Raw genomic sequence first — 51,769 nt, 5'->3', positions numbered from 1 at the left:
CAGGCGGCGGTCATTTCATGTTCTGCGGCCATGGCCAGGAATGCCGACCGCGACATGCGCCGGGTTTGCGCGGCCTCGTCGATGCGATGGACCAGGTTCTCGGGCAAGCTGATATTGAGCCTTACCGCCTTTGTGCTGACCTTCGACAGATCGATATCGACCATCATCCAGTAGCCCCCCTGGAAGTCCTCGTGGCTGACCCATGCTTCGGGGGCGGACGGCGCGGGAATTGTCTCGGCCTCGCCGTGGAAGTGCGCCTCAACGGCTTCCTGGGCTGCGCGCGGCAGGTCTTGCCAGTCGTCGGCTGCGGCAAAGCAGCCGGGGAAGTCGGGGAAGGAAGCCCCGTAGGCGCTACCTTTTTCTTTATGCACGTGGATCGGGTAGAACATGAGGTTCTCCTGTGCCGTCCGCCTATCGCAGGCCGGCTTGCTTGAGGATGGAGCGCTGAGTCGCCATCGGCAAGTCCTTCTTGGGATGCGGCACCGTAACCCTGCCGGGCTTGGTGGGGTGCTTGAACTGATGATGGGAACCCACGGTATGAACCAGGTACCAGCCATCGGCTTTCAGTTGCTTGAGGAGGTCTGCGCTGTTCATCCGTGCAATCATGAATTCTACACAACCATACACAATGGGGTTGTCCGAATCTTTGTCAATCGGATCGCGCGCAGGCCGTGGCCATGCGGAGTCCGACTGGGTGTTGCCACCGGGAGGGCTTTGGACGTTGCGGGTGACGATGACCAAGCTACCGTCGCCGGCAGTCCGGCTCCCGGGTGTCCGATCAGCCAAGCCCGTTCGTCGCCAATCAATCTAGCAGGCATGGCACGCAGATCACGCAGCAGTGACAGGGGTAATTGAGTCGGAGATTCAGGCGCTTCTGGAAGAGACGGGCAGCGTCTCGGTCCGGTATGGCCGTTGAAGAGGGCTCTCGCCGCGTTCCGTTGAACTCAAGCGGGAACAGGCTTAGCGGATTACCGAGGTGTTTGAAGAGGTGTCTCAACCGCCGGCGGATGCCGTTCAATTGTGCTTCGCCGAAACCTCCGACGAGAACTGGGGGAAGGCCTGCGACAAGGCCAAGCAGACACGGTGTTGGCGCTGGCGCAGGACTACGCCAGCAAGCGCGCGATGCGCGTCAAGCCATTCCGCATTGCCGCGCCGTCGCCTGACGGCCGTGTCGCACGGCAATGCGTCGCGGTCTTTGGTCTATCGGCCGCGCAGCCGCTCCAGCTGCTGGCGGTTCAGGCGCGCCGCTTCCTCTTCCGCGTATTCCTTTTCGCCGGCTTCGTACTTCCCGTCATACAGACAACCGCTGCGATTCCAGCGGCATTCATTGGTGACTGGCGTGGCGCCGTAATGCCGGTCGCCCAGGCCCACCATGGAGCATCCGGACGCCAGCGCGGCCAGGCCGAGCACGATGCCGCAACGGCGCAAGGTTTGAATGGTCACTATCTTCGTCCCACAAAAAAGCTGCTACAGGCATTCTTATAGCAAACCTTTGTGGAGAGCCAGCATCCGCGCCAGCGGGCCGGACGCGGGAGGCCCGAGGACCGCCGGCGCGGCGACGGGCGGGTGAGTGGGACATGGGATAGCCCTTGCTTGCGGACTTGAGTCCATGCACCTGTCAGGGACCGGCTGCGGAAGGTATCGCGTCTGCAGGTTTAAAATCCATGCAAGAATATTAATGTATGTATTTAATCTAAGTTTGTTACCCTACTAATTGATCAATATCATCCATACATTGCGACTTTCGGTGCAGAAAGACCCATGCAAGACGACGATTTATATGCAATCTGGCCCTTGCGGCTGGCGCGCGGCAGCGGTCCCCGCTACCGGCAGATCGCGGACCTGATCGAGCGGGCCGTCGCGGAAAACCGGCTTCAGCCGGGCGACCGCCTGCCGCCGCAGCGCGGACTGGCGCAGCGTCTGGGCATCGACCTGACCACGGTCACGCGGGGCTATAACGAAGCCGGCTTGCGCGGCCTGCTGGATCCGCGCGGCGCGGCCGGCACCTTTATTTCACGCCGCGCCGAGCCGGCGGCGCTGGTGCTGGACCTGGGCATGAACCTGCCGCCGCCGCCGCTGGGCTGCGATATGCAGGAGCTGCTGCGGCGGGGATTGGTGCGCGTCATGGAGCGCCAGGACGTGCATGTGCTGATGACCTACCAGCTGGCCGGCGGCAGCGCCGCCGAGCGCGCGGCCGGCGCGCAGTGGCTGTCGGAGGCGGCCGAGCCGGCCGACGCCGAGCATGTGCTGGTGACGCCGGGAGCGCAGGCGGCGCTGGCCGCCGTGATCCTGGCCTGCGGCCGGGCCGGCGACGCCATCGTTTCCGAGCCGCTGGTCTATCCCGGCCTGCTGGCCGCCGCTGAACAGCTGGGCCGCCGCGTCGTCGTGGCCGAGACCGACGACGAAGGCATGACGCCTACCGGCCTGGAGCGGGCCTGTCGCGAAAGCGGCAGCCGCCTGGTCTACCTGAATCCCACGCTGCAGAATCCCACCACCCGCACGTTGACCGAATCGCGTCGGTGCGACCTGCTGCGCGCAGCCGCCGCCTGCGGCGCGCAGGTGATCGAGGACGATCCCTATCGCCTGTTCCTGGACGCCGCGCCGCCGACCATGGCCAGCCTGGCGCCCGCCTCGGTCTTTCACATCTCGACGCTGGCCAAGTGCCTGACGCCGGGGCTGCGCACCGCCTATGTGCTGGCGCCGGACCTGGACAGCCGCGCGCACGTGCTGGCGTCGATGCGTTCCTTCGCGCTGATGGCCACGCCGCTGATGAGCGCGCTGGCCGCGCAGTGGATCGCCAGCGGCGCCGCCCAGGACATCCTGGACGGCGTGCGCGCCGAGGCCCAGGCGCGCCAGTTGATGGCGCGGCGCGTGCTGCAGGGCGCGGCCGTCATGGCGCAGGACGCGCCGGCCGAAGGCATCCATCAATGGCTGTCGCTGCCGGCGCCGTGGACGGCGAACGCGCTGGCGCGCGCGGCGCGCGACCAGGGGCTGAGCGTGGCATCTTCCGATGCCTTCCGCGCAGGCGTGGACGCGCCCAACGCCATCCGCGTGTCGCTGGGCGCCGAGGCCGATCGCGCGCAGCTGGAACAGGCGCTGGGAACGCTGGCCGGGCTGATGCGCAGCCGGCCGCAGCCGCCGCGCGTCGCGGTGGTCTGAGCTGCGCGGCGACGGCAGTCCTGACGGCGCCACGCAGGTCATTCGAGCCGCGTGGCGCCGGCCAGGATGGCGATGACGGCCGGCGCGCGGGCCATGATAGCCGCCGCTCTCAGTTCACCTGCAGGTGATACATGGCCCGGCCCCGGATCAGCGTCAGCAGCAGCGGCCGCCCGGCGGTATCGGCCAGCAGGCCGCGCAGGTCGGCGAGCTTGCTGACCGGACGCCGGTTCAGGCCGATGATGATGTCGCCGCGCTGCACGCGCGCCGCGACCGCGCCCCGGTCCGGATAGGCGGCGCTGACGACCACGCCGTCATTGCCCTTGAGTCGTTGCTCGCGCGCCATCTCGGCGAACTCCACGCCGTTGAGCCGCGCGTCCAGCGAGCCGCCGTGAAAGCGTTCGTTCTTCTCGGGCTCGATGCGCAGCGTCGCCTCCACCCGCTGACCGCCGCGCAGCAGGCTCAGGCGCACCTGCTTGCCCACCGGCAACAGGCCCTCGGCGTTGCGTAGCTGGGCGCTGGTGGAAACCGGCTTGCCGTCCACCGCCACGATCTGGTCGCGCGCCTGCACACCGGCCTGCTGCGCCGGCGAACCGTCGGCCACGCGCGCCACCGCCACGCCGCTGGAGCCCGGCGCCAGGCCCAGCTGGCGGGCGTTGCGCGGCGTGATGTCCAGCGTGTCCAGGCCCAGGCCGCCGCGTTGCACCTGGCCGTGCTGCAGCAGCTGGTGCATGACCTCGGCGGCCAGGTTGGACGGAATCGCGAAGCCGATGCCCACGTTGCCGCCCGAGGGCGTGTAGATCATGGTGTTGATGCCGACCAGCTCGCCGTTCAGGTTGACCAGCGCGCCGCCCGAGTTGCCGGGATTGATGGAAGCGTCGGTCTGGATGAAGTTCTGGTAGCCGGCCGCGCGCAGGTTCGAGCGGTCCAGCGCCGAAACGATGCCCGACGAGGCGGACTGCCCCAGGCCGAAGGGATCGCCGATGGCCACCACGAAATCGCCCACGCGCAGATCGCTGGAATCGGACAGCGCCAGGGCCTGCAGGTTCTCGGCGGGAATGCGCAGCACGGCCAGGTCGGTATCGGGGTCGCTGCCCACGACCTTGGCGCTGAAGCTGCGGCCGTCCTGCAGCGAGACGCGGATGGCCGAGGCGCCGCGCACCACATGGTGATTGGTCAGGATGTTGCCTTGCGCGGCGTCCACGATCACGCCCGAGCCCACGTTCTGGCGTCCGCCGCCGGCCATGCGCGCCTGCGGGTCGGGCTCGTCCTGCGCGGAAATATTCACCACGGCGGGCGTGACCCGTTCCAGCATCGGCGCCAGCGAGGGCAGCTGCTGGCCGTCGACGGCCATGGGCAGCGCGGCGAGGGAGGGCGCGGGCAGGACGAGCGCGGCGCCCAGCGCCAGCGCCAAGGCGGCGCGGATGCCGGCGCGCGCGAATCGCGCGGGCCTGTTGCGGGTCACGGATCCGGCGCGGACGGACCCGTGGCGGGCGGCCTGGGGGAGCGTGGAGGGAAGGGTGGCGGCGGGGGCCGTCCTGGGCATATCGGATCCTTGGACTGTGGGCGCGGCAGTATGGGCCGGCGGGACTTCACGGGTATGACGCCACGGGCGCGCACGCCGGCGCGGTGGATGACGTTTCCGCGTCAGGCGTCGGCGCCCTGGGCGCAAGAGCGTCATCAAGCCGCCGCAAATTATCGCTACATTTGCGCGATTTCTCAGCCGGGTCCGCCCGGCGCGCTTCAGTCGGGATCGAGGATGAATGCAGCCAGGCCATTGCCGCGCGGCCGCGCCAGGGCGCCGGGCGCATGTCGCGCGCCCTTGTGGCGTTGCGGCGCGATGCTGGCCGCCTTGCTGGCGCTGCCCGGCGCGGCCGCCGCCCAGGCCGGCGCGCCGTTCGAGTCCCAGGCCAGCGGTCTGTTCATCAACGCGGCCGGCCAGGTCCTGACCGCCGCGCACGCGGTGACGGGCTGCGCGTCCCTGTATGCGCTGAAGGACGGGCAGGTGCGCCGGGCCACCGTGGTGGCGCGCGACGACGCGCGCGACCTGGCCTTGCTGGATACCGGTTTCAAGCCCTATCTGAGCGCGACCTTCGCGGCCACGCCCGAGAGCAGCGGCGGCCGGCCTGTGTTCACCGAGGCGTATGGCGAATTGCAGCGCATGCCCGCGCGCGCCAGCACCGTGTTCAATGGCATGACGGCCCCGCACGGCGGCGGTTCCGCGACCGAGCTGTTGCTGTTCTCGCCGGTCAAGCCGGGCGCCAGCGGCAGTCCCGTGCTGGGCGGGGCAGGGCTGGTGCTCGGCATGGTGGTCGAGCGCGTGGCGGTGGACGGCCGGCTGTCGGGCACGGTGGCATTGAGCCGGCGCGGCGGTTCCGCGCCCGGGGCGGGCGCCACGCGGGTCAAGGCGGTGCCGGTGGACAGCATCACCGGTTTCCTGCGCGAGCAGGGCGCGGTCCATGCGGTCAGCGACCGGCCCCAGCTGGGCGCCATGCAGGCGCAGGCGCCACGCGCGGCGACGCTGTCGGCCGGCATTATTTGCGGATGAGGGGCGAGCGTTGCGAGCCTGCCTGTCCGCCGTTTGAACGGGAATAGGAAGATCGACATGAAGCAGACGGTTTCCGGCGGCGCGTCCGCCAGTTCGCAGTCCGCCAGGCCTGGGCGTTTCGCCCGCCTGCGCCGCGCCGTGGCCACGTTCATGGGCCTGGCGCTGTCCGGCGCGACCGCCGTGGCCGCCCAGCCGGCCGCCGTGCCGCAGCACTGGGTCAGCTATGCGCAGCTGCTGGGCAACCAGTTCCAGGCCTGGCTGGGCGACGACGCCAATCCAGCGGTCGTGCGCGTGCACGAACTGATGGGCGGGCCGAAGGACGCCGGCGACGCCGTGGCCGCCGCCGCGCAGCCGGTGGTGGCCAAGGTCTGGGTGGATGCCACGGGCCGCGTCGAGCGGGTCGAGTTTCCGACGCTGATCGATACCCGCGTGCGCGACGCGCTGACCGAGGTGCTGGCCAACCGCTCGCTGGCCGAGGCGCCGCCGGCCGACATGCGCCAGCCGCTGGTGCTGCAACTGAAGCTGGAACCGGCGGCGGGCGGCGCCTAGTGTGCTGTCCCGCAGATACGCCCGCACGAAATCCACCCCTAGCCGCCATGGCGTCGTTGCAAATCCTCGCGATACCTACGGGTATCACTGCGGTTTGCGCCTAGCCCTGACGTCTATGGATGAATTTCGTCATGCGGACGCATCCACGGGACAGCACACTAGCGTGCTCGCCCACTACGGGCAAACCTGGACTGCGGGACCGGGCGGGGGTCGATACACTGGCGGCCCACTCTCCGTTACCAGGAACCTCCATGACCGCCATCGTGCGCCTGCGACTGCCCGAGGACGACGCCATGTTCGGCGGCAATCGCGTTTTCGACGCCTTTGAATACGCGCCGGCCGTGGTGGCCCGGGGCATGGCTTACATCTCCGGCCAGATCGGATTGCGGCCCGACGGCACGGTGCCGGACACGGTGCGCGAGCAGATCGAATGGGCCTTCAAGCGCGCCGAGGCCATCCTGCGGCGCCTGGGTCTGGATTTCTCCGACGTGGTCGAGATGGTGTCCTATCACGTGGACGTCGGCGCCCAGCTGTCCGATTTCCGCGAGGTGAAGTCGCGCTACATGCGCGCGGATTTCCCGGCCTGGACCATCCTGGGCGTAGCCGAGCTGGCGCGGCCGGCGCTGGCGGTGGAAATCAGGCTGGTCGCCGCCACGCGCGCTTGAGCGTTGCCTCGGCGTCGGCGCGCCGCTGACGCCGCGCCGTCACAGTGGCCGCTGGGTGTACAGGATCGCGCGCGGTACGCGTCGGCACGGATATAGCCCGGAGTAATATGGTCCGTCCGCGTTTGGCGGACGCGACTGCCGTCCGCCGGCCTCCCGCCCGAATCGTCCGCGGCGCCTTGCGCGCCCGCCCTGAAACGCAAGCGCCAGACCGCGCCCACGGCATACAAGAAAAATCCGCCGAGGAGACGATCACGTGGACAAGCAAGGGCCGGGGAGCTGGTATTTCGGCTGGAACATCGTGGGCGCGGCCACCGTGCTGACGCTGCTCACCGTGGGATTGCGCATGGGCATCGGACCCTTCTTCCTGCCCATGACCCAGACGCTGGGATTCTCGCGCAGCGAGCTGTCGGGCATCGTGGCGGTGGGCATGCTGTGCTACGGCCTGGCCATGCCGGTGGCCGGCTACCTGGCCGGCACGCGCGGCACGCGCTTCGTGCTGCTGACCGGCGCGGCCATCGTCGTCGCGTCCTGTGTCTGGACCGTCAACGCGCGCGGCCCGGTCGAGTTCCTGCTGGCTTTCGGCGTGGCGCTGTCGGTGGGGCTGGGCTTCACCAGCCCGGTGGCGCTGACGCCAGTCATCAGCCGCTGGTTCACGCGCCAGCGCGGCATGGCGCTGTTCTTCCTGTCCACCGGTTCCATGGCCGGCATCGCGCTGATGACGCCCTTGCTCACTCACGCGATCGCCGCCGTCGGCTGGCGCGAGACCATGCTGGGTTTCGCCGCGCTGTTCGCGCTGGTGACCGTGCCCTCGGCGCTGTTCGTGATGCGCGACCAGGCGCCCGCGCATACCGACCTGCTGCCGCACCAGATCATCGACCGGCCCGCCGGCGCGCAGGCGCGTCCGGCGGCGCGCGCGTCATCCACCGTCAAGGCGAGCGACGCGCTGGCCTCGGTGCCGTTCTGGCAGATCGCACTGGGGCTGTTCGCCTGCGGCTTCAGCATGAACCTGCTGGGCACGCACGGCATGCCCATGCTGATGGACCACGGCTTCGACGCGTCCACCAGCGCGCTGGGCATCGGCCTGATCGGCCTGGTGGCGATCTTCAGCACACTGGTGCTGGGGCGGCTGTCGGACCAGCTGGAACGGCGCAACATCCTGGCGGTGATCTATTGCGTGCGCGGCCTGGGCTTTTTCGCGCTGGTGATGGTGGGCACGCACTGGGAGCTGTACCTGGCGGCGTCCGTGGGCGGCATCGTCTGGGCCGGCAGCATCGCGCTGTCCTCGGCCATCCTGGCGGACGTGTACGGGGTGCGGCTGGTGGGACTGCTGTACGGCCTGGCCTACCTGGGACACCAGGTGGGCGGCATGATCAGCTCATGGCTGGGCGGCTGGGCCTTCGAGCGCTATGGCACGCACTGGATCGCCTTCGGCGCGGCGGGCGTGTTGCTGCTGCTGGCGGCGGGAATCGCGCTGCGGCTGCCGCAGCGCGGCGCGCCGCTGGCGCCGGCCGCGGCGGGCGGCTGAGCGTTCCCGCCTCCTGTCAGCGCGCCGCGCCTTCCTGCAGCAGCGACACCAGCTCGGGCACGTAGCGCTCGCCGCCGCCCTGCTTGACGGCCTGCGCATAGGTGTCCAGCACGGCCTGGCCGATGTCGCGCGCCGCGCCGGTTTCCTGCGCCATGGTGTTGTAGTAGGACAGGTCTTTTTCCGCGTTCGACATGAAGAACTTCAGCGACGAGGGATCCTGTTCCAGCAGATAGGGCTTGAGGCGTTCCAGCGCCACGCCGCCGCCGCCGCCCTTGCCCAGCACGTCCGCGAACACGGCCGGGTCGATGTCGGCGCGCAGCGCGCAGGCGGCGGCCTCGGACAGCAGCGCGATCACGCCCAGCGACACGTAGTTGTGCAGCAGCTTCATGCGATGCCCGGCGCCGACCGGGCCGGCGTGGCTGATGTTCTCGGCGAAGCAGGCCAGCAGCGGCCTGCATTCGGCGAACAGCGCGGCGTCGCCGCCGACCAGCAGGTTCAGCCGGCCTTCGGCGGCTTCCTTGGGCGTGCGGGTCATGGGCGCGTCGAGGAAGCGTCCGCCCTTGTCGGCCACCGCTTGCGCGACCTTCTGGGTGGACGAGGGGATCGCGGTGGAGCAGTCGATGACGACGGCGCCGGGGCGCAGGCCCTCGAGCACGCCGCCCGGCGACAACAGCACGGCCTCGACTTGCGGGCTGCCCGTGACGCACAGGATGATCACGTCGGAACGCGCCGCCAGCGTGGCGCCGTCGGCGCAGCTGGTCGCGCCCGCGGCCTTCAATGCGTCCAGGGGCTGGTTCCCCGGATGCTCAAGCACCGTCAGTTCGTGGCCATGCTTGACCAGATTGCTCGCGATGCCATGGCCCATGAGGCCGATTCCAACCATGCCGACTTTCGCCATCTTCCACTGCTCCTGCCATTTATAGGGTGTTTGTTGTGGCGTAGATCTTACTCCCAGCGTCGCGGCCTGCGCGCGGGAACCGTCCGGCCCGCGGCCGGCGCGCCGGCGCTTGGCGGGACGGCCCGCGAGGAATGCGTCAGAGAGTTGGGACCGCTTGCGCGGGCCGTGTCAGAGATAAGGCGTGGCCAGCCAGATCACCTTGTTGCGCAGGCGCTTGGCGAAGGGCGCCTGCTGCAGGTCTTCCAGCGTCACGCGGCGGGCCTGTCCGATGATGCCGTCGATGCGCGCGCCCAGGCCGTGCGACACGCCGGGATCGTAGATCTCGGTGTCCAGCTCGAAGTTCAGCCGCAGGCTGCGCGGGTCCAGGTTGGACGAGCCGGCATAGGTCCAGGCGTCGTCCACCGTCATCAGCTTGGAGTGGTCGAAGGCGCCATGCGAGCGCCAGACGCGGCAGCCGGTGCGCACCACCTGATCCAGCTGGGCGGTCATGGCGTAGTCGACCAGCCGCAGGTTGTTCTTGCCGGGAATCACGATGTCCACTACCACGCCGCGCCGCGCCGCCGTGGCCAGCGCGCCGATCAGGGTCTGGTCCGGCAAGAAGTAGGGCGACTGGATGCGCACGTGGCGCTGGGCCACCGCCAGCGCGCCCAGCAGCATGTTGTGCGTGCTGCCCAGCGCGCGGTCGGGGCCCGAGGGCACGCAGCGCACCGGAATCGAACCGGCGGGCGCGGCGTCAGGATCGAACCAGGGGCGCTGCGGCAGCGATTCGTGCGTGGTGAAGTTCCAGTCATGCGCGAACACCGACATCAGCTGCGTGACGATGGGGCCTTCCAGACGGAAATGCGTGTCGGCATTGGTGTCCGCGCCGGACAGCGCGGTGACGAAGGCGGCGCGCACGTTCATGCCGCCGGTGAAGCCCACCCGCCCGTCCACCACCAGTATCTTGCGGTGGCTGCGCAGGTTGGCGTAGGGCATGCGCAGCACGCCCAGCGGATTGGTCATGAAGCGCGCCACCGGCACGCCGCCGCGCGCCAGCATGCGCACGATGGGCGGGCGCGAATAGCGCGAGCCGATGGCGTCGATCAGCACGCGTACCTGCACGCCGCGCTCATGCGCTTCGATCAGCGCCTGCGCCATCTCGCGGCCGATGGGGTCGTTGTCGAAGATATAGCTCTGCATCGCCACCGCGTGGCTGGCGTCACGGATCGCCTGCAGCATGGCCGGGTAGGCTTCGTCGCCGCCGGCCAGCGGCAGGACCGCGTTGCCCCCCAGCAGCCGGAAACGGCTGACCTGGTCGCCCAGCACCTTGAGCGAGGCGAATTGCGAGCCGGAGATCGGCGCGACGTCGACAGGCGCGGTCTCGACCTGCGCCGCGTCCTCCAGCATGGCCTCGTCGCGCTGCTGCGACAGTCGCGTCTTGCGGATGCGGTTGATGCCCGCCACGACATAGATCAGCGCGCCGAACAGCGGCGACAGCAGCGTCAGGCCCACCCAGCCGATGGCAGAGCGCACGTCCTGCTTGGTCATGGCCGCATGCACGGCGGCGCCGGCGCCGGCCGCCAGGCTGACGACGAACACGATATGCGGCCAGTATTCGAGCAGGATGGCGTGCAGGTCCATGGGCGGTCAGCGTGTCTCCGAGATGGGCCGGCCCACGATGGACCAACCCGAAAATGGGCCAGCCGCAAGGATAGCAAGATGTCGGATTGCGGCGAGTCGGGGAGAGGGCTTACGCGCGCGGAAAAAACTGTGCTAGAATTTCGCTTCTTTGCTGCCGGGTGATGAAAATCACTGGGGCGGTGGAAGAAAAAAGGCAGGAAAAAAAGCAGTACCAGTGGTGGCTGTAGCTCAGTTGGTAGAGTCCCGGATTGTGATTCCGGTTGTCGTGGGTTCGAGTCCCATCAGCCACCCCAAGAATTCAGTGAAATCAGGCGCTTAGATCACTCTAAGCGCCTTTTTTATTCCGCCGCCATAAGAAGAAAAATCGAGCGGGATCTTGAAAGATCGAAGCGTGAAGGATCGAAGCGCGTCCTGACTACTGGGCCCGCACCGGCAAGCTGCAATCGGAGAAAAAGACCTCGCACTTCTTGCCGGTCGTTTTCTCGCAGGCGTCGATGGCGAACTTGGACGCGATTTCCAGCGTCCGCCCACGGGCCGAGACGGCATGGCTGCTGCCCCAGGCGAGTGCGCCGCATTGATTGGAATAGGTGATGTCGACGCGGCAGTTCTTGCCGCCCTTGCGCTGGCACATGGCCGTGGCGGCCTGGATGGCGGCTTCCTCGGTGGGCTGGCTGCCGCCGATGCCGGTCATGCCGGAAGCGGCATCCATGACGATCGCACCCCAGCGTTCCTCCCAGCGGACCTGGGGGGCGGCCCCTGCGCCCGATCCTCTGTACAGACCGGGAACCGGTCGGCATTCAACGCCGTTCTGCGTGGGCGTGGGCTTGTAGCCATCTGCGCATCCCTGTTCCGCCGCGGCGGGATTGGCCAGGGCAAGCATGACGGCAACGACCGCGAGCGCGAATGTGAAGGTGCGAACGTCTTTCATGAAGATTCCGTGCAATGGCCCAACGGTATTGGGGGGTGCGGGTATTCTAATCACGGCGGACAGCTGCCGCGCAGCTTCACATCATTTCCTCAGCCGTCTTGCGATCCAGCCATTCTTGCGCTATCGCTTTTTCTATCTGGGAATGAGGTGAAAGGCGATAGCGGTCCTGAATTCTCCGTTCTCGGTAATCGACGAGCCAACCCGGTAATGCAGGGCGCGTTCGAGCAGGGCAGAGAAGGGCGCAACGTCTTTCGTGTACAGGTTTTCGACGATGTCGGCGTAGCCATGCTCGGCTCTCAGAAACGCACGCAAGCTGTGCGTGGGGTCGATATCGACGGACCGGTTCTTCACCATCGCTGAGTCATCAGCTTGCCTGTGTCGGAATGCTCCAGATATTTCGCTTTATCCGGGATGTCGCTCAAGCCAGCAAGATATCGGCCGATGTAATCGGATCGTTGAGGCGCGCCGGTGACATCGAACCAGGCGATCAGCTACTGAACTCAGGGTTTTCTCAAAGTCCTTCTGCTTCTTCGGAGGCAAGCAGCTGTCCGACGAAAAAGCGGCATCGAAATCCTGCTTTTGCGCCAATATGTACGCTTGCGCCTCATTTTTCATGAGGTCGATGCGCTTGTTCAGTTGTTGTGGGTCCACCATGGCGTCGTCAGCATTCATCCTCGACCGGATCCACGATCATCAGCACCCCATGGCTGCCCTCCAACACCGCATGGGGCACGCCCGCCTGCGCCACGTACATGTCGCCCGCCTTCACCTCGATTGTCTCGCCCGCGACCGACAGGCGCAGCATGCCGCTGACGACGATCAGCGCCTCGTTGTAGTCATGCGTTTCGTCCGGATAGGGCTGCCGGTCCATTTTCAGGATCTTGATGTTGCAGTCACCGGAGCGGGCGAGGATGGCCGATTTCCATGCGTGGGGAAGGCGGTCGGCGGCATCGGCCAGGTTGAACAGGGCCATGGCGGGTGGGTAGCGGGAATTGAGGGGAGACTACGCTAGCACAAGCATGCCGTGGCGTCATGGAGGGGGCCTCGATGGCAAGAAACCCCGAGCGGGGCCAGGCGCATTGGGGTGGACGCCGTTCACTTTTTGGTGAGAATTGCTGAACATCGTCCCGCTTCGATTTCCTAGCATGTCCTCTCAATGAAAGAAAAATGAAAGGAGTGGAGCATGGCAACCTGCAATGATTGCTCGGCGATCGAACCCGACAAGCGCGGCGCGGCGGGCCATCCACACCTGGTCAGCCTGGGCGAAGTGCGCAGCATGGAGGCGGCTCGCAAGGGCGCGCGCCAGGAGCTGTTCGTCTGCGCGCGTTGCGATACGGAGTGGGAGTACACCCACGACAAGCGTGACGAAACCGCGGGCTGGCGCCGCGTGCAGCCCGCGCGGGAGCACACCAGGGGCTGATGCGCGCCTGACGGGCGGCTGGGCTCGGGTATGCTGGCGTGCTTCCCAGGAGTTCGCGATGCCCATGCCCACCCCCGAAGCCATCATGCGCCACTATGATTCCGACCCGGACGAGAACCCCTGGGTCCGCGGCAAGCCCGCGCCGGAATCCATCGTCATCGTGGCCTATGACCCGGAATGGCCGGCGCGCTATGACGGGCTGGCGGCCGACCTGCGCCGCGCGCTGGGCCCGGTTGCCCTGGACATCCAGCATATAGGCTCCACCGCGGTGCCCGGTCTGCCGGCCAAGCCGGTCATCGATATCGACGTGGCCGTGGCCGACCCCACGCGCGAGGACCTGTACGTGCCGGCCCTGGAGGCGCTGGGCTACGAGCTGCGCGTGCGCGAGCCGTCCTGGCATCAGCACCGCTGCCTGCAATTGGCCTTGCCGCGCGTGAACCTGCACGTGTTCGGCCCTGACTGCCCCGAGGCAATCCGTCATCGCATGTTCCGCGACTGGCTGCGCGGCAGCGCCGAGGATCGGCAGCGGTATGCACAGGCCAAGCAGGGCGCGGCCAGCGATACGCAGGACATGACGCAGTACAACCAGCGCAAGCAGGACGTGGTGCGCGACATCTACGACCGCGTGTTCCGCGCGGCCGGTTTCATCGCCTGAACGCCAGGCCATCCAGATAGGAGCTTTGCATGAGCACGCAATCCGCCGCCGCGGCGCCTGGACGCCGCTCGCGCCCGAGATCTATACGCCGCGCCGGATCAGCCGCGTCGTTTTCCCTTGTTGTCGGCGACGGGGCAAGCGCGCAGGCGCGCGCCAACCGACGCGCGCCTGCGCGTCGGAAGAAGGAAGATGGGGCCTTGTACGTGGAGCTTGCCGGACGGCGGGGCGCCGTGGCGGATGGGATCCAGGACTGCGGATGCCGCGGCCGGCGCGGCTGGCGTGGTGACGTGCGCGGACTATGAGCGTGCGGTGCCTGCGCGCTGGGCGCTTTCCTTCAGACGCGCCTTGGGCGCGGGTTTCCGGGTGTCTGGCGCAACATCGAACTCTTGCTTGTTGCGTTCGCCGCGAGGGGTGTTTTCCGGGTGAGGCTTGGGAAAAGCCCAGGGCTTGGTTTTCTGATCCATTGCATGAACTCCTTGCATAGGCGGAACAGTAGCATTTGCCGGGGCCGCGAGTCAGTACGGGTTGACGTCAATATGCGTCACAACGTGATGTGACCGTTGGAATCGCGTGGTTCGACATGCGTTTGCGCCCCGGGTTCCGTGACCGGATGCCGGGGCGGGCGGCATGTTCCGGGTTAACCCTCTCGGGAATCGGAGCGGTCGAAAGCAGGTTGTGGCAGGCATGCCGCAAGCGGGGCGAGCTAGTGCGAATTACCTAGATGCAAACGCGTTGCGCAGGAATACGATGGGGCTGTGCACATAGGGGAGACGTTCTATGGACACCGCCAAGGAATGGTATGCAGCGGTCAAGGAATGGCAGCGCGCGCGCGACGAACTCACCGCCGCGATCGCCGCGATCAAATGGCCCAACCCCACGATGGGTTGCCTGGAAAGCTATGACCGCGCCTATGCGCATGAAACGGCGGCCCGCGAACGCATGAACCAGGCTTACGAGCGCGTGCGGCGCTAGCGCGCTGGCCCGGCGCGCGGACGCGGCGGTATTGCTACACTGCCGCGCATGAAAAATTCCAGCAGCGCTTTGCACATCAGGCCGGCGCGGCGCGAAGACGCGCCCGCGCTCGTGGACCTGTTGATGCGCACCTACGAAACCACCTGGATGCCGCAGATGTCGGCGCAGACCGATGCGCGCTTTCGCGCCAGCGGCAAGACGGCCGCGTATGTCGCCGAACGCGGGCTCCTGTTCCATGTCTGCGAACTGGACGGAACGGTCGCCGGCATGGTCGATTGGGAAGGCAATTTCATCTGGGCCTTGCACGTGCAGCCCGACATGCAGCGACGCGGCGTGGGCGCCGCGCTGCTGGCGCTGGCCGAGGCCGCCATGCGCCAGGCCGGCGTGCGCGAGGCGCGCCTGGAAACGGACGACTTCAATGTGCGCAGCCGCGCCTTCTACGCCCGCAATGGCTATCAGGAAATCGATACCTATCCCGACGAGGAGTGGGACAGCGGTTTCACGACGGTGTTGTTGAGCAAGCGGCTGGCGGGCTGAGACCTGCGCCGGGCGGCCTGGCGCATGTCTGCGGCCGGGTTCTGGCTCCATAAATCCAGGGTTTTCTGGCTCTTTGAGTGGAGCCACGGCGGCGCTATCGTCGGGTTTTCCACGTACCGATTCGACCGCCGCCATGTATCTGCCTTCCGCCTTCCGCGAGGATGCCCTCGACGTCCAGCATGATTTCATCCGCGCCCATCCGCTGGGCGTGGTCATGACGGCCGGGCCGGGCGGATTGATGGCCAACCATATTCCCTGTCTGCTGTATCCCGAAGGCGAGCGCGGCGTGCTGCGCCTGCATATGGCCAGGGCGAATCCGCAATTGGCCGAGCTGGCCTCGGGCGCCGAATGCCTGGTGGCTTTTCATGGTCCGCAGGCCTATGTCACGCCGTCCTGGTACGCCACCAAGGCAGAGACGCACAAGGTCGTGCCGACCTGGAATTTCGTTGCCGTGCATGCGTGGGGCAAGCCGGTGATCCAGGACGATCCGGCATGGTTGCGCGCGCAGCTCGAGGCCCTGACCGAGAGCCAGGAGAAGGCCCGCGTCCTGCCCTGGCGCGTGGCGGACGCGCCGGCCGATTTCATCGCCGCGCAGATGCGCGCCATCGTGGGCGTCGAGATTCCCATCGCGCGTATCGAAGGCAAGTGGAAAGCCAGCCAGAACCGCACCCCTGCCGATCGGCAGGGCGTGGCGCAAGGCCTGGCGGAAGAGGGCGACGCGGTCATGGCGGGACTGGTGGCGCGGCGCGGCGGACTGGGCTGAGACTTCACATCCGCGCGTGGCGTCGGCTGGGCTCCGGCCATTTCGCGCGACTGTCACGCGGTCGGTTGCGCGGCGTTGCGCGCGACGCCGCGCGCGCCCCGGCCCCAGGCCAGGCTGCCTATCGCGGCCGCCTGCAGCAGCGCGGCGGCGGCCGCGAAGCGCAACGGCTGCTGCCCGGCCTGCTCTAGCTGCGCGCGCAGCAGGCCGAACAGCACCGGGGCGAAGGCATAGGCGGCTTGCGAGAGCGCGGTGATCAAGGGCACGACGCGCAGCGCATCCTCGCGTGAAAACTCGGTCTGGGCGATGAGCGGCGGCAGCGAGGTGGCGTTGCCGATGCCGGAGCCGAACAGCAGCACGCCCAGCCACGCTGCCCAGAGCTGGCCCGGCGCCAGCGCCAGCACCAGCGAGCCGCAAAGCTGCACGCCATAGGCCATGCAGGCCACCACGCGCCGGTCGGCGCCGGCCGGCATCAGCCAGCCCACCAGCGTGCGGCCCGCGATGGCGGCGGCGGTGGCCAGCCCCATCGCGATGCCGGCGGTCTGCGCGCCCAGCAAGGGCGCCAGCGCGGACAGAAGATGGGCGATCAGGCCGATCTGCGCCACCAGCCCCAGCGCCATGCCGGCGGCCAGGCTCAGAAAGGCGCGGTCGCGCCGCAGGCTGGGCACGCGTTCGGGCACGCCGGGGGGCGCGCTTGCGGACGCCGCGGCGGTTTCGCCATCGGGATGCTGGCCCAGGCGCTGCGGGGTCGCGGTGAATACCCAGCGCGACAGGGCCGCGATCAGCGTCACCATGATCAGTCCGATCCCTAGCGCGGCCAGGGGAAAGCCGGCCTGGGCGATCAGGAAGACCCACAAGGGCGAGAACAGCACGCCGCCCAGGCTGGCGCCGTTGTACGCCATGCTCAGCGCGGCCGGACGCCGGCGCGCGAACCATGGCGCGATCAGCGCGTTGACAGCCGCCGGACCCAGCGCCACCCAGCCGCAGCCGCTGACCAGCGCCGCGCCGTACAGCTGCCAAGGCGCTTGCGCCAGCGACCAGCCGCATACGCCCAGCGCCAGCAGCACCGCGCCGGTCGCGGTGGTCGCGGGAACGCCGACGCGCCGATAGATGCGGGGCAGGTTGGCCACCACCGCCGCGCCGGTGAGAAAGTGCAGCGTTACCGCGCCGGACACCAGCGCGAGGCTCCAGCCGCTGCGTTGCGCGACCGCGTGCAGAAACACCGGGGGGCCATAAAAACCCACGCCCCAGCCGAAAATGGCCAGCGCGAAGGCGGCGTAAACAACGGTCCAGCCAAAGAACTTCGGGGGGCTGCGCATGGCGTTGCGGGTGTCTTGTTTCGATGAGCCGCAGTATGCTTGGGGCTGCGCACTACACTTCGATCAAGGCCGAAATATGGATTCCGACTTCGCCGACAGCCAGCTTTCTTCCGTCGCCGGCGCCATCGCCGATCCGGCGCGCGCGCGCATGCTGTGCCTGCTTCTGGACGGTCGCGCGCGCACCGCCACCGAGCTGGCCGCGGCCGCCGAGATCGGCGCGTCCACGGCCAGCAGCCATTTCCAGCGCCTGCGCGACCAGGGGCTGGTCGAACAGGCGGCGCAGGGCAAGCATCGCTATTACCGGCTGGCCAATGGCGAAGTGGCGCGCGCGCTGGAGGCCCTGCTGGTGGTGGCCGGCGCCGAGCGCACGCCGTTCAAGCCCAGCACGCCATCGGCGCTGCGCGAGGCGCGCACCTGCTACGACCACATGGCCGGCACCCTGGCGGTGCGCATGCACGACGCGATGCTGACGCGCCAGTGGCTGGCGGCCGACGGCAAGGACTACGCGCTGACCCCGCTGGGCGAAGCCTCGCTCGCGCAGATCGGCGTGGACGCGGCTGAGGCGCGCCGCCGCCGTCGCCGCTTCGCCTGCCCCTGCCTGGACTGGAGCGAGCGCCGTCCGCACCTGGGCGGCGCGCTGGGCGCGGCCTTGCTGGACGCGCTGACCGAACGCGGCTGGGTCAGCCGCGACCTGGATTCACGCGCGGTGCGCCTCACGCGCAAGGGCGAGCGCCAGTTTCCGGCGTTCTTCGGCGATGCCGGCGCGCAGGCCGTCGCCGGCAAGGATTGGGACATCGCGTCCCGTCCGGCCGCGGCTTAGCGCGCTGTCCAGACTTCGACATTCGGGCCGCGGATGCGGCCCTTTTCACATGGACGCGGACTGGCCGCGCCCATGATCTTTCCTTTCTCAACCTGCTACAGGAGTTTGCCGTGCCTACGCTGGCGCTGCCCGCAATCCGTCTGGCCTTGGGCCTGGTGACGGAACTGCGCATCGACGTGAATCACACGCCGGACGAAGTGGGGTCCGAACTGGACGCCATCCGCAATCGCATGAGCCGTTCTTCGGACCGGCTGTATGGGCTGCCGGAGGTCCGCACCGACATCCCTGGCCTGGTGCTGCGCCACCGCGAGGCGGATGGCGAGTACTACGTCTACGTGGTGGATCTGCGGCGCGACCGGGTGGCGGGCTACACGGTGTTCAACCGGTTGATCGAAGTCGGACGGCGCGCCGATCCCTATCTGCGCGCGCCGCATTCGAAGTACGCCGCGCCCTACCAGCGCATGGGGCTGGCGACGGCCGTGTACCGCTGGGGGCTGGACGCGGGACTGTGCATCATGAGCGGAGCGCGCCAGTCGGAAGGGGCGCATCGGCTGTGGCTGGGGCTGGCGCGCGACTACGAGCTGGGCTATGTGGACCTGCGGCGCAAGCGACTGAGCTACCTGGGCCGCGCGGTGGACGCGGCCGTGCTGGGCGATCTGCACACGCGCATGGTCCTGCTGGGCCGGGGCTGGACCCTGGAGCGGCACATGCAGGCGACGGGCATGACTTGGTCCGAAGGTGCGCGCACGCAACAGGAGCTAGGGTAATCCCGTAATCGATGCCTGCGCGGTCGTCGCGGCGAACCTTGCCATTGACCCGCAGGCCGCGTCAGGCCTATCGATACGCCAATCGACCGGACGCCGTGTAGCGGTCGATGAAAACGGGGACGAGCCATGTTCGATGCAACAGTGTTTCTGTCTTCTGCCGTCGTTACAAAACATATCCGAACTGTCATGAACAGGCGCGGTATGCTGGACCGCAGATAGAGGGCATCCGAAGTGCATCAGAACAACTTGATCTACAAGGGATACCGCCTGACGGCCAGAGTATCCCGGGGCGCGGGCGCCGAGGTCCAGGCGCTGTCCAGCGGCCCCATCTTCATCGCATCGATCACCGTGGTCCAGGCGGGCGCCGTGCAGGATGGCGGCGACGAATATCCGGTACCGCGCTTCGCCGACGGCGGCTATGTCTACAGCCCGCGCGAGGCGGTGCACGCCGCGATACTGCATGGCCGCGAAATCGTCGACGGCCTGACCAGCGTTCCTTCCTGACGGCGCGCCGCGCTCAGTCCGCGAAGACCTCGCGCCAGTCGCGCGTCTTGGCTAGCGTCTGCACGGTGGCGGACTGTTCCAGGATCGCCACCGCCTTCTTGAACTCCTCGGCCGAGGCGCCGTCCTCCAGGATGACCATGCGCGAATTGCGCGCATCGGCCATCTTCACATCCGACATCTTGCCGTGGGTCTGGTAGACCTGGGTCCAGTCCATCTTCTTGCCGGCCTTGAGCGCGATCGGCTCGATATAGGTCAGCGCGGTGCTGCCCGCGGCCCGCACGGCGTAGGCGAAATCCGCGGTGTGGCCGCTGCTGCCCTTGGCGCGGGCGCCCTTGACCATGCGGTTCGCGCCCACGGCCTCGGCCAGCGCGCGGCCGACCTGCGCGCGAAAGCGCAGCTGGCTGAACCTGGGCATCCACTTGGCGCACTGGAACGACAGCGCCATGGCCAGCTTCACCGCGTCCCACAGCGCTTCCTGCAACTGTTCGTTGGGACCGGAGGCGACGATGGCGCCGGACTTGTCGAAATGCGCCAGGCTCACGCCGGGCGTCTCGTTCAGGATATCGATGCGCTTGGCCGCCACGTCGATGCCGTAGCTGGCCGCGTGCATGGCGGTTTCACAGGCGTCGGTCAGGTAGAACGAGGCGTCGTCGGGGCGCGCGATGAAGAAGGCGGCGTGCTGTCCGTCCAGGCCCAGCGTCATGGGCGATACGGCGCGAATGGCATGTTCGCCCGCGGGCAGGACGGTCCAGCCCGAGGCTTCCAGGAAAGTGCTCATAGGATCAATTCGATTTGGCGGCCTTTGAGCGGATGCGCGAAGCCGCCGGTCAGCGTGAGATTCGCGCGCGGCAGGAAATGCTGCATCAGCGCGGCGATGGTCTGCAGCGGCGGCGTCACCGGCTCGGCATAGCCTTCGCCCGCGTCCACCCACAGATGCTCGTGGCTGCGGTCGGCCAGCGGCTTGCGGAACAGCGGCCGGCCTTCGCCCACCAGGCTGGTATGGAAAGAGTCGTCGGTATCCACGCCGTACACGCGGTGCGGGCCCACGAACAGGCTGGCGCAGAAAGTCTCGGCCAGGAAGATCGTGGCCTGGCCATGCACATCGGTGCGCGCCGCGCGGTAGGTCACGCGGAAGATCACGTCCTCGCGCACTTCGCCCTTGACCTTGCAGGGGCTGGAGAACTCCATCCATTGCACATTGTTGGCCGCCGGCTTCGGCACCCAGGCAACCGGCTTTACGGTTTCCTTGGGTTCGGCAAGGATCTCTTGCACCTCATCAACGGTGATTAAGGGTTCGGACTTGTTGGCCATGAAACGGATATCGGGTCTGGGTCGCGCTGTCGAGGAGGCGTTGTCGTTGACGCCTTGCCGTCGATGCGTTGTCGTCGCTGCTTTGTCGTAGATACACCGCGCCGCTCGCGGGCAGCGGCGGGAGACTCACGCGTGCAACATTGCGAGGGGGCGTAATCTTACAAGAAGCGGCGCGATCACGTACTCACGCTGTGTATCCATACAGCGTGAGCGCGGCGTCCGCCGGCCTACAGCTGGCCGGCCGAGAAGGTATCGCACTGCTTGAGGCTGCCGCCTTCCAGGCCGCGCTTGAACCAGCGCACGCGCTGTTCCGAGGAGCCGTGGGTGAACGTGTCGGGGACGACATAGCCCTGGCTCTGCTTCTGCAGCCGGTCGTCGCCGATGGCGGTGGCGGCGGCCAGCGCTTCTTCCACGTCGCCGCTTTCCAGGATGTGGCGGGCGGCGTTGGCGCGTTGCGCCCACAGGCCGGCGAAGCAGTCGGCCTGCAGTTCCATGCGCACCGACAGCGCGTTGGCCTGCGACGGGTTGCGGCGGCGCAGGTTGTCGACCTGGTCCGAGATGCCCAGCAGGTGCTGCACGTGATGGCCGACCTCGTGCGCGATCACGTAGGCCTGGGCGAAATCGCCCGGCGCCTTGAAGCGGTTCTTCAGCTCGTCGAAGAAGGCCAGGTCGATGTACACCTTGCTGTCGCCAGGACAGTAGAACGGCCCCATGGCGGACTGGCCGGTGCCGCAGGCGGTGGGGGTGGCGCCGCGGAACAGCACCAGCTTGGGCGGCGCGTAGCGGCGGTTCAGGTCGTTCTGGAAGATCGCGGCCCAGGTGTCCTCGGTCTCGCCGAGCACCTTGGCCACGAAACGGGCCTGCGGATCGTCCGCCGGCGGGCGCTGCGCCGGCGCCTGCTGTTGCTGCGCGGTCGGGCCTTCGGCCATCTGCAGCACGACGTTGGGATCCACGCCGAAATACATGGCCACCAGCGCCAGCACGATGGTGCCGATGCCGATGGTGCCGCGGCCGCCGATGCGCGGGCCGCTCGCGCGGCGGTCTTCCACATTGTCGCTTTCGCGCGAATCGTCCAAACGCATTTTCTTCTCCGGGCGGGCCACAGGCCCGCCATATTGCATTACCGCGCTTGCCTGCGCGGCCTTCAGGAGTGTTAGGATAAACCCATGGCTCTGTTTCTATCCATTCATCCCGAGAATCCCCAACCGCGCCTGCTCAAGCAGGCGGCCCAATGGCTGGGCGAAGGGGGCCTGGTGGCGGTGCCCACCGATTCCAGCTACGCGGTGGTGGCGCGGCTCGACGACAAGAACGCCGCCGACCGCCTGCGCCGGCTGCGCGGCCTCGACGATCGCCATCACCTGACCGTGCTGTGCCGCGACCTGGCCGAGATCGGCCATTTCGCCCGGGTCGACAACCGCCAGTACCGGCTGCTCAAGGCCGCCACGCCCGGCCCCTGGACTTTCATCCTGGAAGCCACGAAGGAAGTGCCGCGGCGTGTTTCGCATCCCTCGCGCAAGACCATCGGCATTCGTGTGCCGGACCACGTCGTCATGCTTGGCCTGCTGGAGCAGACGGACGGGCCGCTGCTGTCGACCACGCTGATTCCCAAGGACGAGTCCGACGCGCTCAACGACGCCGAGGACATCCGCGCGCGCTACGACCATGAACTCGCGGCCATTCTCGACGCGGGCGCCTGCCCGCAATCGCCCACCACTGTCATTGACCTGACCAGCGACGAACCCGTCGTCGTGCGCGTCGGGCGCGGCGATCCCGCCAGCCTGGGCCTGGCCTGAGCGCCGGGCTCGCGGGCTGATCCAAAAAGAATCTCCGCTGCCTTGCGGCGCGCCGGCTTCGGCACTTTACAATCCGGTTCGCCATGAACGACATCATCCAAACCATCGCGGTCTACGCGCTGCCGGTCATCTTCGCGATCACGCTGCACGAGGCGGCCCACGGCTATGTGGCGCGCCTGTTCGGCGATCCCACGGCTTACCAGGCCGGTCGCATCAGCCTGAACCCCGCGCGCCACATCGACCCGGTGGGCACGCTGCTGGTGCCGGTGGCGATCCTCTTGGCGTCCAAGCTGCTGGGCAGCCCGGGCATGCTTTTCGGCTGGGCCAAGCCCGTGCCGGTCGATTTCGGGCGCCTGCGCCGGCCCAAGCAGGACATGCTGTGGGTGGCGCTGGCCGGACCGGCGGCCAACATGCTGATGGCCGTGCTGTGGGCCCTGGCGCTGCGGCTGTTCCTGGAATCGGGCATGCAGGAGAGCTTCTGGTTCGAGATGGGCGTGGCCGGCGTCAACGTCAATCTGGTATTGATGGCGCTGAACCTGCTGCCGCTGCCGCCGCTGGACGGGGGACGGATCGTTTTCAGCCTGCTCCCCAACCGGCTGGCCTGGCAATATTCGAAAATCGAGCCCTACGGGCTGATGATCGTGGTGGTGCTGCTGGCCACCGGCGTGCTGTGGACCTTGATGCGTCCCATAATCGGGCTGGGTACCTCGATCGTCCAGTGGTTTCTGCTATAGGATTCCCGCCAAATTCCGTTAAACTCGTCGGTTTAATCGATTGTGGCCCCGGGGCAATCCCGCCATGGGGCTATGGAGCCTCTCATCTATGGCATCCCCTGCAACCGCCGCAGGCGTTGGTTCCCAGGGCAGTTCGTCCCAGGGCAATTCGTTCCAAGGCAGCATGGTGGCCCTGGTCACCCCCATGCGGGCCGACGGCAGTCTTGATTACGCCGCCTACCGGTCGCTGATCGACTGGCACGTCCAGGAAGGCACGGACGCGCTCGTGGTGGTCGGCACCACCGGGGAGTCTCCCACCGTCTCGATGGAAGAGCACGCCGAGCTGATCCGCGTCGCCGTCGAACACGCCGCCGGCCGCATCCCGGTCATCGCCGGCGTGGGCGCCAACTCCACCGACGAAGCCATCCACCTGACCCGCCACGCCAAGGCCGTGGGCGCGCAGGCCGGCCTGTCGGTCGTGCCGTACTACAACAAGCCCTCGCAGGAAGGCCTGTACCGCCACTTCCGCGCCATCGCCGAAGCGGTGGATCTGCCGACCATTCTCTACAACGTGCCGGGCCGCACCGTTGCCGACATGAGCAACGAGACGGTCCTGCGCCTGGCGCAGGTGCCCGGCATCATCGGCATCAAGGACGCCACCGGCGACATCGCGCGCGGCGGCCTGCTGTTGCGCGAGGCGCCGGCCAGCTTCCAGGTCTTCAGCGGCGACGATCCCACCGCGGCCGCACTGATCCTGCTGGGCGCGCGCGGCAATATTTCCGTGACCGCCAACGTGGCGCCGCGCCTGATGCGCGAGCTATGCGCGGCCGCCCTGGCTGGCGACGTGCCCCAGGTGCGTGAACTTAACGCCCGCCTGGCGCGTCTGAACAAGGCCTTGTTCGTCGAGGCCAATCCCATTCCCGTCAAGTGGGCGCTGGCCCAGATGGGCCGCAGCGAGCTGGGCTACCGGCTGCCGCTGGTCGAGCTCGGTGCGCAGCACCATGAGACGGTGCGCCGCGCCCTCCAGGAAGTGGGCCTGCTCTAAATATCGTGAGGATAAGTATGAACAAGCGTCATGCCGGCCTGTCGGCATTGATGTCTCTGGTACTGTTGGCCGGCTGCAGCGAGGTCAATCAGTTCCTGGGCAAAGAAGAATCCGTCAACTACAAGAGCGCGGTCAGCCAGCGCGGCGAGCCTCTGAGCATTCCGCCCGACCTGACCCAGGCCGCCAGCGATCCGCGCTATCGCGCGCCGGTGTCCGGCTCGACCACTTATTCGCAGTTCCAGCAACAAGGGCAGACCCAGGCCACCGCGCCCAAGTCCACCAATGTGCTGCCCGACCGCCAGGACATGCGCGTCGAGCGCGACGGCGACCTGCGCTGGCTGGTCATCAACCGTCCGCCCGAAGACATCTTCCCGCGCGTCGTGGACTTCTGGACCGAGAGCGGCTTCACGATCCAGAGCAACAACCCCAAGGCCGGCCTGATCGAGACCGACTGGGCCGAGAACCGCGCCAAGATCCCGGAAAGCTGGCTGCGCCAGGCGCTGGGCAGCGTGCTGGAACAGGCCTGGGATAGCGGCGAGCGCGAGAAATTCCGCACCCGTGTCGAGCGCGTCAACGGCCACACCGAGATCTACGTCAGCCATCGCCAGATGCTGGAGAAGCGCGTCGGCTCCGACGGCTCGCAGGTCCAGTGGCAGAACGGCAAGGAAGATCCGGGCCTGAACGCCGCCATGCTGGCCCGCATGCTGGTGTTCCTGGGCACCGATGTCGACAATGCCCGCAAGCTGGTGCAGCAGGCCGAGGCCGCGCCGCAGAAGCCTGCCGTGCAGCAGGACGTCCGCGCCCAGGGCGCGCAGCTGGTCGTCGACGAGTCCTTCGACCGCGCATGGCGTCGCGTTGGCGTGGCGCTGGACAGCGGCGGCTTCGCCGTGGAAGACCGCGACCGCTCCGCCGGCGACTACTTCGTGCGCTACGTCGACACCGACACCGGCGAGAAGAACGAACAGCCGGGCTTCTTCAGCCGCATGTTCTCGGGCGACAAGAAGGCGCAGGCGCCGCAGTACCGCATCCATGTGGCCGGTTCGGGCAACCAGACCAACGTCACGGTCCTGGACGCGAACGGCCAGCGCGACAGCAGCGCCACCGCCCAGCGCCTGCTGAGCGTGCTGAAGGACAAGATGTAAACCTGGCATCGCGGCGGGCATTGCGCCCGCCGTCAGGCATCAGGTCCAGGCCCCGGTTTTTCCGGGGCCTTTTCTTTTTCGGGCGGGCCACGTGCCTGACCGTGTTTTCCGCGCGGACAGCAAATAGCCCCGGCCATGCCGGGGCTATTCTTCAACCACAGAGCGGGGGTTCTGCGCTGCGGCGGATTAAGACGCCGGAGTGGTCGAGCCGCTGGGCGTGGTGGAGCCGCCGCCGGGCGCGGTGTTGGGTGCCGGCGAACTGGCGGGCGGCGTGCCCGAGGGCGCGGGCGCGCTGGTGGCCGGAGCCGGGTTGGAAGCGGGCGGCGCCGTCTCGTCCTTCTTGTTGCACGCGCTCAGCGCGACGGCCAGCACCGAGGCAACGATCAAGGTTTTGCTCATCATTTTTGGACTCCTGTAGATGATGACTCTTGAAACCCACTCAGGGGAAACCAGGAGTCAGGCTACAGGAACTCGCTGCGCGCGCCGGTTTTCAAATTAAAGCGGTGGCATCCCAAAGGCAACAAACCTTTCCGCGCGGTGTGATGTCTTTCCTTATGTGTCCCCGTGCACAGACCTCATTGCGTTCTGTGCGCGATGGATACGCGCAGGTGTCCGGATCCTACAGCGTGCCGCGGGATCCGGCCCGGCGAACACTAGGCCGCTACGTAGCGGATCCAGCCGGAATCCAGCCAGTCGGCCAGGCAGGACCGGGCCTCGTCCGACAGCCTGGTGCAGAGCGGATCGGCGCAGTCCAGGCGGCGGGTGTCGGCCAGTTTGCGCAGCGCGGCGTCGGTCGGAACCATCGCGGTCTCGCCGTTGATGAAGAGCTGCTTGCCGCGATAGAGCATGCGGCTGCGGCGGTCCAGCAGCAGGCTGCCGGATGCGGGCCAGTCTTCTTCCAGGTCCACATCCATGTCCTCGGGCGCATCGAACACGCTGAGGTTGCTGGGCTCGGTCAGCCAGCAGCCCAGGAAGCGCGAGGCCAGAGCCTCGTCGAAGCGCAGTTTGTCCACGGTTTCCAGCGTGGCGGCGATCAGGCCGTCGGGCAGTTCCGCCGGTGTGGCGACAGCCGGCTGCGCCGGATCGCGGTAGACGGCCGACAGCTTCGGGCCGGGCAGCGCCGGTTCGCCGTAAGGACCGCCCAGCAGGCCGACGCGCGCCATGACCTGGTCGGCGGCCGCTTCCAGCAGCCCGCGCGCCAGCGTGGCCTGCGTGGGCGCGCGAAAACCGATCGAGATGGTCATGCAGCCGTCGCCCACCGCGATGCCGTCGTGCGCGGCCTGCGGCGGCAGGTAGAGCATGTCGCCGGGCGACAGCACGGCGCTGGCCTCGGGCTCGAAGCGGCTCAGGATCTTCAGCGGCAGGCCGGGCTCCAGCGACAGATCCTTCTGGCGGCCGTAGCGCCATTCGCGCTGGCCGGCGGCCTGCAGCAGGAACACGTCATAGCTGTCGAAGTGCGGACCGACGCCGCCGCCGTGGCTGGCGATGCTGATCATCACGTCGTCCAGGCGCGCATCGGGGATGAAGCGGAACTGCTGCATCAGTTCGGCCGCGGCGTCGCTGTGCAGGTCCACGCTCTGCACCAGCAGCGTCCAGTCGCCCTCGTTGTCCTTGGGCAGGCGGGCGAAGGGGCCGTTCTCCATCTGCCATTCGCCGTTCTCGCGCCAGATCAGGCGCGATTCCACGTCGTCGCGGCGCGCCAGCTTCTTGATCGCGGCGATGGCGACGGGCGGCTTGAAGCCGGGAATCGCCTGGCGGATCAGCAGGGGCTTCTTCTGCCAGTAGCGGCGCATGAAGTCGTTGGGGCTCTGGTTGCCCAGCAGCGGCAGGGGATGATCGAGGTTCATTGCAGATGCTTCTTGAGACGGTAGAGGGCGTCCAGCGCTTCGCGCGGGGTCAGGCTGTCGGGATCGATGGCGGCGAGTTCGTCGCGCAGCGCATCCAGCGCCTCGAAGGCGCCGGAGCGTTCGGCGGCGGCCTCGGCCTGCGCGTCGGCGTCGGCCGCGGCGGCGAACAGGCCGAGCTGCGGCGTGGGCGCGCCCTGGGATTCCAGGCGTTCCAGCTCGCGGGTGGCCTGCCGGATCACGGCGGCCGGCACGCCGGCGCGCTGCGCGACCTGGATGCCGTAGCTGCGGCTGGCCGGGCCTTCGCGGACTTCGTGCAGGAATACGATGCCGCCGGCGGATTCCGCCGCCGCCAGGTGCACGTTGGCCGCCGAAGGCTGTTCGGACGGCAGGCGGGTCAGTTCGAAGTAGTGCGTGGCGAACAGCGTCAGCGCGCGGTTGTGCGCCAGCAGGCGGCAGGCGATGGCCCAGGCCAGCGCCAGGCCGTCGTAGGTCGAGGTGCCGCGGCCGATCTCGTCCATCAGCACCAGGCTGTTGGGCGTGCTGGCCGAGAGAATGGCGGCGGCTTCGGTCATTTCCATCATGAAGGTGGAGCGGCCGCCCGCCAGATCGTCGGCCGCGCCGATGCGGGTGAAGATGCGGTCGATCTTGCCGACGCGCGCGCTGGCCGCCGGCACGAAGCTGCCGGTGCGCGCCAGCAGCGCGATCAGCGCGACCTGCCGCATATAGGTCGATTTACCGCCCATGTTGGGGCCGGTGATGAGCAGCATGCGGCGCGCCGGGTCCAACCGACAGCCGTTGGGTGTGAAGCGTTCGATGGCGTTCTCGACCACCGGATGGCGGCCCGCGTCGATATCGATGTCGGCCTGCTCGGACAGCTCGGGCGCCACCCAGTCGTGGCGGCGCGCGTGCTCGGCCAGCGCGGCCAGCGTGTCCAGTTCGGCCAGCGCCGCGGCGCAGTCGGACAGCGGGCGTACGTGTTCGGCCAGCACGTCCAGCAGCTGCTCGAACAGCCATTTCTCGCGCGCCAGCGAGCGGTCCTGCGCCGACAGCACCTTGTCTTCCCAGGTCTTGAGCTCGGGCGTGATGTAGCGCTCGGCGTTCTTCAGCGTCTGGCGGCGGCGGTAGTCCTCGGGCACCTTGGCGGTCTGGCCCTTGGTCACTTCGATATAGAAGCCGTGGACGCGGTTGAATTCCACGCGCAGGTTGCTGATGCCGGTGCGCTCGCGCTCGCGGGCTTCCAGCTGCAGCAGGAAGTCGCCGCCGTCGGCGGCCAGGCCGCGCAGCTCGTCCAGTTCGGCATCGAAGCCCGCCGCCAGCACGCCGCCGTCGCGGATGGCCACGGCCGGCTCGGGCGCGATGGCGCGGGTCAGCAGGCCGGCCAGGTCGGGGTCGACGGACAGTTGGGCCAGCAGCTCGCCCAGGCGCGGCGAGGACGACATAGGGGCGACCAGCTCGCGCAACGCGGGCAGCGCGTGCAGCGCGTCGCGCAGGCTGGCCAGCTCGCGCGGGCGCACCGAGCGCAGCGCCAACCGCGCGGCGATGCGTTCGATGTCAGGAAAGGCGTTGAGCGTGGCGCGCAGTGTTTCCAGCAGGCCGGCGGCGCCGAAGGTCTGTTCCACGTCCATGCGGCCGGCCAGCAGCGCCGAGATGGCGTGCTGGCGCGCCAGCGCCGGCGCGTTCTCGCGCAGCGGGTGATGCAGCCAGCGCCGCAGCAGCCGGCTGCCCATGGGCGTGCGGCAGCCGTCCAGCAGCGAGAACAGCGTGGGCGCGTCCTCGCCCGACAGGGTCTGGGTCAGTTCCAGGTTGCGGCGCGTGACCGGGTCCAGCAGCACGTATTGGCCGGGGCGCTCGGCCGACAGGCTCTGCACGTGCGCCAGCGCCTGTGACTGGGTACGCGCGGCGTAGCGCAGCAGCGCGCCGGCGGCGCAGACACCGGCCGGCATGTCCTCGACATCGAAGCCGGCCAGCGTGTCGGTCTTGAAATGCGCCAGCAGGTGGGCGCGCGCGCTGTCGCCCTCGAAGTGCCAGTCGGGCACGCGGGCGCGGGCGCCGTCGAACGAGAAGGGCAGCTCGGCGCTCTCGGCGCAGATGATCTCGGCCGGCGCGACGCGGTGCAGCTCGGATTCCAGTTGGGCCGGCGCGCATTCGGTGACGCGGAAGTCGCCGCTGGCCAGGTTCAGCCAGGCCAGGCCGGCGCGTGGCGCGCGCGCGTTGCCGCCGATGAAGACCGAGGCCAGCGCGCGGTCGGCCTTGGCCGGCAGCAGCGCGTCGTCGGTCAGTGTGCCGGGCGTGACGATGCGCACGATGCGGCGCTCGACCGGTCCCTTGGACGTGGCCGGGTCGCCGATCTGTTCGCAGATGGCGATCGACTCGCCCAGCGCCACCAGCCGCGCCAGGTACTGTTCCATGGCGTGCACCGGGATGCCGGCCATGGGTATCGGCGTGCCGTTGGACGAGCCGCGCTTGGTCAGCGTCAGGTTCAGCAGCCGGGCGCCGCGCTCTGCGTCTTCGTAGAACATCTCATAGAAGTCGCCCATGCGGTAGAACAGCAGCAGCGGTCCGGCCTCATTCTTGAGGCGCAGGTACTGTTGCATCATGGGGGTGTGGCCTGAAAGCTGATCGTCCATTTCGGCCTGTGATTTGGGCTTCTTGCCTTGTGCTACTTGCATTTCCAAGGGGAAAGTTGGGTGAATCGTGTTGCTTATATGGCCCAGCAACGCCCATCAAAACCCGCCAACACTTGCCGGTTTGGCGTAGGTTTTGGAGGGGTCGAATTGAGAAGTTACGCCGGTTGGGATAGGATTCTCGCAAAAGTTACGCCAGAGAATCCACCGCCCTATGCAATTCGACGCCCGCGCCGCCAAGCTGCTTGAACCAGGCCGACACCTTACCATTGATGGCTACCCGGGGCTGCGCCTGGAGGCCTCCGCGACCACAAGAACCTGGATCTACCGATACAAGAGTCCGGTGAACGGAAAGATGCGCCAGAAGAAGCTGGGGCGGTGGCCAGCCATGTCAATTGCCGGGGCTGTTGTCGAGTGGGAAAAGCTACGCCAGCAACGCGAGGCAGGCGTCGACGTGGCGGTAGAAGCCAAGCAGCAGCGCCAGGCCGCTAAGGCGGCCGCTGTGGCGGCCCAGGAGAAGGCCAAGGGGGCGTTGACAGTGAAGGGTGCCTGCGACCTGTACCACGCCGGGCATATAAAGCAGCATCGGAGCATGAAGGGGCAGGTTGAAATCGAGCGGACGTTCCGAACCATGTTGGGCCCGCTTGCCGACAAGCCCGCCGAGGCCGTCACGCGCGCCGACGCGTTCGCCCTGATTGAATCGTTCGCCCACACCCCGGTGCAGGCTCAGATCCTGCGCCGCGAACTGGGGGCGGCCTGGGACTATTGCCACGACGCGGGCAAGCTGCCCGAAACCGTGCCGAACTGGTGGAGGGCGATCCTTCGGGGAAAGCTGAAATCGAAAGGGAAGGCGATCAACGGCAAGAAGAGTGGCGTCAAGAAGCGCGTGTTGTCGCCGGCAGAGGCAGGGGAGTTGATCCCCTGGTTGCCTAACTTTTCGCGCGACGTGGAGGATTTCTTGACGCTATATCTCTGGACTTGCGCCAGAGGGGCCGAGATCGGAGCGATGGAGGCCGAGGAAATCTCGGAAGAAGCTGATGGTCTGTGGTGGACCGTGCCAAAAGAGAAAACGAAGAATGCGAAGCGCGCAGAGGCCACGGATTTCCGCGTCCCGCTGGTTGGCCGCGCCGAGCAGATAGTCAGGCGTCGGAAAGCGGCTTACGGGAGCGGCTACCTGTTTCCGTCCTACGGAAAATCCGGCCACTGGGAGCAAAAGTCGGTCCAGACGCGGGTTTACTACCACCAGCCCTATAGCGAAACGTCGTCGCACAGGAAGCGCGTCCGCTTGACGGTAACCCACTGGTCGCCCCACGACTTGCGGCGCACGTCGCGCACGTTCCTGGCTTCGCTGGGGTGCCCGCGTGAGGTGGGCGAGGTGATATTGGGGCACATGCTGCCCGGCGTGGAAGGGGTTTATAACCGGCACGCCTACGACAAGGAAAGGCGTGATTGGCTCGGCCGGCTGTCGACGTATCTGGAAGAGTTGGCTGCCGGTCGCGCCTAACTGGCTTCGACGGTCTTGGCCTTGCGGGCTCCGGTGTTCTTCGGGGGCAGCAGTTCGGAGCGAGGGCGGCTGAGCGCCCAGTCCATGATTTCTGAGTAAAGGTAGCCGACACGCCGGCCGGACAACTCGCGAGGGGCGGGGAATTCGCCCTTGGTGACCATGCTTTGAATGGTCGATTCTGCGAGGGTGGTGATGGACGCCGCCGTGGGCAGGTCGACGTACACAGGCTCAATTCGAAGCTCCATGTTTTGTTTCTCCAACGGAGAACGGCGGCCGCTTTGCAGCGGGCGCCGTTCGTGTGGTCAGTTGATTTGGACGAGGGCTTAGCGGTAGCCGCGGGGGCGCCTGACTCGGTGCGGAGACAGCACCAGGCCGGCGACGGCGCCGACAGCGAGCGCCGCCGCCAGGGCGAGTAGGTAAAGGGCGGTCATGCTCGTCCCTTGTTGGTCTGGGGGGGTGCCGGGCACGGATGGCGCAGGGAGCCGTCACCGCTGGGGCAGGTACAGCGGGCGGCTTTGTCCGCCCGGAGCTGCTTGAGGGCGCGGATTGCGGCGTCGATCATGCCCGGCGTGCGGTGTGCAGGGTCGGGCTTGTCGGCGTCCGGCATGCGGATGTAGCCAAACTCGATGCCGTTGCGGATAAAGCGCCGGGCGGCCTCCAAGGCTTCCAGCGCCGCATTGTGCACGTCGTCGGCGCTGGCCTGGCGGGCTGCGTTCCGGAATAGCGGCTCCGGCTCTTCGCCGAGTGCGCAGTAGCTGCGTGCCTCGACCACATCGAAGAACAACATGCGGGGTGAGCCTTCCTCGTCCAGCGTTAGGTAGGCCGCCGGCTGCGCCTCCCCGGTTACGGGGGCGCGCAGATTGGACAGTACGGCGGCTTCGATGGCGATGGCCATTTCCCGGTCGTGGTTGATCGGCTCGCGGATGTACTGGCATAGGATGCGCTCACGCTCATCGAACGACAGCACGGTTTGAGATTTGGCCGCCTGGGCGGCGGCGTACTGGTTTGTCATACTGACACTCCGGGGAGGATGGGGTAGGATTTGGCGCACAGGAGGGCGCCATGCCTATCGCAACCAAAGAGTTTGAATACTGCGGAATGTGGGTTCGAATCGAGGTCCGACATCCCACTACGAATGATGGCCAGGGACTCTATCTGGCCGATGTGGAGTTCACGGGGCAGCCGCCGGGAACGCCTAAGCGTCTTTGGGCTCGCTTTGATCGTGGTCTCCAAGCCGCGTCGGTCGATCCGGATAGAGCGATTCGGGACGCCGCCGGCGAGATATGCAATTACATCGATAAATTGAATAAATCGGCGCGAAAGGTCTGACGGCTCACCTTGCGCCTTCGTCGGGTTTGGCGGCGAGCGCGTGGGCGACGTGGCGCGCATAAGTGCTGACGGCGCGCCAGTACGCGGCCATGGGTGCTTTGCGGCGGCGCCAAGCCGTTTCGGCCTCCGCGTTCGCCTGGTCGCGCAAGGCACGCATGACCGCTTCGATACGTTCGCGGTCGGCCTTGGGCAGTTGCTGGAGAGCTTGACCGGCGGGAAGTCGCAGCAGCGGGTTGATGTAGCCCATGCTCACCTCCCCGCAACCTGGCACCGCAGTTCGTCCCGCCGGTCCAGATAGGCGAGAACGAAGGTGACTGCGGTGCTGTAGCCGCACCCCGCGGCAAAGCCTATGGCGAGTTCGATCCAGTTCATGACGCATCTGCCTCGCGCTGGGTGGCGCGCCATTCACGAACGAGATGAATCAAGTACCGTTCATTGTTGAGGCAGTTCTTGGATGAGGCCCCCGGGCGCCCTTCAAGAATGTCGAGCGCTTCCGGAACGGCCAGCCCGCCGCGATCAGCGAGACGGTTCAGGGATTGGCCGTGGTTGCGCTTGGCCTGTGCTTCGTGGGGCTCGATCATGGCGAAGGGAATTTCGCTCAAGAGGGTGGCGCCCATGATGGGCATCGTTGCGCGGCTCATGCTGCACCGCCTTTGCCCTGCTGGGCTGCATGGCGGACCCAGACGCATACCGGCCCCCAGTCTTCGGTGTCATGGACGGACAGGACAAACCAGCCTTCGCCCTCGGGGCGGGGCGGTTCCCAGGCGCTGATATTGGAATCGCCGGCATCGCCCCAGTACGCGACAACGGCCGGGTGATCCTCGGCTTCGCTTTCCAGGTAGGCGATATCCGTTTCGAGTTGCTGAGCGTCGAGCCATTCGAAGGCCTCGGCGTGCTGACCTTCTTCGAACGCAGGGTGCGCCGGGTGGGTCCAATAGCCGTCGCTGTCGCGCTCCACGGGGGCGGCCTGAAGGCGGGCGGTACGGGGCGTAGCTTTGGGCGCATAGCCCTTCCAGGAGTGCCAGGCGAGGCCGCAGGCGCAGATCAGGGCGCCCAAGCCAAGGGCTGCTTTGATCGGCTCTAGCTGGATCGCGGCGGTGATGCTGAAGGCTGCCCAGACAAGGATCGCTATGGGGAACATCCAGTGGGTGACGAGGAATCTGCGCATTACTTTCTCCCTGCCTGGGCGGCAATGGCGGCGAACGCGTCAGATGCCTTTTCTGCCCATCCGCTGCCGTGCTCGAGATAGATGTTCAGCAAAAAATAGATAACGGCGGCTTGCTCGTGTTCGGCTCGGTGCTCAATCTCCTGCCCGCCGAGGCGGAGCATCTGCGCCAGTTGGCCGCAAGCGAAGTTCGGTCGCCCAAGGATGAGCCTCAGGTTTTCATCGAGTGGCGGCAGCGCCTTTCCTTGCTCCACCGCGGATACTTGGGTTGCAGGGGCGTCAGGGTGGGGCACATTCAGGGCTGCGCCCATGAGGCTGCTGAGCGCTTCATCGGGGGCGGTGGGGGTCTCGGGGGCGGGGGTGTTCATGATTCGCTCCTTTGCAGGGCCGCTTCCACCGCAGCGTTGATTTCGCTGGCGTCCTGCTGCACTTCGTAGGTCCTGCCGTCGAAGGTGCGGACGTAAGCGCGGATGCCGTGCCATGCGCTGCTGGGGCCGGCCTGCTGAATGCTGGCTATGGCGTCGGCGGCGAGGTAGATGGCCACGCCTCTGGAGTCGGTGAGCTTGATCATTCGATGATTTCCTCTTCGGGGATCGAGGCCTGGCCGGCAGCTGCAGCGGCCTCGGCGGCGCGGCGTTGCTTTTCGGCCTGCTTGGCTCGGATGGTTTCGACGGCGCTATGTGCCTGGAACAGATCGACCAGGGCGGCGGCGGGGATGGTGATGGTTTCGTCAGCAACGCGGCCTTCCTTGATATCCAGGAGGGTTGCGCGCTGGTTGGCGTCCAGGCGTTGGATGAAGGCGTCCACGCCGCTGATGAGCGGGGAGACGACCTTGCGGGGCAGGGCGCGGCCGTGGATGGCGCTGGGGGTGACCTTGGACTTGCCGGCGGCCTTGGCCTGGTCGACCTTACCGGCCAGGAACTCGCCTGCCTTGGCGCCCAGCTTGCGTACCGCTTCGATTGCTACCTCGGCGGATACCGTGCAGGCGCGGACCAGTTCTTGCACATCGCGCTCGGCGTCGGCCAGGACGAGATAGTTTTCAACGTGGGTACGGCTGCAATGGACGATGGCGGCGATTTCGGCGCTGTCCAGGCCAGCGCCGCGGAAGCGCTTGAAGCCGCGAGCGGCCTCCAGAGGGCGCAGCGGGGCATTCTTGTTGCTGGTGAAGATCCGCGCCTGCCGGTCGATTTCGTTTCCTTGGAAGGCGATGATCGCCACCCATTCGATGGGGAAGCCGCGGCTAATGGCGCGGCCGATGGCGTCATAACGTCGGTGGCCGTCGACCAATTCCACGCCGGAGCCATCTGCGAGCGGAGCAACCTCCAGCGGAGGGATCTGCCCGCCGCCCATGATGTGGACGGTCAATTCTTCTACGCCCGCCTCATATTCCTCATCCAGATCCCGGAGGTTGAAACCGGGTTTCACGCGGATATCGCGGTAGCGGGCTTTCATTGCATCGGCGCGTTTGATCGTGCCGTCCTTAATCATCGACTTGAACGATGCCGGGGGGTTGGTCATTATTTCTAGCCTAAGATTGGTCTACCATATGGGCCAAATCTATGGAGCCCAGAATGGAAGAGATGAACGAAAGGTACAAGGCGGCAATCAGCCGTGGGCTGGCGCGGTTCGCGGCGGAGAATTTGCAATGCAGGGCCGCAATCGCATCGGTGTCTCAAGCAGCTGCCGAGGCCGTGGGCAGTAGCGTGGAGGAGTTGCAGTATTTAGAGATTTGGCGCATTGCTCGTCTTCAGGCCCGTGCTCAAGGTATGGACGCTGATGACTTCATCTTGGCGTTGGGCGCTGATGCCGAAGAGGCCTCGCAACTCCGTGCACACGGGCAAAAGAAGATCGCCCATGCAATTGGAATGGACGAGCTTCTTTAAATCTGTTTTTCTCCGCCGAGTGCGCCTACCAGGTCAGCGAGCATCTTAGAGATCTCGCCGGTCATGAGCATCATGTCGGAGTCGAACTTCTCGTCGTCATTGGCGGCGACTGTGTCGTTGCCTTCCTTCAGCACGTCCAGCGGTGCGACGTGCTTGATATCGAGGCCTTCTGTCAGAACGAACGACACGCGGTCGGCCCAGGTTAGGGCAAGCCGGGTGCATTGCTTGCCGGACTGGATGTGTCGGCGGGCGTCGTCGGCGTCGATGGAGTGGCGCAGGTAGCGGACGGCAGCGCGGCTCTCGCCGGATGAGCGCAGTTCGGTGTCCTGGTCGATGCTGAAGTTGCTCGGAGCCTCGTCCTCGGCCAGCCAGGTGGTCATGGCCGAGGCGGGGGACTGCGTGACGTATAGGTTTTCGAGCGGGAACGGGTCCACGCACTTGGCCAGCAGCCCGATCACTTCGTCAGCCTTGGACGACGCCGCGGTGTCGATCACCAGCCAGCGGTTGAGCGGGTCAATCCATACGCGGGTGTCGCGGTAGACGCTGAAGGCGCGCGGCAGAAGTTCGTCAGTGACGCGCTCCTTGATTTCCTTCATCTGTTGGCGGCCCGGCTTGTAGCCCTGCTGGTCTTCGATTTCCTGGGCGCGGGCCTTGGCGACCTGGTTGATAACGCTGGTGGGCAGCAGCTTGCTTTCGGCGCGCAGGGTCAGCAGGATCTGACCGCTGACGACATGGGCGAGGCCGCCGTTTTCGCGGGGCGGGAACCAGCCCAGGGATTGCATTTCCAGGTTGCTGCCCGGCTTAAAGGCGTGACGCTCCAAGGCGGCTTCCAGGTCATCGCCAAATAGCGACCAGACGGTAGACAGGCGGTAAATCTTGAGGTTTCTAAACCACATGGGGAACTCCGAGTTAGCCCTTGGCGGCGTAGGCGGTCTTGCCGTTGTCCTGGGCAGTTTGGGTGGATTCGTCGCGCTGCTGGCGTTCGCCGTAGCCCGAGACCAGCAAGGCGATGGCGATCAGGCAGAAAGCGGCATTCGTGAGCAGTTCGCGGTGAAGGCGCAGGAATTTGCGTGTCATTGCGGACTCCAGGGGTCGGCCGCGACGTAGCGGCGTGAGAAGTAGTCGCCGAGTGGGGCCAGCACCAGCCGCGCGAACGCGAACAGGCCCAGGCCCCAGGCGAGGGTTTCGATGTAGGTCATGGGGATTTGCGCGGATGCGCGGTGGTGAGGCTTCGGAGAGCAGGCCGGAAGGCCCGATCAGTTCACTTCCAGGATGAAAGTCACTTTTTGCGCCGGTGACGAAGGGGCGCCGGCCCGCTCCGTGGCCGCCCCGGCGTGCGGGGAGGGCTTGCGGTGCTACTTGCTAACGCCGCGGCCAAAGTTGGCAATGTCGATAAGCGCTTCCAGAACGCGTATTAGGATATTGATCATGTCGGATTGTGTAGAGGACTAATATAGCAACTCTCAGCGAGCGGGAGCTGAACTTCATGCATGAGCTAAGCTTTCGCGTGGGCGCCAAGAAGATGACGTTCCGTGTCTATAGTCGCGAACAACTGCGACTCTCGTAGCTTCTGCGTCTATTGAGTGATTCGTCCTGTGGGAAGCATAAGGCTGGCGCCAGTCCCCTGTTGGTACTCGTGCCGCTCCATTTTTCCGCTACCTCATCGCTTGCTAAGCTGGGGGGTGATAGGATGCCGCCCATGATCGGATGCTAAGGTCTAGCCAGCAAGGTGCGCAGCCTCAAGCGGCTTGCTGCGAGTTCTCGGCAGCGGTGGGGCTGTGTCATGCGGTGGTGCCCGTTGAATTCGGTGGGCGAAGTGTTTTTATCAGAGGGATCGGTTGAAACGATCGGAACGGCTCCTAGCCGCAGTCGGTGCCGCGTTTTTGAAATAATGTCATGAATGGCGAATTTTCTGTGACGGAAATGTCGGAATCTCTCCCTGAATCTCAAACTCCTCATGTCCATTATGCTGATGCGGCGCGCAGGCATCTAGAAGACGCTAATTCACTTCTTTCCAATAGTCGCGCTGCAAATGCCGGTCAGCTATATGGTTTTGTTGCTGAGTGTGGATTGAAGGCTTTATTGATCGCCTGCGGAGTGTCCGCCGACCAAAATGGTGAAATACCATACGGGCACCGGTTTCGACAGCATGTTCCGGCATTAGCAGATCGTATTGTGGCTGAAGGTCATCTTATTCCGGAGCCGTCCAAAGGGAATCAGTATTTGACCAGTTTGGCGCATTTGGAAAAACTAATGGATTGGAAAATTGACCATCGATATTGGCGAGAAGAGGCGTTGCCTTTGCCCTCAGTAGAGGCTTGGAAGATCGCTGCTGAGGAGATTCTCTTAATGGTGGATGTAGCCAAAGGGGATGGGGTTTTGATATGACGGTTATTCGATTTAATGACGCTTTGCGCAAGGCGGTAATTGCACTAGAAGGGTTGGATTTGCCGTCAGCACCCAAGCCTCGCTTAATGCGGGACGTGTTCGGGCGTCTACGATTTGCGTTGGACTGTCGAGCTGACGCGTACCCGAGAGCAGCATTGGAAGCTTTGTCGAATGCACAACTAGGCCTTGGAAATTATGCTACGAGCCGCGAAGTCCTGACGCATGATAGTTTCTCCTTTCCCGAGAAGGTATTTGGTGACCCTGATTGGCACCTAACTTTGGTTCGGCTCGGCGAAGATGAGGATGGCAATCCGAGGGAAGATGCATCGATCCTGCTACTAGATAGGCAAGTCACAGGTCAGGACTGGCTGAGACCGAACTCTCAACCGGAGAGTGATCGCCGCCCTCATCGCATAGTCTTTTTTGGGCTTAAAGGCGGGGTTGGGAGGTCCACTGCTCTTTGTATGACGGCTTGGAGCCTAGCGAAAGAGGGGAAAAAGGTTCTGCTTGTTGACCTTGATCTCGAGTCTCCCGGCTTGTCGAGCTTGGTGTTGCCGCCGGACAGGCTGGCGGAGTTCGGTGTGGTCGATTGGCTTATTGAAGATGCCGTAGGTCAAGGCGGCGACGACGTGCTCACTCGAATGGTGGCAACGAGCCCGCTAAGCGAGTCCACGTATAAAGAGATTCGAGTCGCAGCCGCTATCGGGCATGGTGAGACAGACTATTTGTCCAAGTTGGCTCGTGCCTACGCTGATGTTCCGAGCGCAGATGGCCCCAAAAAGATGGGGCAACGTCTAACGCAACTGCTGATGGAACTTGAGGTCCAGGAGAAACCGGACGTTGTATTGATTGATAGTCGTGCAGGACTCCACGATCTGGCGGCGGTCGCCATAACAGGTATCGCCGACACCGCTCTGCTTTTCGCTTCGGATGGCGCTCAGTCTTGGTCCGGTTATAAGCAACTGTTTTCGCACTGGCAGCGTCGGCCCGACATTGCAAAGCGAGTGCGCGATCGACTTGCTATCGTGCGTGCTCTAACGCCTCAATCGCAAAGGGAAGCTAGGGTGGAGAGATTTAAACGACGAGCCTACGAATTATTCGCTGAGACTCTATACGACGAAATTCCTAGCGATCCAGACGGGCTTCAGGCTGTGGCTTCCGAGGCGTTCTATCATCCTGGGGAATCCGATGAATCTGCTCCTCATGCGCCTATTCTGATTGATTGGGACGAGCAATTTCAGGAGTTTGATCCAATGCTGAGGCAAGAAAATGGTGGAGTGAAGCCCGCACGCATCGAGGCTACATTTGGTGCGTTGATCAAATTTGTTCAAGAGCGTGTGGAAGAGAGCTCGGAATGAGTAATGAAAGTGACGCTATCCGTCAGGCTTTTATTGAAGCTGCCACGAGTTTGGACCAAGCACAACCTACGGGCCAGCAACCTGCAGGATTCACTTATGTCCCGCCTACACACGCTCGCGCTCTTGATATAGACGCGACACTCGTTGAAGGTATGCGCGGAGCAGGGAAATCATTCTGGTGGTCAAGTCTTGCATCGCAACCGCATAGAGCCTTTATTCAAGAGGGGTTCCCTGATGCGAGATTACCCACAAAGGTCGTAGTTTCCCACGGCTTTGGTACGGGTTCACGGACATTGGAGTATCCCGACGCGGAGCAATTAATTGACTTGGTAGGACAATTCCGCCCTCGCTCAATTTGGCGCGCTGTTGTTGCAAAGCATGCCGGTTTTTCCAAGGAGTTTTCTGCACTTAAAACGTGGGGGGACCGAGTGAGGTGGGTCCAAACCAACACAGAAAAATATGCGCTCGAGTTGGATGCGGTAGATCGGCGTTTGGATAAGGCATCTTCTAAGCTGCTCGTCCTGTTCGATGCGCTGGACCGATTGGCCGACAGTTGGGCACACATCAGGCCTCTTGCTAAAGGTTTGCTCCAAGTGGCGCTGGATATGCGCAGCACGCGTAATATTAGATGTAAGGTCTATGTGCGGCCTGATATGTTGGAAGATGACGAGATAGTAAGCTTTCCAGATTTCTCGAAATTGAACGCTTCAAAAACATCTCTCCGTTGGCAGCGCGCAGACTTGTACGCACTGCTATATCAGTGCCTCGGCAACGCTCGCCGCGGTGGCAAAGAGTTTCGAGGTCTGGTCGTGAAATGTCTGGGTACAAAGGTGGCGCGAGATCCGCAGCGGCCGTGGGTCCTTCCAAGTGCGCTGCGTGTAGATGAAGACCTACAAGAAGCTTTATTCGAGCGCTTAGCTGGAAAGGCTATGGGTTCGAGTACCAAGCGCGGGAAGCCGTATACATGGCTCGTGAACCACTTGCAGGACGGCAAAGATCAGGTAAGCCCTCGTAGTTTCCTGGCGGCACTTCGGACCGCCGCTGAAGAAGCCGAGGACGAGGATGAGTTGCCTATTGGCTATAGAGGTATTCAGCGCGGCGTGCAAGAGGCGTCAAGCATTCGAGTTACGGAAATCACTGAGGACTATCCTTGGGTGAAGTTGATCATGCAGCCGTTGAGCGGCAGGCTTACGGTGCCGTGTCTTTTCAAAGAGATAGAGACTATTTGGCGGCAAGAGAAGACTCTGGACAAACTTGAAGCCAGTATTAGGAGGCAGGGAAAGGCTGCAAAATTGCCCCCGCAGCATTTGGACGATGGCATGTCCGGCGTCACGATAGATCTCGAGAATCTTGGGATGATGAATCGATTAGAGGATCGACGTATTCAAATGCCCGATGTTTACCGCGTCGCCTTTGGGTTGGGACGCCGGGGAGGGGTCAAACCCGTCAAGTGAACTGCCTGTCTTGTGTAAGCGCCCGCCGAACACACCCTTGACGGTGCAGCCTATGCTGGGGGCTGCCACCGATGCGGCAGCAGCTCAGCGATCTGATGGTTCTTCTGCGTCGGCAGCCGCGTGAGCACGTCCTTCAGATAGGCATACGGATCGTGCCCGTTCAGTCGCGCCGACTGGATCAGGCTCATGATGGCGGCCGCCCGCTGCCCGCCGCGCAGCGATCCCGCGAACAGCCAGTTCGACCGTCCGATCGCCCAGGGCCGGATCTGGTTCTCGACCCAGTTGTTGTCGATCGGTGCGTCGCCGTCGTCAAGGTAGCGTGTCAGTGCCTCCCAACGCTTGATGCTGTAGTCGATGGCGCGTGCCGTGCCCGAGCCCTCGGGCACGCGTTGTCGCTGCGCAATCAGCCAACGATGCAAGGTCTCGGCGATGGGCTTGGCGCGTTCTTGCCGTATCTGCCGACGGGTATCGGCAGGCAGCGCGGCCATGTCCTGACCTGCCCCCAGACTTAGTACGGCACCGACATAGAGTCCAGAGTTAAAAACCGTTGTTGCCGGTGCGCCTGAGCAAACTGCTCCGGCGTTAAGTATCCCAGCGCGCTATGCGGGCGTTCGGTGTTGTACTCGACGCGCCAGTCTTCGATCAAGGATTTGGCTTGGCGCAGCGACATGAACCAATGCTCATTCAGGCATTCATCGCGGAATTTTCCGTTGAAGCTCTCGATGTATGCATTCTCCACGGGCTTGCCTGGTCTGATGAACGACAGCTTCACGCCGACCTGATAGGCCCAAGCATCCAAGGCTCTGCCAGCAAACTCCGGGCCGTTGTCCACGGTGGTGATGGATTTGGGCAACCCACGCAGTTCCGCAAGCCGTTGCAGCACCTGCGCCACCCGCAATCCCGGCAGTGATGTATCGACCTCGATGGCAAGACACTCGCGCGTGTAGTCATCGACGATGTTCAAGCACCGGAACCTGCGGCCATAGGCCAGACCGTCGGACACGAAGTCCATCGACCAGCTCTGATTCGGCGCCGTCGCAACGGGACGAACTACCCGTTCTGCGGGAGCGATGCGCTTGCGGCGACGCTTACGAACGCTCAAGCCGGCTTGGCTGTAAAGCCGCCAGACCCGCTTGTGATTCGTCTGCCAGCCTTCACGGCGAAGCAGAATATGGATGCGCCGATAGCCGTAGCGTCGCTTGAGCGCTGCCATCTCCTTCATGCGCTCGGTCAATGCCACGTCGCCCGTACGCTTACTTTCATAAGCGAACAGCGACCGGGAAATGCCTACCAGCCCGCAGGCCCGGGTGATACCCATGCCGCGCTCGGTCATCAACGTTCTGACCGCTTCGCGTTTGGCCTGCGGGCTTGTTACTTTCGGCTCAAAAGGTCCTGAAGCGCAGCCTTGTCCAGCATCGATTCAGCCAACAGCTTCTTGAGCTTGTTGTTCTCTTGCTCCAGCTCCTTCAGTCGCTGGGCGTCCGAAACGGTCATACCGCCGAACTTCGCCTTCCAGTTGTAGTAAGTGGCCTCCGAGATCCCGTGCTTGCGGCACAGTTCGGCAACCTTGGCCCCTGCCTCGGCCTCCTTCAGCACCCCGATGATCTGTTCTTCCGTAAATCGTTTCTTCATTGCCGTTCCTTTGTGAACGGACTCTACATCGATTTCGTACTAACCACAGGGAGCAGGTCAGCTTCGGCCTATCCACCAGGGGCTTCCATTCATACCAGCCATCTGCCGGCACCAGGATACGGCCACGGGCCGTGAGCAGCTTCCACGGCCAGGCGTTGGCGAGGATCTTGTCCAGCCTCGCGTTTGACATGAGGTACTTGGAGTTGTGCGGGCGCCAGCCCCAGGGCAGCCGCTCCAGTTCGAAGTCGCTCGCGAGCCGGTGCATTGCCATTGGGCGCGTGCCTGGTGGGATGTTGTAGCGGGGGCCGGCCGGGTCATCGAAGACGCGGCGAGGGTTGGGAAAGATGCGCTCGACGTAATCAAGCGGCCCGGACTTCTGGACGATGCGACCGCACATGATGCGCTCCTGACCAGGGGAGCGACCAGTATAGATGCAGAATTTCACGAACAAATCGCGTCTTGGATGCCATTGCCTCTGTTATCTGAGACCTCAGCGAAGGCGGAGCGCTATTCAGCCGCTCGCTCCCTCCGCCACAAATGGAAGCGGCCCCCTTGGGGGCCGCTAGAAGAGTAAGGAACCAAGCTTACCTACTCGTGTTGGAGTCGCTGAAAGGGCGGAACTGCGGTTGTACAAACAAGGGCACTAGCAGTTCTCGGATTCCGAGGCGAGAGGCCAAGCCATAAAGGTGCTCGCGCACATATGGGAGTAGCAGGAAGGGAGCGTTGCCCCGCGCCCATGCATCTATCATCCGCTCTTCGAACCTCTGGGTGTCGATGGTGAACAAACCAACTACCTCGACCTCGAGCAAAAATGGGACCTCGCTATCCGCCGTTTCGCCGTCGCAGTCCCTTCCAACACTGGCGCGGACGCCAACGGAGATGGAACTGCTTTCTTTGTCGAAAGCATTGTGGCCACTCTGGAACGAGAAATTGACTTCCTTATCCCAGACTTTTGCTTCGTCGGGGTCGTGGACTTCGGCATGCAGTCGTTTGACTGCAAGCGAGATCAACTGCATCGGATGCAGCTCATGCTTTTCCTGGTTCATGCTGCGAGTAGATACCGATCGTCGTTGGCAGCTTTCGTTTGCCACTTAAGGCATTCGTCTATCAAAGTTTCGTAGGAAAAGTCAGCTTGCCAATCTTGGAAACTGTCCGAATTTTCCATAGAGAAACGCAGATGTGTCACTCTATCCAAAGAGTCGGCAAATCGAGAAAGAGTCTGTAGTCCCAGCGTCAGAGGATCTTCAGAGAAAGAATTGATGCGCGCACGAAATTCTTCAGTCGTAAGTGCTGAAATTTCGGCGATTGCAGCAGCAATGGCGTCTCTGGTCTTAGGAGTCATGTTGATTCCTTCCGTTCACTAGGCAAAAGTCTAATATTTGTCACTAAATCGTGTCGCTCGTGTCGAACGACGTAGCAATGCGGCATTGCTCCGAAATAGTCCATTGGCCGAGATTGCCGCTTCTTAAATTTTGGTGGCCTAGGAATGCTCGCCTTGATCACCGCAAATTTAATCCCTGCCTGTCTTTCTATCGTATCAATAAAGTCACGAGAAATCTGTGCCATCTGGTCCTTGTCGGCGCAGCCGTGTTGTGCGGCCCACCGCGCAAGTTGGTTTTGGGTGCTTTCCTCAGTGAGATCTAAGAATTCTTCCTCGGGCTTCTCAACATCCACTCCGAGGACTGCACAGGACTTGTCTTCGTCGTCAGCGTACATCCCGTGATGACTGGCGAACATCCACCATTGCACCCCATACTCATGGGCGAGAAAAGGATCTTCCTCGTAAGCCCAAAAGTAAGCGCCAGGACCAACTTGGCCTTCATTCGAACTGCGGAAGCGACCTTCTCGCATGATCGCTTCTGCTCGAGTCATTGACGTTCCATGAGTACCGTATAGCACCACTCGCCAATTCCTCCGTTCAAATTATCGTATGTTGGTGGAGGTTAATTGTAAGCTAGTACAACAAAAAGTCCAGGCGCTTAGCCAAAGTTGAGAGTGGTTTTTGGCGTAGCTTTTGTTTTTTCTTCAAAATCTTCCTATGGAAGTCACCTATGCATCATGGGGGTGTGGCCCGCGAGGGCGTCGGCGGCGGTGGTCTGCGTTGCGGAATTCATGCCCATGATTGTATCGGGCCGGGCAATAGGACAAAGAGACGGTTTCGCGCCGGACTTGATCCCCGTCGCTCGCCCTGGGCACAATCACTGCCTGGGCGGCACAGACCCGCCGCCGGAGCCTTTCATGCCGGATTTCCCCAACGACGACACCCAACTGGATGCCAGCGAGCGCGTGCGCATCGCCAGCGCCGGCCACACGGCCGAATTCGCGCCCGCAGCGGGCGGACGCCTGACCGGCTTGTCCACGGACGGGCTGGACTGGATCGTGCCGCTGGCCGAGACGGACTGGCCGGCGGCCAAATGGCCGCGCGCCGGCTCGTATCCGCTGGCGCCGTATTCCAACCGCATCCGCGACGGCGTCTTCACCTTCGACGGCGCCCGCCATCGGCTGCGCTCGCTGGCGGGGCGGTCCGAGGCCATCCACGGCAGCGGCCTGTACCTGCCGTGGCAGGTGCGGGCGCTGGAGGCCGACTCGGTCGACCTGGTGCTGGACGCGCCGGCCGGGATGATGGGCTGGGCCTGGCCGTTCGAGTGCGTGCAGCGCTATCGGCTGGATGCCGGTGGCCTGAGCCTGACACTGATCATGCGCAATGGCGGCGATACCCCCATGCCCTTCGGCTTCGGCATCCATCCGTACTTCACCGCGCGGCGCGTGGCGCTGCATGCGCGCCGGCTGTGGCCGGCCGATGAGCGCGGCCTGCCCACGGGCAGCAAGGTCACGCATGTGCGTGAGCTGCGCCAGTCGGCCGAGGGCTGCGATACCTATCTGTCGCAATGGGAAGGGCGCGCCACGCTGCATTGGGACGACGGGCGCGAGCTGGCCCTGCGGGCCGATCCGGCCTTTGCGCATCTGGTGGTGTACACCGCGCCCGGCGCCGATTTCCTGTGCGTGGAACCGGTCAGCAACGTGGCCGACGCCTTCAACCTGGCGGCGGCGGGCGACGCGCGCACCGGCATGCGGGTATTGGCGCCGGGCGAGCGCTACAGCGCCTCGCTGCGCATGGATTTCCAGCTTGGAAAGCCCGGCGCGATCAGGCGATAATCCGCCGACATCAAGCCAGGGAGTCTCCAAGTGAAAAAGCTCAGCACCGAACAATTGCAGGCAACGGCGGAAATCTTGCGCCGGGTGCAGGAGCGGCTCGCGCGTTCGGGCAGCCTGCCGCTGGAGCCCACCCTCTACGCCTGCGCCAAGGGATACCGCCGCAGCGTGGCGGACTACGCCTGGTCCTGGCTGTCCGGCCTGCTCGCGCCGCACAAGAGCCTGTCGGCCTGGATGGACGCGCACCAGCCGGACTGGCGCGCCGGCAAGACGCCGGCGGCAGTGGTCTATGCCCGCAGCGAAAATGGCTGGTTCTCGTGGCTGATCGCCGAGCTGGAAGCCGAGATCAACGATCCCCAGGCGCGCGCCCGGCGCGACGCGCGCGGCTAGTGTGCTGTCTGTTCGTGCCGTTCAGCGCGGGAGCTTGCCGCCACGGTAGCGCCTGAACAGCGCGTACAGGGCCTCGAGCAGGGCGGCGACCAGCAGCGCGGCCAGCACCGAGGCGCAGACCAGCGCATCCCACAGGCGCGGCGGACCGACCCGGAACTGGATGGTGTCCAGGATCAGGCCGGACGTGGTGCCGGCCACCAGCACGGCCAGCCAGCCTTGCAGCGGGACGAAACGAAGCAACAGTAGAGTCAAGGCGACCATGGCCCAGAGGCTGGGTTCCAGGGCCTGGTCGAGCATGTGGGCGAGCAGGGGAGTTCTCCGGACGGTGCGCGGCTGCCATCGGGCATCGCGCAAACGCGGTTTTAACCGTTTCCGCGTTGTAATACGAGTTGCCCGTCGCAAGAAGCCCGCTGGCGGCCGCCCCGGCGACCGTCCCTGGCTGTCAGAAGCCTTCCAGCACCACCTTGCCCTGGGCGCGGCCGCTTTCGATGAAGGCGTGCGCGCGCCGCAGGTTGGCGGCGTTGATCGTGCCGTAGTGTTCGCCCAGCGTGGTCCGCAACCGGCCCTGGTCGATCAGGCGCGCGGCCTGATTCAGCAGTTCATGCTGAGCGATCATGTCGGGCGTCTGGTGCAGCGGCCGCGCGAACATGAATTCCCAGTGCAGCGAGGCCGACTTGCGCTTGAGCAGGCGCACGTCGAGGGCGGCCGGGTCGTCGATCAGCGCGATCCGGCCCTGCGGCGCGATGGCTTCGGCGATCTGCGCGAAATGCTGGTCGCTGTGGGTCAGGCTGGCGATGTGGCTCACTTCGTCGATGCCGATGCGCCGCAGTTCCTCGGCCAGCGGCTGGCCGTGATCGATGACGTGATGCGCGCCCAGCTCGCGCACCCAGGCCTGGGTTTGCGGGCGCGAGGCGGTGCCGATCACGGTTAGGCCGGTCAGCTGGCGGGCCAGCTGGACCAGGATGGAACCCACGCCGCCGGCCGCGCCCACCACCAGCAGGCTCTGCTGGCTGGGCAAGGCGTTGTCCAGCACGCGCAGCCGGTCGAACAGCAGTTCCCAGGCGGTGATGGTGGTCAGCGGCAGCGCGGCGGCCTGGGCATAGTCCAGGCTGTCCGGCATGCGGCCGACGATGCGCTCATCGACCGCGTGCAGCTCGCTGTTGGCGCCGGGGCGGTCCAGCGCGCCGGCGTACCAGACGCGGTCGCCGGGCTTGAACAGGCTGACGCGCGATCCCACGGCGCGCACCACGCCGGCCGCGTCCCAGCCGATGACCTCGGGCTGGCCGTCCCGGGGCTTGCGGTTGGCGCGGATCTTCACGTCCACGGGGTTCACGGAGATGGCGCGCACCTCGACCAGCAGGTCGCGCTCGTCCGGCACGGGCTCGGGCAGCGTGATGTCGCGCAGCGCCTCGGGATGATCGGCGGGCAGGTTCTCGAAATAGGCGATGGCTTTCATGTCAGGATTCCGGATGATGGGTGGGCGGGTTCAGGCGATCGAGCGGACCACGCCGCCGTCCACGCGCAGCGCCGCGCCGTTGGTGGCCGAGGCCTGGGTCGAGCAGGCGTACACCACCATGTTGGCCACTTCCTCCACCGTGGCCAGCCGGCGCAGCAGCGAGCTGGGGCGGTTCTGGGCGATGAAGTCGCGCTCCATCTGCGCCTGCGGCACGCCCTGCGCTTGCGCCAGCTCGGCGAAGAAGGACGCCACGCCTTCCGAGCGCGTCGGACCGGGCAGCACGGCGTTGACGGTCACGCCGGTGCCGGCTGTCAGTTCGGCCAATCCGCGCGATACGCCGAGCAGCGCCGTCTTGCTGACGCCGTAGTGGATCATTTCCGCGGGAATCTGCAGCGCCGATTCGCTGGACAGGAAGACGATGCGCCCCCAGTTGGCCGCCAGCAGGCGCGGCAGGTAGTAGCGCGACAGGCGCACGCCGCTCATGACGTTGACGTCCAGCATGTACTGCCAGTCGTCGTCGGTGATTTCGGTGAAGGACTTGGGCGCGAAGTAGCCGGCGTTGTTCACCAGGATGTCCACGTCCGGATGCGCGGCGCAGATCGAGGCGGCGCCGTCGGCGGTGGCCAGGTCTGCCTGCACGGTGCCCAGGCGCGCGCCGGGCACGCGCGCGGCGATCTCCTGCGCGGCGCGCGCCAGCTTGCCGGCGTCGCGGCCGTGCAGCACCACCTCGGCGCCGGCCTCGGCCAGCCCTTGGGCGATGGCCTGTCCGATGCCGCCGGATGAGCCGGTGACGAGCGCCTTCTTGCCGTTCAGTTCGATTTTCATATGAGGGTTCCTGGGGGTGTCGGGTTTGCCGCGACGGTGGCGGGCTTGTCCGCCGCCCGTCGCTGATGAGTCGGGGTGTGGCCATCATTGCCCGGCGCGGGCATGTGAAAAACCGGCTAGCATCGGAACCAGTTTCAATAATTTTTTGAAAATGAGGACATCATGGTCCGCTTCGAAGACCTGAGGATCTTCGTGTCCGCGGCCGACCACGGCAGCTTCTCGGCCGCCGCGCGCGAGCTGGACCTGACGCCGGCGGTCGCCAGCGCCGCCCTGAAACGGCTGGAGCTGACGCTGGAGACCCGGCTGTTCGTCCGCTCCACGCGCAGCCTGCGGCTGACGGCGGACGGCGAGCGCTACCTGGAGTACGCCCGCTCGGCCATCGCCACGCTGGACGCCGGCCGCAACGCGCTGGCGCGCGACAAGACCGCCATCAGCGGCACGCTGTCGATCTCGGTGCCCTCGGACCTGGGGCGCAACGTGCTGTTGCCCTGGCTGGACGAATTTCAGCGCCGCCATCCCCGCGTCGGCTTCCAGGTGCGCATCAGCGACCGGCTGGCCGACCTGTTCCGCCAGCCGGTGGACCTCGCGGTGCGCTACGGCACGCCCGCCGACTCCAGCCTGGTGGCGCTGCCCTTGTCCGAATCCAACCGCCGCGTGGTGTGCGCGTCGCCGGCCTATCTGGCGCGTCACGGCACGCCGCAGGCGCCCGCCGACCTGCGCCGCCACAACTGCCTGTCCTTCGTGCTGGGCGAGTCGCTGCACGACCGCTGGACCTTCGAGCGCGACGGCGTGTCCCAGACCGTGCCGGTAAAGGGCGACCGCGTCAGCGACGACGGCGAACTGGTGCGCCGCTGGGCGCTGGCCGGTTGCGGCGTGGCCTATAAATCGCGCTACGACGTGCTGGAAGACCTGCGCGCCGGGCGGCTGGTGCAGCTGTTCGGCGACCATCTGGGCGAGCCTTCGCCGCTTTACCTGCTGTGCGTGCACCGCATGCTGCTGTCGCCGGCGGTCAAGCGCCTGCGCGCCTGCCTGCAGGAGCGCTTCGCCGCGTTCGAGGCGGGCTGAGCGCGGTCCGCCGGACGGCGCGCATCAGGCTCGAGGCGCGTCGGACGGCGCACTCCCAGGCATCAGGCTTCAGGCGGCCGCGTGGCGCGCCTGGCGGTTGGCGGCGCGGGTGCGCGCGGCCTTCTTGGCAGCGGCGCTCCGGCCGGCCGCGCCTTTGGTTCGGGCGGCTTTGCGCGCGGCGGCGGAACGGTCGGCGGCGCTGCGCTGGCTGGCGGCCGCGCTGGCCTGGCGCGAGAGCGCCTGGGGCGATGCGGGGCGGGCGCTTTCTTTCTTCAGCGCGCCGGCGGCTGCGCGCGCCCGGCTGCGCGATTTCGCTTGGCCGTCGCCAGCTGCCTTCAGGTCCTGTTCGGCCTTGCGCTTGACTGCCGCGCTGGCATGCTTGGGCGCGGGCAGCTTGACGCCGGCGCGGCGCGCCTTTGACAGGCCGATGGCCACTGCCTGCTTGGTCGAGCGCACGCCGTGCTTGCCGGCGCGCACATGCTCGATTTCCTCGCGTATGAATTCGCCGGCTTGCGTGGATGCCGACTTGCCTTGGCGTTTGTCGCGCGCGGCGCGTTCCAGGGTTTTGCGTTCGGGCATGATTCCCTCCGTGCTTGCGTTGCGAAAGCGGCTTCGCCGGATGGCTTCCTGCTGGCGCGACGAAACCGCGCACCCCCAGTCTAGGTTGGCTGGCGTATCCTGTGTGTTCGAATGGATTGCCGGTCGTAAGCGCCGGATTCGTCGCCGGCCGACAGTTCGTGACTGATTCCTTCCACAGGAGACACGCGATGTCCAACCACGTCTACAAGCAGATCGAGCTGGTGGGTTCCTCCACCAAGTCCACCGACGACGCCATCAAGCAGGCGATCGAGCGGGCCTCCGAAACCTTGCGCCATCTGGACTGGTTCGAGGTCACAGAAGTGCGTGGCCACATCAAGGACGGCAAGGTGGCGCACTGGCAGGTCGGGCTGAAGATCGGCATGCGCCTGGAAGGCAACGAATAGCGGCGCCGCGCCTGGCGGTCTGGAACCACGCCGGGCAGCAGGGCTCGGACCCGGCCTCGGACCGCCGCAAGACGCCGCCCGGGCCGCAATCCGCCCCGTTGCCGGGTCGCGGACAGGTCATTCTTTGACCAGCGATCGCAAGTCCTTGCCCCCAAAGACGATTTTCAGCTTGTCACTGGACTGTTAAGAGGCTTGTCCACATTCGGTGGGGACAAACGGGCATGCCTTGTGGACGATGGCGCCGACCCGCGCCCGCGACAGGTGGATGGGCGGGGGCTGCTCGTTTATTGCCCACGAGTTCCAAGTCATTGACGCGAAAGAGGATTTGCAGGCTGCCCGCAAGCTGTCCTCAGCCTTGTCCACATTTGGCGGGGACAACCAGGGCGGGGATATCCGGGGATTGGGCGTTTCTTGAGCAGCGGCTGCAGCGCTTTGATTGCAAAGGGGATTTCGCATCTGCCCTCATGCTGTCCTCATGCTTTTCCACAGAAGGCGGGGACAATTGCGCAGCGTGGGGATGAATGCCGCGTCGAGCTGTCCGCATGCCGGCAAAACAGTGGATAACAGGGCTGCGTAGGGTGTTTTGGAGCGATTGCGCAGTTTTTGATCGGCCCTTGCAAGTGCTTGGCGCAGCAGGGTTTTTCCATGCTGCCCCAAGGCTGTCCTCAAGCTTCTCCACAGTTGGCGGGGATAAGCCCACAGCCACGGGTGCGCCGGCGGGCGCATGCCCGGATCGGGAGGACGCCGGACGCGGGAACGAGCCGCGTCCGGTCATGGCGGCGATCAGGCGTTGAACTTGCGGATCCAGTCGACGTAGCGGTCGATCCAGCCTTGCAGGAACTTGCGCGTGCCTTCGTTGGTGATCTCGTACTGATCGTTCACCAGGCCGTCCGAGTACTGCAGGAAGACCTCGGGCGTGGTCAGCGTGCTGGCGCCTTCGGCGGCCAGGATGTTGCGCAGGTGCTGCTGCATGAGCGCGGTGCCGGCGGCGCTGGGCGAGGTGCCGAGCACCCCGGCGGCCTTGCCGGCCCAGGAGTTGTGACCCCACGGACGCGAGCCCCAGTCG

The 51,769-nt window shown here is 65.5% G+C and carries 66 protein-coding genes, 1 tRNA gene and 2 pseudogenes (2 of these 69 cut by a window edge); 28 read left to right on the top strand and 41 right to left on the bottom strand.

Going from position 1 to position 51,769, the window contains the following annotated elements; translation table 11 throughout:
- The 3 genes from C2U31_RS26780 to C2U31_RS26770 form a co-directional block, all read right to left on the bottom strand.
- Positions 1 to 389 carry the 5' portion of a type II toxin-antitoxin system HicB family antitoxin gene (locus C2U31_RS26780; protein ID WP_103275571.1) on the bottom strand. It extends 1 nt beyond the left edge of the window, so the window shows 389 of its 390 coding nt (coding positions 1-389); its start codon is at positions 387 to 389; only part of the stop codon is in view: it crosses the left edge, with 2 bases visible at positions 1 to 2.
- A gap of 22 nt (positions 390 to 411) precedes the next feature.
- Positions 412 to 594 (bottom strand): type II toxin-antitoxin system HicA family toxin, encoded by a 183-nt coding sequence (locus tag C2U31_RS26775; protein WP_103275570.1) that lies wholly within the window; start codon positions 592 to 594, stop codon positions 412 to 414.
- Positions 595 to 1,200: 606 nt separating this feature from the next.
- Positions 1,201 to 1,443 carry a hypothetical protein gene (locus tag C2U31_RS26770; RefSeq protein ID WP_103275569.1) on the bottom strand — a complete coding sequence of 81 codons (243 nt, stop codon included), beginning with the start codon at positions 1,441 to 1,443 and terminating at the stop codon, positions 1,201 to 1,203.
- Between the two features lie 318 nt (positions 1,444 to 1,761).
- Between C2U31_RS26770 and C2U31_RS26765 the strand changes: the two genes are divergently transcribed.
- Positions 1,762 to 3,159: a PLP-dependent aminotransferase family protein gene (locus tag C2U31_RS26765; RefSeq protein ID WP_103275568.1), complete on the top strand. Its 1,398-nt coding sequence runs from the start codon at positions 1,762 to 1,764 to the stop codon at positions 3,157 to 3,159.
- A gap of 109 nt (positions 3,160 to 3,268) precedes the next feature.
- On the opposite strand, the gene C2U31_RS26760 is transcribed toward C2U31_RS26765, so the two are convergent.
- On the bottom strand, positions 3,269 to 4,621 hold the full coding sequence (locus C2U31_RS26760; protein WP_233772515.1) for a trypsin-like peptidase domain-containing protein: 1,353 nt from the start codon (positions 4,619 to 4,621) through the stop codon (positions 3,269 to 3,271).
- A 375-nt stretch (positions 4,622 to 4,996) separates the two neighbouring features.
- Between C2U31_RS26760 and C2U31_RS26755 the strand changes: the two genes are divergently transcribed.
- The 4 genes from C2U31_RS26755 (at position 4,997) to C2U31_RS26740 (ending at position 8,443) form a co-directional block, all read left to right on the top strand.
- Positions 4,997 to 5,704: a serine protease gene (locus tag C2U31_RS26755; RefSeq protein ID WP_158658476.1), complete on the top strand. Its 708-nt coding sequence runs from the start codon at positions 4,997 to 4,999 to the stop codon at positions 5,702 to 5,704.
- 57 nt (positions 5,705 to 5,761) lie between these two features.
- Positions 5,762 to 6,253 carry a hypothetical protein gene (locus C2U31_RS26750; protein ID WP_103275565.1) on the top strand — a complete coding sequence of 164 codons (492 nt, stop codon included), beginning with the start codon at positions 5,762 to 5,764 and terminating at the stop codon, positions 6,251 to 6,253.
- 251 nt (positions 6,254 to 6,504) lie between these two features.
- Positions 6,505 to 6,918 (top strand): RidA family protein, encoded by a 414-nt coding sequence (locus tag C2U31_RS26745; RefSeq protein WP_103275564.1) that lies wholly within the window; start codon positions 6,505 to 6,507, stop codon positions 6,916 to 6,918.
- Positions 6,919 to 7,171: 253 nt separating this feature from the next.
- On the top strand, positions 7,172 to 8,443 hold the full coding sequence (locus C2U31_RS26740) for an MFS transporter (protein WP_103275563.1): 1,272 nt from the start codon (positions 7,172 to 7,174) through the stop codon (positions 8,441 to 8,443).
- 16 nt (positions 8,444 to 8,459) lie between these two features.
- Here C2U31_RS26740 and C2U31_RS26735 read toward each other — a convergent pair whose 3' ends face one another.
- Both C2U31_RS26735 and C2U31_RS26730 read right to left on the bottom strand, forming a co-directional pair.
- Positions 8,460 to 9,341 (bottom strand): NAD(P)-dependent oxidoreductase, encoded by an 882-nt coding sequence (locus C2U31_RS26735; RefSeq protein WP_103275562.1) that lies wholly within the window; start codon positions 9,339 to 9,341, stop codon positions 8,460 to 8,462.
- Between the two features lie 168 nt (positions 9,342 to 9,509).
- Entirely contained in the window at positions 9,510 to 10,961 is a 1,452-nt protein-coding gene (locus C2U31_RS26730) for a phosphatidylserine/phosphatidylglycerophosphate/cardiolipin synthase family protein (protein ID WP_103275561.1), read from the bottom strand.
- 217 nt (positions 10,962 to 11,178) lie between these two features.
- Here C2U31_RS26730 and C2U31_RS26725 point away from each other — a divergent pair.
- A tRNA-His gene (locus tag C2U31_RS26725) sits at positions 11,179 to 11,254 on the top strand.
- Between the two features lie 122 nt (positions 11,255 to 11,376).
- On the opposite strand, the gene C2U31_RS26720 is transcribed toward C2U31_RS26725, so the two are convergent.
- The 4 genes from C2U31_RS26720 to C2U31_RS26710 all read right to left on the bottom strand — a co-directional run bounded on the left by C2U31_RS26720 (position 11,377) and on the right by C2U31_RS26710 (position 12,862).
- Entirely contained in the window at positions 11,377 to 11,889 is a 513-nt protein-coding gene (locus C2U31_RS26720) for a DUF4189 domain-containing protein (RefSeq protein WP_103275560.1), read from the bottom strand.
- 132 nt (positions 11,890 to 12,021) lie between these two features.
- Positions 12,022 to 12,243 (bottom strand): hypothetical protein, encoded by a 222-nt coding sequence (locus tag C2U31_RS30860; RefSeq protein WP_199770903.1) that lies wholly within the window; start codon positions 12,241 to 12,243, stop codon positions 12,022 to 12,024.
- A 48-nt stretch (positions 12,244 to 12,291) separates the two neighbouring features.
- Positions 12,292 to 12,561, bottom strand: coding sequence for a hypothetical protein (locus C2U31_RS30855; protein WP_199770902.1), 270 nt, complete (start codon positions 12,559 to 12,561; stop codon positions 12,292 to 12,294).
- Positions 12,551 to 12,862, bottom strand: coding sequence for a cupin domain-containing protein (locus tag C2U31_RS26710; protein ID WP_103275559.1), 312 nt, complete (start codon positions 12,860 to 12,862; stop codon positions 12,551 to 12,553). Before C2U31_RS26710 ends, C2U31_RS30855 begins: the two co-directional genes overlap by 11 nt.
- A gap of 210 nt (positions 12,863 to 13,072) precedes the next feature.
- Between C2U31_RS26710 and C2U31_RS26705 the strand changes: the two genes are divergently transcribed.
- Both C2U31_RS26705 and C2U31_RS26700 read left to right on the top strand, forming a co-directional pair.
- Positions 13,073 to 13,309, top strand: coding sequence for a hypothetical protein (locus C2U31_RS26705; protein ID WP_103275558.1), 237 nt, complete (start codon positions 13,073 to 13,075; stop codon positions 13,307 to 13,309).
- Positions 13,310 to 13,367: 58 nt separating this feature from the next.
- Positions 13,368 to 13,964, top strand: coding sequence for a GrpB family protein (locus tag C2U31_RS26700; protein ID WP_233772513.1), 597 nt, complete (start codon positions 13,368 to 13,370; stop codon positions 13,962 to 13,964).
- Positions 13,965 to 14,260: 296 nt separating this feature from the next.
- On the opposite strand, the gene C2U31_RS30850 is transcribed toward C2U31_RS26700, so the two are convergent.
- A complete protein-coding gene (locus C2U31_RS30850) occupies positions 14,261 to 14,428 on the bottom strand; it encodes a hypothetical protein (protein ID WP_199770901.1) in 168 nt (55 codons plus the stop codon).
- Between the two features lie 313 nt (positions 14,429 to 14,741).
- Between C2U31_RS30850 and C2U31_RS26695 the strand changes: the two genes are divergently transcribed.
- The 3 genes from C2U31_RS26695 to C2U31_RS26685 all read left to right on the top strand — a co-directional run bounded on the left by C2U31_RS26695 (position 14,742) and on the right by C2U31_RS26685 (position 16,236).
- On the top strand, positions 14,742 to 14,936 hold the full coding sequence (locus tag C2U31_RS26695; protein WP_103275557.1) for a hypothetical protein: 195 nt from the start codon (positions 14,742 to 14,744) through the stop codon (positions 14,934 to 14,936).
- A gap of 48 nt (positions 14,937 to 14,984) precedes the next feature.
- A complete protein-coding gene (locus C2U31_RS26690; protein WP_103275556.1) occupies positions 14,985 to 15,473 on the top strand; it encodes a GNAT family N-acetyltransferase in 489 nt (162 codons plus the stop codon).
- 133 nt (positions 15,474 to 15,606) lie between these two features.
- A complete protein-coding gene (locus C2U31_RS26685; protein ID WP_103275555.1) occupies positions 15,607 to 16,236 on the top strand; it encodes an FMN-binding negative transcriptional regulator in 630 nt (209 codons plus the stop codon).
- Between the two features lie 53 nt (positions 16,237 to 16,289).
- On the opposite strand, the gene C2U31_RS26680 is transcribed toward C2U31_RS26685, so the two are convergent.
- On the bottom strand, positions 16,290 to 17,552 hold the full coding sequence (locus C2U31_RS26680) for an MFS transporter (RefSeq protein WP_103275554.1): 1,263 nt from the start codon (positions 17,550 to 17,552) through the stop codon (positions 16,290 to 16,292).
- Positions 17,553 to 17,628: 76 nt separating this feature from the next.
- Between C2U31_RS26680 and C2U31_RS26675 the strand changes: the two genes are divergently transcribed.
- The 3 genes from C2U31_RS26675 to C2U31_RS26665 all read left to right on the top strand — a co-directional run bounded on the left by C2U31_RS26675 (position 17,629) and on the right by C2U31_RS26665 (position 19,643).
- Positions 17,629 to 18,372 carry a helix-turn-helix transcriptional regulator gene (locus C2U31_RS26675; RefSeq protein WP_103275553.1) on the top strand — a complete coding sequence of 248 codons (744 nt, stop codon included), beginning with the start codon at positions 17,629 to 17,631 and terminating at the stop codon, positions 18,370 to 18,372.
- Between the two features lie 110 nt (positions 18,373 to 18,482).
- Positions 18,483 to 19,139 (top strand): N-acetyltransferase, encoded by a 657-nt coding sequence (locus C2U31_RS26670; protein ID WP_103275552.1) that lies wholly within the window; start codon positions 18,483 to 18,485, stop codon positions 19,137 to 19,139.
- Between the two features lie 231 nt (positions 19,140 to 19,370).
- Entirely contained in the window at positions 19,371 to 19,643 is a 273-nt protein-coding gene (locus C2U31_RS26665) for a hypothetical protein (RefSeq protein WP_103275551.1), read from the top strand.
- 13 nt (positions 19,644 to 19,656) lie between these two features.
- Here C2U31_RS26665 and C2U31_RS26660 read toward each other — a convergent pair whose 3' ends face one another.
- From C2U31_RS26660 to C2U31_RS26650, 3 genes are all read right to left on the bottom strand, one after another.
- Positions 19,657 to 20,421: a DUF1828 domain-containing protein gene (locus C2U31_RS26660; protein WP_103275550.1), complete on the bottom strand. Its 765-nt coding sequence runs from the start codon at positions 20,419 to 20,421 to the stop codon at positions 19,657 to 19,659.
- A complete protein-coding gene (locus tag C2U31_RS26655; RefSeq protein WP_103275549.1) occupies positions 20,418 to 20,954 on the bottom strand; it encodes a hypothetical protein in 537 nt (178 codons plus the stop codon). Before C2U31_RS26655 ends, C2U31_RS26660 begins: the two co-directional genes overlap by 4 nt.
- A gap of 227 nt (positions 20,955 to 21,181) precedes the next feature.
- Positions 21,182 to 22,036 carry a neutral zinc metallopeptidase gene (locus tag C2U31_RS26650; protein WP_103275548.1) on the bottom strand — a complete coding sequence of 285 codons (855 nt, stop codon included), beginning with the start codon at positions 22,034 to 22,036 and terminating at the stop codon, positions 21,182 to 21,184.
- 84 nt (positions 22,037 to 22,120) lie between these two features.
- Between C2U31_RS26650 and C2U31_RS26645 the strand changes: the two genes are divergently transcribed.
- The 4 genes from C2U31_RS26645 (at position 22,121) to bamC (ending at position 25,647) form a co-directional block, all read left to right on the top strand.
- A complete protein-coding gene (locus C2U31_RS26645) occupies positions 22,121 to 22,747 on the top strand; it encodes an L-threonylcarbamoyladenylate synthase (RefSeq protein ID WP_103275547.1) in 627 nt (208 codons plus the stop codon).
- 83 nt (positions 22,748 to 22,830) lie between these two features.
- Complete coding sequence (locus tag C2U31_RS26640; RefSeq protein ID WP_103275546.1) at positions 22,831 to 23,481, top strand: site-2 protease family protein; 651 nt, start codon at positions 22,831 to 22,833, stop codon at positions 23,479 to 23,481.
- Positions 23,482 to 23,569: 88 nt separating this feature from the next.
- Positions 23,570 to 24,505 (top strand): 4-hydroxy-tetrahydrodipicolinate synthase, encoded by a 936-nt coding sequence (gene dapA / locus C2U31_RS26635; RefSeq protein ID WP_369869709.1) that lies wholly within the window; start codon positions 23,570 to 23,572, stop codon positions 24,503 to 24,505.
- 17 nt (positions 24,506 to 24,522) lie between these two features.
- Positions 24,523 to 25,647, top strand: a complete 1,125-nt coding sequence (gene bamC / locus C2U31_RS26630; protein WP_199770900.1) for an outer membrane protein assembly factor BamC — start codon at positions 24,523 to 24,525, stop codon at positions 25,645 to 25,647.
- Between the two features lie 186 nt (positions 25,648 to 25,833).
- On the opposite strand, the gene C2U31_RS26625 is transcribed toward bamC, so the two are convergent.
- From C2U31_RS26625 to mutS, 3 genes are all read right to left on the bottom strand, one after another.
- Positions 25,834 to 26,049 (bottom strand): endopeptidase, encoded by a 216-nt coding sequence (locus C2U31_RS26625; RefSeq protein WP_103275544.1) that lies wholly within the window; start codon positions 26,047 to 26,049, stop codon positions 25,834 to 25,836.
- Between the two features lie 251 nt (positions 26,050 to 26,300).
- Positions 26,301 to 27,494 (bottom strand): cupin domain-containing protein, encoded by a 1,194-nt coding sequence (locus tag C2U31_RS26620; protein ID WP_103275543.1) that lies wholly within the window; start codon positions 27,492 to 27,494, stop codon positions 26,301 to 26,303.
- Entirely contained in the window at positions 27,491 to 30,091 is a 2,601-nt protein-coding gene (gene mutS, locus C2U31_RS26615; protein WP_103276593.1) for a DNA mismatch repair protein MutS, read from the bottom strand. The genes C2U31_RS26620 and mutS overlap by 4 nt, the downstream gene beginning before the upstream one ends.
- A gap of 241 nt (positions 30,092 to 30,332) precedes the next feature.
- Here mutS and C2U31_RS26610 point away from each other — a divergent pair, with 241 nt between their 5' ends.
- A complete protein-coding gene (locus tag C2U31_RS26610) occupies positions 30,333 to 31,622 on the top strand; it encodes an integrase family protein (protein WP_063580970.1) in 1,290 nt (429 codons plus the stop codon).
- Here the strand turns inward: C2U31_RS26610 and C2U31_RS26605 are convergent.
- Entirely contained in the window at positions 31,619 to 31,867 is a 249-nt protein-coding gene (locus C2U31_RS26605) for an AlpA family transcriptional regulator (protein ID WP_082884045.1), read from the bottom strand. The genes C2U31_RS26610 and C2U31_RS26605 overlap by 4 nt on opposite strands.
- Before the next feature lie 182 nt (positions 31,868 to 32,049).
- Complete coding sequence (locus C2U31_RS26600; protein ID WP_103275542.1) at positions 32,050 to 32,634, bottom strand: hypothetical protein; 585 nt, start codon at positions 32,632 to 32,634, stop codon at positions 32,050 to 32,052.
- Positions 32,635 to 32,684: 50 nt separating this feature from the next.
- On the opposite strand from C2U31_RS26600, the gene C2U31_RS30700 reads away from it, so the two are divergent.
- The gene (locus C2U31_RS30700) at positions 32,685 to 32,951 is read left to right on the top strand and encodes a hypothetical protein (RefSeq protein WP_158658475.1); all 267 of its coding nucleotides are present in this window, start codon (positions 32,685 to 32,687) and stop codon (positions 32,949 to 32,951) included.
- Between the two features lie 4 nt (positions 32,952 to 32,955).
- Here the strand turns inward: C2U31_RS30700 and C2U31_RS26595 are convergent, their stop codons facing one another.
- From C2U31_RS26595 to C2U31_RS26570, 7 genes are read right to left on the bottom strand one after another with little or no spacing between them, the layout of a single operon-like run.
- Positions 32,956 to 33,198 (bottom strand): hypothetical protein, encoded by a 243-nt coding sequence (locus C2U31_RS26595; protein WP_103275541.1) that lies wholly within the window; start codon positions 33,196 to 33,198, stop codon positions 32,956 to 32,958.
- Between the two features lie 2 nt (positions 33,199 to 33,200).
- A complete protein-coding gene (locus C2U31_RS31155; RefSeq protein WP_255414605.1) occupies positions 33,201 to 33,323 on the bottom strand; it encodes a hypothetical protein in 123 nt (40 codons plus the stop codon).
- Positions 33,320 to 33,592, bottom strand: a complete 273-nt coding sequence (locus C2U31_RS26590) for a hypothetical protein (protein WP_158658474.1) — start codon at positions 33,590 to 33,592, stop codon at positions 33,320 to 33,322. Before C2U31_RS26590 ends, C2U31_RS31155 begins: the two co-directional genes overlap by 4 nt.
- Complete coding sequence (locus C2U31_RS26585; protein ID WP_103275539.1) at positions 33,589 to 34,119, bottom strand: hypothetical protein; 531 nt, start codon at positions 34,117 to 34,119, stop codon at positions 33,589 to 33,591. Before C2U31_RS26585 ends, C2U31_RS26590 begins: the two co-directional genes overlap by 4 nt.
- Positions 34,119 to 34,484, bottom strand: a complete 366-nt coding sequence (locus tag C2U31_RS26580; protein ID WP_103275538.1) for a hypothetical protein — start codon at positions 34,482 to 34,484, stop codon at positions 34,119 to 34,121. Before C2U31_RS26580 ends, C2U31_RS26585 begins: the two co-directional genes overlap by 1 nt.
- The gene (locus C2U31_RS26575) at positions 34,481 to 34,687 is read right to left on the bottom strand and encodes a hypothetical protein (RefSeq protein ID WP_103275537.1); all 207 of its coding nucleotides are present in this window, start codon (positions 34,685 to 34,687) and stop codon (positions 34,481 to 34,483) included. Before C2U31_RS26575 ends, C2U31_RS26580 begins: the two co-directional genes overlap by 4 nt.
- Positions 34,684 to 35,634, bottom strand: coding sequence for a hypothetical protein (locus C2U31_RS26570; protein WP_103275536.1), 951 nt, complete (start codon positions 35,632 to 35,634; stop codon positions 34,684 to 34,686). Before C2U31_RS26570 ends, C2U31_RS26575 begins: the two co-directional genes overlap by 4 nt.
- Positions 35,635 to 35,687: 53 nt before the next feature.
- On the opposite strand from C2U31_RS26570, the gene C2U31_RS26565 reads away from it, so the two are divergent.
- A complete protein-coding gene (locus tag C2U31_RS26565; protein ID WP_103275535.1) occupies positions 35,688 to 35,999 on the top strand; it encodes a DUF6388 family protein in 312 nt (103 codons plus the stop codon).
- On the opposite strand, the gene C2U31_RS26560 is transcribed toward C2U31_RS26565, so the two are convergent.
- From C2U31_RS26560 to C2U31_RS31150, 3 genes are read right to left on the bottom strand one after another with little or no spacing between them, the layout of a single operon-like run.
- Positions 35,996 to 36,895, bottom strand: a complete 900-nt coding sequence (locus tag C2U31_RS26560) for a recombination-associated protein RdgC (protein WP_103275534.1) — start codon at positions 36,893 to 36,895, stop codon at positions 35,996 to 35,998. The two genes, C2U31_RS26565 and C2U31_RS26560, sit on opposite strands and share 4 nt — an antisense overlap.
- A gap of 13 nt (positions 36,896 to 36,908) precedes the next feature.
- Entirely contained in the window at positions 36,909 to 37,076 is a 168-nt protein-coding gene (locus tag C2U31_RS30695) for a hypothetical protein (RefSeq protein ID WP_158658473.1), read from the bottom strand.
- Positions 37,073 to 37,198: a hypothetical protein gene (locus tag C2U31_RS31150; protein ID WP_255414604.1), complete on the bottom strand. Its 126-nt coding sequence runs from the start codon at positions 37,196 to 37,198 to the stop codon at positions 37,073 to 37,075. Before C2U31_RS31150 ends, C2U31_RS30695 begins: the two co-directional genes overlap by 4 nt.
- 697 nt (positions 37,199 to 37,895) lie before the next feature.
- Here C2U31_RS31150 and C2U31_RS30690 point away from each other — a divergent pair.
- From C2U31_RS30690 to C2U31_RS30685, 3 genes are all read left to right on the top strand, one after another.
- The gene (locus C2U31_RS30690; RefSeq protein WP_158658472.1) at positions 37,896 to 38,387 is read left to right on the top strand and encodes a hypothetical protein; all 492 of its coding nucleotides are present in this window, start codon (positions 37,896 to 37,898) and stop codon (positions 38,385 to 38,387) included.
- Positions 38,388 to 38,542: 155 nt separating this feature from the next.
- Complete coding sequence (locus C2U31_RS26555; protein ID WP_158658471.1) at positions 38,543 to 39,745, top strand: ParA family protein; 1,203 nt, start codon at positions 38,543 to 38,545, stop codon at positions 39,743 to 39,745.
- Positions 39,742 to 41,199, top strand: coding sequence for a hypothetical protein (locus C2U31_RS30685; RefSeq protein ID WP_158658470.1), 1,458 nt, complete (start codon positions 39,742 to 39,744; stop codon positions 41,197 to 41,199). The genes C2U31_RS26555 and C2U31_RS30685 overlap by 4 nt, the downstream gene beginning before the upstream one ends.
- 50 nt (positions 41,200 to 41,249) lie before the next feature.
- On the opposite strand, the pseudogene C2U31_RS26545 reads toward C2U31_RS30685, so the two are convergent.
- From C2U31_RS26545 to C2U31_RS30675, 6 genes and pseudogenes are all read right to left on the bottom strand, one after another.
- Positions 41,250 to 41,669: pseudogene (locus tag C2U31_RS26545) on the bottom strand (transposase); the annotation flags it as partial.
- 38 nt (positions 41,670 to 41,707) lie between these two features.
- Positions 41,708 to 42,831, bottom strand: a protein-coding gene (locus tag C2U31_RS26540; protein WP_103275531.1) for an IS3 family transposase whose coding sequence is annotated in 2 segments (ribosomal slippage) — positions 41,708 to 42,573 and positions 42,573 to 42,831 — 1,125 coding nt in all. Because the reading frame shifts where the segments join, the coding sequence is not laid out codon by codon here.
- Positions 42,832 to 42,973: 142 nt separating this feature from the next.
- A pseudogene (locus C2U31_RS26530) lies at positions 42,974 to 43,228 on the bottom strand (SOS response-associated peptidase family protein); the annotation flags it as partial.
- A 187-nt stretch (positions 43,229 to 43,415) separates the two neighbouring features.
- Positions 43,416 to 43,877: a protein-export chaperone SecB gene (locus C2U31_RS26525; RefSeq protein ID WP_103275530.1), complete on the bottom strand. Its 462-nt coding sequence runs from the start codon at positions 43,875 to 43,877 to the stop codon at positions 43,416 to 43,418.
- Positions 43,874 to 44,173, bottom strand: a complete 300-nt coding sequence (locus C2U31_RS30680) for a hypothetical protein (protein ID WP_158658469.1) — start codon at positions 44,171 to 44,173, stop codon at positions 43,874 to 43,876. The genes C2U31_RS26525 and C2U31_RS30680 overlap by 4 nt, the downstream gene beginning before the upstream one ends.
- Complete coding sequence (locus C2U31_RS30675; RefSeq protein ID WP_158658468.1) at positions 44,170 to 44,703, bottom strand: hypothetical protein; 534 nt, start codon at positions 44,701 to 44,703, stop codon at positions 44,170 to 44,172. The genes C2U31_RS30680 and C2U31_RS30675 overlap by 4 nt, the downstream gene beginning before the upstream one ends.
- 366 nt (positions 44,704 to 45,069) lie before the next feature.
- Between C2U31_RS30675 and C2U31_RS26520 the strand changes: the two genes are divergently transcribed.
- Positions 45,070 to 45,987: an aldose 1-epimerase gene (locus tag C2U31_RS26520; RefSeq protein WP_103275529.1), complete on the top strand. Its 918-nt coding sequence runs from the start codon at positions 45,070 to 45,072 to the stop codon at positions 45,985 to 45,987.
- A 30-nt stretch (positions 45,988 to 46,017) separates the two neighbouring features.
- Positions 46,018 to 46,374, top strand: a complete 357-nt coding sequence (locus tag C2U31_RS26515) for a hypothetical protein (RefSeq protein WP_103275528.1) — start codon at positions 46,018 to 46,020, stop codon at positions 46,372 to 46,374.
- A gap of 21 nt (positions 46,375 to 46,395) precedes the next feature.
- Here C2U31_RS26515 and C2U31_RS26510 read toward each other — a convergent pair whose 3' ends face one another.
- The 3 genes from C2U31_RS26510 to C2U31_RS26500 all read right to left on the bottom strand — a co-directional run bounded on the left by C2U31_RS26510 (position 46,396) and on the right by C2U31_RS26500 (position 48,655).
- Complete coding sequence (locus C2U31_RS26510; RefSeq protein ID WP_233772512.1) at positions 46,396 to 46,671, bottom strand: hypothetical protein; 276 nt, start codon at positions 46,669 to 46,671, stop codon at positions 46,396 to 46,398.
- Positions 46,672 to 46,816: 145 nt separating this feature from the next.
- The gene (locus C2U31_RS26505) at positions 46,817 to 47,830 is read right to left on the bottom strand and encodes a zinc-binding alcohol dehydrogenase family protein (protein WP_103275527.1); all 1,014 of its coding nucleotides are present in this window, start codon (positions 47,828 to 47,830) and stop codon (positions 46,817 to 46,819) included.
- Between the two features lie 30 nt (positions 47,831 to 47,860).
- A complete protein-coding gene (locus tag C2U31_RS26500; protein WP_103275526.1) occupies positions 47,861 to 48,655 on the bottom strand; it encodes an SDR family NAD(P)-dependent oxidoreductase in 795 nt (264 codons plus the stop codon).
- A 162-nt stretch (positions 48,656 to 48,817) separates the two neighbouring features.
- Between C2U31_RS26500 and C2U31_RS26495 the strand changes: the two genes are divergently transcribed.
- Positions 48,818 to 49,720: a LysR family transcriptional regulator gene (locus C2U31_RS26495; RefSeq protein ID WP_103275525.1), complete on the top strand. Its 903-nt coding sequence runs from the start codon at positions 48,818 to 48,820 to the stop codon at positions 49,718 to 49,720.
- A gap of 69 nt (positions 49,721 to 49,789) precedes the next feature.
- Here the strand turns inward: C2U31_RS26495 and C2U31_RS26490 are convergent, their stop codons facing one another.
- The gene (locus C2U31_RS26490; protein WP_103275524.1) at positions 49,790 to 50,299 is read right to left on the bottom strand and encodes a DUF6496 domain-containing protein; all 510 of its coding nucleotides are present in this window, start codon (positions 50,297 to 50,299) and stop codon (positions 49,790 to 49,792) included.
- Between the two features lie 188 nt (positions 50,300 to 50,487).
- Here C2U31_RS26490 and C2U31_RS26485 point away from each other — a divergent pair, with 188 nt between their 5' ends.
- On the top strand, positions 50,488 to 50,703 hold the full coding sequence (locus C2U31_RS26485; protein WP_103275523.1) for a dodecin: 216 nt from the start codon (positions 50,488 to 50,490) through the stop codon (positions 50,701 to 50,703).
- 783 nt (positions 50,704 to 51,486) lie between these two features.
- Here the strand turns inward: C2U31_RS26485 and C2U31_RS26475 are convergent.
- Positions 51,487 to 51,769 carry the 3' portion of an NADPH-dependent FMN reductase gene (locus tag C2U31_RS26475; RefSeq protein WP_103275521.1) on the bottom strand. 269 nt of this gene lie beyond the right edge of the window, so only the last 283 of its 552 coding nucleotides appear in the window; its start codon lies beyond the right edge, outside the window; its stop codon occupies positions 51,487 to 51,489.

The sequence above is a fragment of the Achromobacter sp. AONIH1 genome, from assembly GCF_002902905.1.
Taxonomy (GTDB): Bacteria; Pseudomonadota; Gammaproteobacteria; order Burkholderiales; family Burkholderiaceae_B; genus Achromobacter.
The sequence above is the reverse complement of the archived record's forward strand: the minus strand, read 5'-3'. Positions and strand labels throughout refer to the sequence as shown.

Coding starts and splice junctions, on each gene's coding strand:
- C2U31_RS26775 (WP_103275570.1), bottom strand. CDS start 594: ATGAACAGCGCAGACCTCCTCAAGCAACTGAAAGCCGATGGCTGGTAC.
- C2U31_RS26765 (WP_103275568.1), top strand. CDS start 1,762: ATGCAAGACGACGATTTATATGCAATCTGGCCCTTGCGGCTGGCGCGC.
- C2U31_RS26755 (WP_158658476.1), top strand. CDS start 4,997: ATGCTGGCCGCCTTGCTGGCGCTGCCCGGCGCGGCCGCCGCCCAGGCC.
- C2U31_RS26750 (WP_103275565.1), top strand. CDS start 5,762: ATGAAGCAGACGGTTTCCGGCGGCGCGTCCGCCAGTTCGCAGTCCGCC.
- C2U31_RS26745 (WP_103275564.1), top strand. CDS start 6,505: ATGACCGCCATCGTGCGCCTGCGACTGCCCGAGGACGACGCCATGTTC.
- C2U31_RS26735 (WP_103275562.1), bottom strand. CDS start 9,341: ATGGCGAAAGTCGGCATGGTTGGAATCGGCCTCATGGGCCATGGCATC.
- C2U31_RS26730 (WP_103275561.1), bottom strand. CDS start 10,961: ATGGACCTGCACGCCATCCTGCTCGAATACTGGCCGCATATCGTGTTC.
- C2U31_RS26720 (WP_103275560.1), bottom strand. CDS start 11,889: ATGAAAGACGTTCGCACCTTCACATTCGCGCTCGCGGTCGTTGCCGTC.
- C2U31_RS30860 (WP_199770903.1), bottom strand. CDS start 12,243: ATGGTGAAGAACCGGTCCGTCGATATCGACCCCACGCACAGCTTGCGT.
- C2U31_RS30855 (WP_199770902.1), bottom strand. CDS start 12,561: ATGAATGCTGACGACGCCATGGTGGACCCACAACAACTGAACAAGCGC.
- C2U31_RS26710 (WP_103275559.1), bottom strand. CDS start 12,862: ATGGCCCTGTTCAACCTGGCCGATGCCGCCGACCGCCTTCCCCACGCA.
- C2U31_RS26705 (WP_103275558.1), top strand. CDS start 13,073: ATGGCAACCTGCAATGATTGCTCGGCGATCGAACCCGACAAGCGCGGC.
- C2U31_RS26700 (WP_233772513.1), top strand. CDS start 13,368: ATGCCCATGCCCACCCCCGAAGCCATCATGCGCCACTATGATTCCGAC.
- C2U31_RS30850 (WP_199770901.1), bottom strand. CDS start 14,428: ATGGATCAGAAAACCAAGCCCTGGGCTTTTCCCAAGCCTCACCCGGAA.
- C2U31_RS26695 (WP_103275557.1), top strand. CDS start 14,742: ATGGACACCGCCAAGGAATGGTATGCAGCGGTCAAGGAATGGCAGCGC.
- C2U31_RS26690 (WP_103275556.1), top strand. CDS start 14,985: ATGAAAAATTCCAGCAGCGCTTTGCACATCAGGCCGGCGCGGCGCGAA.
- C2U31_RS26685 (WP_103275555.1), top strand. CDS start 15,607: ATGTATCTGCCTTCCGCCTTCCGCGAGGATGCCCTCGACGTCCAGCAT.
- C2U31_RS26680 (WP_103275554.1), bottom strand. CDS start 17,552: ATGCGCAGCCCCCCGAAGTTCTTTGGCTGGACCGTTGTTTACGCCGCC.
- C2U31_RS26675 (WP_103275553.1), top strand. CDS start 17,629: ATGGATTCCGACTTCGCCGACAGCCAGCTTTCTTCCGTCGCCGGCGCC.
- C2U31_RS26660 (WP_103275550.1), bottom strand. CDS start 20,421: ATGAGCACTTTCCTGGAAGCCTCGGGCTGGACCGTCCTGCCCGCGGGC.
- C2U31_RS26655 (WP_103275549.1), bottom strand. CDS start 20,954: ATGGCCAACAAGTCCGAACCCTTAATCACCGTTGATGAGGTGCAAGAG.
- C2U31_RS26650 (WP_103275548.1), bottom strand. CDS start 22,036: ATGCGTTTGGACGATTCGCGCGAAAGCGACAATGTGGAAGACCGCCGC.
- C2U31_RS26645 (WP_103275547.1), top strand. CDS start 22,121: ATGGCTCTGTTTCTATCCATTCATCCCGAGAATCCCCAACCGCGCCTG.
- C2U31_RS26640 (WP_103275546.1), top strand. CDS start 22,831: ATGAACGACATCATCCAAACCATCGCGGTCTACGCGCTGCCGGTCATC.
- dapA (WP_369869709.1), top strand. CDS start 23,570: ATGGCATCCCCTGCAACCGCCGCAGGCGTTGGTTCCCAGGGCAGTTCG.
- bamC (WP_199770900.1), top strand. CDS start 24,523: ATGAACAAGCGTCATGCCGGCCTGTCGGCATTGATGTCTCTGGTACTG.
- C2U31_RS26625 (WP_103275544.1), bottom strand. CDS start 26,049: ATGATGAGCAAAACCTTGATCGTTGCCTCGGTGCTGGCCGTCGCGCTG.
- C2U31_RS26620 (WP_103275543.1), bottom strand. CDS start 27,494: ATGAACCTCGATCATCCCCTGCCGCTGCTGGGCAACCAGAGCCCCAAC.
- mutS (WP_103276593.1), bottom strand. CDS start 30,091: ATGATGCAACAGTACCTGCGCCTCAAGAATGAGGCCGGACCGCTGCTG.
- C2U31_RS26610 (WP_063580970.1), top strand. CDS start 30,333: ATGCAATTCGACGCCCGCGCCGCCAAGCTGCTTGAACCAGGCCGACAC.
- C2U31_RS26605 (WP_082884045.1), bottom strand. CDS start 31,867: ATGGAGCTTCGAATTGAGCCTGTGTACGTCGACCTGCCCACGGCGGCG.
- C2U31_RS26600 (WP_103275542.1), bottom strand. CDS start 32,634: ATGACAAACCAGTACGCCGCCGCCCAGGCGGCCAAATCTCAAACCGTG.
- C2U31_RS30700 (WP_158658475.1), top strand. CDS start 32,685: ATGCCTATCGCAACCAAAGAGTTTGAATACTGCGGAATGTGGGTTCGA.
- C2U31_RS26595 (WP_103275541.1), bottom strand. CDS start 33,198: ATGGGCTACATCAACCCGCTGCTGCGACTTCCCGCCGGTCAAGCTCTC.
- C2U31_RS31155 (WP_255414605.1), bottom strand. CDS start 33,323: ATGAACTGGATCGAACTCGCCATAGGCTTTGCCGCGGGGTGCGGCTAC.
- C2U31_RS26590 (WP_158658474.1), bottom strand. CDS start 33,592: ATGAGCCGCGCAACGATGCCCATCATGGGCGCCACCCTCTTGAGCGAA.
- C2U31_RS26585 (WP_103275539.1), bottom strand. CDS start 34,119: ATGCGCAGATTCCTCGTCACCCACTGGATGTTCCCCATAGCGATCCTT.
- C2U31_RS26580 (WP_103275538.1), bottom strand. CDS start 34,484: ATGAACACCCCCGCCCCCGAGACCCCCACCGCCCCCGATGAAGCGCTC.
- C2U31_RS26575 (WP_103275537.1), bottom strand. CDS start 34,687: ATGATCAAGCTCACCGACTCCAGAGGCGTGGCCATCTACCTCGCCGCC.
- C2U31_RS26570 (WP_103275536.1), bottom strand. CDS start 35,634: ATGACCAACCCCCCGGCATCGTTCAAGTCGATGATTAAGGACGGCACG.
- C2U31_RS26565 (WP_103275535.1), top strand. CDS start 35,688: ATGGAAGAGATGAACGAAAGGTACAAGGCGGCAATCAGCCGTGGGCTG.
- C2U31_RS26560 (WP_103275534.1), bottom strand. CDS start 36,895: ATGTGGTTTAGAAACCTCAAGATTTACCGCCTGTCTACCGTCTGGTCG.
- C2U31_RS30695 (WP_158658473.1), bottom strand. CDS start 37,076: ATGACACGCAAATTCCTGCGCCTTCACCGCGAACTGCTCACGAATGCC.
- C2U31_RS31150 (WP_255414604.1), bottom strand. CDS start 37,198: ATGACCTACATCGAAACCCTCGCCTGGGGCCTGGGCCTGTTCGCGTTC.
- C2U31_RS30690 (WP_158658472.1), top strand. CDS start 37,896: ATGAATGGCGAATTTTCTGTGACGGAAATGTCGGAATCTCTCCCTGAA.
- C2U31_RS30685 (WP_158658470.1), top strand. CDS start 39,742: ATGAGTAATGAAAGTGACGCTATCCGTCAGGCTTTTATTGAAGCTGCC.
- C2U31_RS26525 (WP_103275530.1), bottom strand. CDS start 43,877: ATGAACCAGGAAAAGCATGAGCTGCATCCGATGCAGTTGATCTCGCTT.
- C2U31_RS30680 (WP_158658469.1), bottom strand. CDS start 44,173: ATGACTCCTAAGACCAGAGACGCCATTGCTGCTGCAATCGCCGAAATT.
- C2U31_RS30675 (WP_158658468.1), bottom strand. CDS start 44,703: ATGACTCGAGCAGAAGCGATCATGCGAGAAGGTCGCTTCCGCAGTTCG.
- C2U31_RS26520 (WP_103275529.1), top strand. CDS start 45,070: ATGCCGGATTTCCCCAACGACGACACCCAACTGGATGCCAGCGAGCGC.
- C2U31_RS26510 (WP_233772512.1), bottom strand. CDS start 46,671: ATGCTCGACCAGGCCCTGGAACCCAGCCTCTGGGCCATGGTCGCCTTG.
- C2U31_RS26505 (WP_103275527.1), bottom strand. CDS start 47,830: ATGAAAGCCATCGCCTATTTCGAGAACCTGCCCGCCGATCATCCCGAG.
- C2U31_RS26500 (WP_103275526.1), bottom strand. CDS start 48,655: ATGAAAATCGAACTGAACGGCAAGAAGGCGCTCGTCACCGGCTCATCC.
- C2U31_RS26495 (WP_103275525.1), top strand. CDS start 48,818: ATGGTCCGCTTCGAAGACCTGAGGATCTTCGTGTCCGCGGCCGACCAC.
- C2U31_RS26490 (WP_103275524.1), bottom strand. CDS start 50,299: ATGCCCGAACGCAAAACCCTGGAACGCGCCGCGCGCGACAAACGCCAA.
- C2U31_RS26485 (WP_103275523.1), top strand. CDS start 50,488: ATGTCCAACCACGTCTACAAGCAGATCGAGCTGGTGGGTTCCTCCACC.